The following is a 56,179-nucleotide window of genomic DNA, read 5'->3' as shown; positions in this document are numbered from 1 at the left end:
TTTCCGCGCATGCCGCGACCGCATTGCGGCTCATCTCGGCAGCAAAGGGATGCGTCGCGTCGATCACATGCGTGATGTGCTCGCTGCGGATGTAATCGACAAGACCGCTCACGCCGCCAAAACCGCCAATACGCGTCGGCAACGGCTGAGCGGCGGGTGCGCGGGTGCGGCCGCCATAGGAATACACGGCAGCGATGCCGGCGCGCGCGATCTCCGCCGCGAGCAGGCTCGCGTCGGCCGTTCCGCCCAAAATGAGGGCGCGTGTCATGGCTGATCCCTGGCTGACCATCATCGGCATCGGCGAAGATGGCCTTGCCGGGCTGTCCGAAGCAAGCCGAAAGGCGCTCGATGATGCTGAAACTGTCTTTGGCGGTGAACGGCATCTTGCACTGGCCGGTGTAACCGGGTGCGGCCGTCCATGGCCGGTGCCATTCGATGCAGATGTCGTGCTGAGCTGCCGCGGCCGTCCGACTGCGGTGCTCGCCTCCGGCGATCCGTTCTGGTTTGGCGCCGGCGCGAGCCTTGCCGAGAAGCTCCATGGCGACGAATGGATCGCGCATCCGGCTCCCTCGACATTCTCGCTCGCCGCCGCGCGACTAGGCTGGCGCCTTGAAGCGATTGCCTGTCTTGGTCTCCATGCCGCGCCATTCGAGCGCCTCGTGCCACATCTGGCGCACGGTGCACGCATCATTTGCCTCGTGCGCGACGCGAAGGCGGCCGGCGATCTCGCGAAATGGCTGACGGCGCGCGGATGGGGTGCCTCGGCATTCTGGACGCTCACCGCGCTTGGCGGGCCGCGCGAAAGTATCGACGCGCATCGCGCCGATAGCTTCGCAGACCGTCTTGCCGGAACTCTGGTCGCGGTGGCCGTGGAGGCGAGAGGAGCGCAGGGCCTTCCCCGCAGCTCGGGACTATCGGACGAACTCTTCGTCCATGACGGCCAGATCACTAAGCGTCCGGTCCGTGCGCTTGCGCTCTCGGCGCTGGCGCCGCGTCCCGGTGAACGGCTGTGGGACATTGGTGCTGGCTCCGGCTCGATCTCGGTCGAGTGGGCGCTGAGCGGCGGGACGGCGATCGCCGTCGAGGCGCGCGAGGATCGCGCCGCGAACATTCGCAACAACGCAGCGGCGTTCGGGTTGGCGCATCGGATCACAGTCATCGCGGGAAAGGCGCCTGAAGCCCTTGCTGCGCTGGACGGGCCTGACGCCGTGTTTATCGGCGGCGGGCTCGACATCGCGATGTTCGACGCCGTCTGGTCGCGGCTCGCATCCGGAACGCGATTGGTTGCCCATGCAGTGACGCTGGAGACGGAAGCGCTGCTGGGTGAGCTGCACCAGCGCCACGGCGGCGACTTGATCCGGGTCGAGCTTGCGCATGCCACTCCGCTCGGCCGCTACCGGTCCTGGGAGGCGGTGCGGCCCGTGGTGCAATGGAGTGCGGTCCGATGAAGGTCGCCGGGCTCGGATTCAAAAAGGATGTCACGCTGGCCTCGCTGCATGAGGCGCTTCTGGCGGCCGGCGGTCCCGAAGGCCTCGCAGCATTGGCAACGGTCAGCGACAGGGCCGACGCGGAGGTGTTGAAGCAGCTCGCGCGCGAATGCGGCGTGCCGATCAAGGCGGTCGCCGCCGAAATGCTGGCCGGCATCGACACGCCGACCCAATCAAAACTCGTTGCCGAAAAATTCGGGACGGGATCGGTCGCCGAAGCGGCGGCTCTCGCGGTGGCTGGACCTCGCGCGCGATTGATTGCGACGCGGGTGGTCTCGCAGGATCGCACCGCGACCGCGGCGATCGCGGAGGGAGACGGCGCATGACGGTGCATTTCATCGGGGCAGGGCCGGGCGCCCCTGACTTGCTGACATTGCGCGGCCGCGACCTGATCGCCGTCTGTCCGGTTTGCCTCTATGCCGGCTCGCTGGTGCCCGAAGGCGTGCTGGCGCATTGCCCGCCCGGTGCGCGGATCGTCAACACCGCGCCGCTGTCGCTCGAGGAGATCGTCGCGGAGATCGCCGCCGCACATGCTGATGGCAAGGACGTTGCGCGGCTGCATTCCGGTGATCTCTCGATCTGGTCGGCGATGGGTGAGCAGCTTCGCCGCCTGCGCACGCTCGACATTCCCTACACGGTGACGCCTGGTGTTCCCTCCTTCTCGGCCGCCGCGGCTGCGCTGGAGGCCGAGCTGACGCTGCCCGGCCTTGCCCAGACGGTGATTTTGACGCGCACGCCGGGCCGCGCCAGCGCGATGCCGGAAGGCGAGAACCTCGCCGCCTTCGCCGCCACCGGCGCGGTGCTCGCCATCCATCTGTCGATCCATCTGCTCGACAAGGTCGTCGCCGAGCTGACGCCGCATTACGGCGCGGATTGCCCGGTCGCGATTGTCTGGCGTGCGAGCTGGCCCGACCAGCGCATCGTCCGCGCCACGCTCGCAACACTCGACGCTGCTGTCGGCAGCGAGATGGAGCGCACCGCATTGATCCTGGTGGGCAAGACGCTGGGCTCGGCGGATTTCTCCGAGAGCCGTCTCTATGCCGCCGATTACGACCGCCGCTACCGGCCGGTCGGCGCCGAGCCGCGCTTTCCGGAGGTGTCGTGATGGCAGCAGGGCTCGTCATCTCCGCCCCGGCCTCCGGCGTCGGCAAGACGACGCTGACGCTGGCGCTCGCCCGCGCCTGGCGCAACAGCGGATTGCGGGTGCAGTGCTTCAAGAGCGGCCCCGATTACATCGATCCCGCGTTTCATGCAGCCGCTACGGGACGCGCCTCGGTCAACGTCGACAGCTGGGCGATGGATCGCGGGACAATCTCGCATCTCGTCAGCCGCGGCATTGACGCCGATGTCGTGCTGGCCGAAGGCTCGATGGGTCTGTTCGACGGCGTCGCCGCGCGCGGCGTCTGCGGCACCGGAGCGACCGCCGACATTGCAGAGATGCTGGACTGGCCGGTGCTGCTGGTGATCGATCCCTCGGGACAGGCACAGACGGCGGCGGCGATCGCCGCAGGCCTTCGCGATTACCGCGCGGGTGTTCGCCTCGCAGGCGTCGTGCTCAATCGCGTTGCGAGTCCACGCCACGAAGCCCTCGTGCGCCGTGCGCTGCTGGATGTCGGCATCGCCGTGTTCGGTGCGCTGCCGCGACACGCCGAGATCAGCCTGCCGAAGCGACATCTCGGGCTGGTGCAGGCCGAGGAGCAGGCGGAAATCGGCAAGCTGATCGACGAGGCTGCGCGCTTTGTCGCCGAGCATGTCGATCTCGACGCAGTGCTGCGTTCGGCCGCCACCTGGTCCCCGCAACCTGCCGCGAGCGGCGTCAACGTGACGCCGCCCGGTCAGCGCATTGCGTTGGCCCGTGACGCCGCGTTCTCCTTCGTCTATCCGCATATGCTGGAAGCGTGGCGCGCGGCGGGTGCGGAGATATCGACATTCTCGCCGCTGGCTGATGAGGACCCTGATCCGGGCGCCGATGTGTGCTGGCTGCCGGGCGGCTATCCCGAGCTGCACGCCGGCAAGATCGCGGCCAATGCGCGCTTCCGCAGCGGATTGCGCGCATTCGCCGAAACGCGCCCGGTGCACGGGGAGTGCGGAGGCTATATGGTGCTGGGCACCGCTTTGACCGACGCCGACGGCATCAGCCACGAGATGACGGGCCTGCTCGGCCTGGAAACAAGCTTTGCCAAGCGCCGCATGCATCTGGGCTATCGCCTCGCCGAGCTCACAGCGCCGATGCCGGGGCATCGGGCGGGTGCACGCCTGCGTGGCCATGAATTCCACTATTCGACGATCCTCGCGCAGCCCGACACGCCGCTGGCGGTCGTGCACGACGCGACAGGCGCCGTCATCGCCGAGACCGGCTCGCGCCGGGGACAAGCCACCGGCGCGTTCTTCCATCTGATCGCGGAGGACCGGTGAGCGGTTTTGTCTCCTTCGTCTCCGCCGGCCCCGGCGATCCCGAGCTCCTCACGCTCAAGGGAGCCGCGCGCCTGCGCGAGGCCGACGTCGTGCTCTATGACGATCTTGCTTCGGGCGCGATCCTCGATCTGGCCCGGCCCGGCGCCAATCTCGTCGCGGTGGGGAAGCGGGCGGGACGGCCCTCGACCAAGCAGCACCATGTCAACCGCTTGCTGGTCGACTATGCCGTAACGGGCGCGCGCGTGGTGCGGTTGAAGTCGGGCGATGCTGGCATCTTTGGCCGGCTCGAGGAGGAGCTCGAGACGCTGCGCGAAGCGGGCATCGGCTTCGAGATCATTCCCGGCGTCACCTCGGCCTGTGTCGCCGCCGCGCAAGCCGGCATTCCGCTGACCCGGCGTCACACCTCCCGCCGCGTGCAGTTCGTGACCGGGGCGGACGTCACCGGCGAGCTGCCGCCAGATCTCAATTGGGTGGCGCTGGCCGATCCGGAGGCGACGACCGTGGTCTATATGGGCCGGCGGACGTTCCCGGCGCTTGTCGTCAAATTGATCGAGCACGGCCTCTCCCCAACCACTCCGGCGGTGTTTGCCGAATCGCTCGGCCGTCCCGATGAGCGGTTGGTCCGCACCACCATTTCGGAACTTGCCGAGCAACTTGCGCGGGGCGGGGCGGCCTCGACGGCGGCCGTGATCCTGTTCGGCGCGCTGGCGGGGGATTATCCGTCATGACCGCCTCGTCCGCCCTTCGCCCCTTGACGCCCGGCCGGCGAAAGGGGCACACAGGAGAGGCATGGTGCTCGACGCGGCGCAAAGCGCCGGAGCATAATCGGGAATGGGGATGGGCGGACCCAGTTGCGGCGCTCAAAACCCCAGCCGCCCCCGCGACTGTAAGCGGTGAGGGACTTCGATCAGCCACTGGGCCGCAAGGCCCGGGAAGGCCGGAGACTCCCAGTGAACCGCGAGCCAGGAGACCGGCCGTGCACGTTTTGAGGCCAAGGCCGTCGGGTGTGACGGCAAGAAGGATCTGAGCCATGCATATCGAACCCGGACTAGTCTCGGACGCCAAGCTCGTGCTGAGTTACGCAACCGGCATCGCCGTCGGCGGTGTTGCCTTGAAGCTCGCGGTCGAGACCGTGCGCGAGCAGGGCATCACGTCGTTCGCGGCGCGGACGCTCGCCACCACGGGACTCGTGTTTATCTTCTTCGAGATCCTGCCGCACTTCCCCGTCGGCGTCTCCGAGGTGCACTTCATCCTCGGCTCGACCTTGTTCCTGCTGTTTGGCGCTGCGCCTGCGGCCTTCGGCCTCGCGTTCGGCCTGCTGTTCCAGGGCATCTTCTTCGAGCCGCCCGACCTGCCGCAATATGGCATGAACGTCACCACGCTGCTGGTGCCGCTGTTCGGGATCCAGGCGATCGCCACGCGGATCATTGCGCGCAACACGGCCTATGTCGATCTGAAGTATCGCCAGGCGCTGGCGCTTTCGACGACCTATCAGGCGGGCGTCATCGCCTGGGTGGCGTTCTGGGCGGTCTATGGCGCCGGTTTTGGCGCGACCAACCTCGTCAACATCGCGACCTTCGCGGCGTCCTATGCGCTGGTCATCGTGATCGAGCCGCTCGCCGATCTCGGCGTGCTGGCGCTGGCGAAGTCGTTGCGCGGCGTCACCGCGCCCGGCCTCGTCACCCCGCGTTTGCACAACGCGGCTTAAGTGACAAGCGAACGGGCGGCCGTCATGGCCGCCCTTCGCAGGCACGATGCTCACGCTCTCCCTGATAGGCATCGGTTGCGGCGATCCCGAGCAGCTCACGCGCGCCGCGATTACTGCCATCAACGCGGCTGATCTCGTCCTGATCCCGCGCAAGGGGACGGCCAAGTCCGATCTCGCCGATCTCAGGCGGACGATCTGCGCCGATGTGCTCGCCAGCGACACGACGCGCATTGCCGAGTTCGATCTGCCCGTCCGCGACGCCGCTGAAGCGGACTATCGCAAGGGCGTGGACGATTGGCACGATGCCGTGGCCGCTGCCTGGTCGCAGACGATCGCAGATCATCTCGAAGGCGAGGGCAATGTCGCAATATTGATCTGGGGCGATCCCTCGCTTTATGATTCCTCGCTGCGCATCGCGCGGCGGCTCGATCCCTTGCCTGACATCAGGGTCGTTCCCGGCATCACCTCGATCCAGGCGCTGTGCGCGGCGCATGCGCTGCCGCTCAACGATATCGGCGAGCCATTTCTGGTCACGACCGGCCGTCGCTTGCGCGATGGCGGCTGGCCGCAAGGTGTCGATACAGTGGTGGTGATGCTCGACGGCGGCACGGCGTTCCAGTCGCTTGATCCGGAAGGCCTGCACATCTGGTGGGGCGCCTATCTCGGCATGGCCGATCAGATCGTCATGTCCGGCGCGCTGGCCGAGATCGGCCCGCGTATCGTCGCGGTGCGGCAAGAGGCGCGCGAACGGCACGGCTGGATCATGGACAGTTACATCCTCAAGCGCAGGCCGTGAGGCAAGCGAGGCAGCATGCTCCCCGAATGGATCACCCAACAATGCCCTGATATTTCGGCAGTCCATCGCGACGCGGCGGTGGCGCGACAGGCGCAACTGACGAAACCGACCGGCGCGCTCGGCCGGCTCGAGCAGCTCGCGATTGAGCTTGCGGGCCTGCAAGCAACCGAGCAACCGCGCGCGGCCCGGGTTCCGATCATCATCTTCGCCGGCGATCACGGCATCGTCGCGCAGGGCGTCTCGGCCTATCCGCAAGAAGTGACCATCGCGATGCTGGCGAATTTCGCCTCCGGCGGTGCCGCGATCTCGGTGCTGGCGCGTGAGCTGGGCTCCAGCCTGGAGGTCGTCGACGCCGGCACGCTGGCGCAGGAGGAGATGGCTGGAATCGTGACCGACAAGCCGCGCAGCGGCACGCGCGATTTCAGCGTCGAAGCTGCGCTCACCTCCACAGAGCTGGCATTCGCCTTCGAATCCGGCCGACGTGCGGTGACGCGCGCGCAGGCCGGGCAGCCCGATCTTCTGATCTTCGGCGAGATGGGCATCGGCAACACCACGACATCGGCGGCGATCGCGGCCGCCTTGCTCGGCGTGAGCGCGGAAGAGATCGCGGGCAGCGGCACCGGCATCGACGCGGCCGGCCGTGTGCACAAGGCGCGGGTGATCGACGCCGCGATCGCACGTCATGGCATTACGGGCGCGTCGCCCGAAAAGATCCTGTGCGCCGTCGGCGGCCTCGAGATTGCGGCCATCTGCGGTGCCATTATCGCGGCTGCACAGGGCCGCATCCCCGTGTTGATCGACGGCTTCATCGTATCGGTCGCGGCACTTGCTGCGGCGCGGTTGAATCCCTCGTGCCAGCCGTTCCTGCTGGCATCGCATCAGTCCGCCGAGCAGGGGCATCGGCTGGTGCTTCGCGCGCTGAATGTGCAGCCGCTGATCAGCCTCGATCTCAGGCTCGGCGAAGGATCGGGGGCGGCCATCGCGCTGCCGCTGGTGCGGTCGGCCTGTGCGCTCCACAACGGGATGGCGACCTTTGCGCAGGCCAATGTGCCTGATCGTCCGGCCTGATCAAATCGTCCGCTGATTGACCGAGACGATGCGCCAGCCGGTCGAGAGCCGGTCGATCCGAGTCAGCGACAGCGGATCGATCACAAAGCGCAGGGCCGCTTTTGGCGTCAGATCCAGCGCGATGCACAGCGCCGCACGGATCGTGCCGGAATGCACGACGAGCGTTGCGGCCCCGCTGCTGATCTTCGACAAACCCAGCCGCACCCGCGCGACCTGATCCTCAAAGCTTTCGCCGCCCGGCGGCCGTGCGCGCGCCGGATCGCTCCAGAACCGTGCATAGGCCTCGCCACCAGTCGCGGCGAGCTCGTCATGCCGACGACCGGTCCAGTCGCCAAAATTCTGCTCGCTGAATTCGTCCAGCTGCAGCGGCTCGAGCCCCAGCGCGTGGGCCGTTTCGACCGTGCGACGCGACGGGCTCGCATAGCTCGCGGCGTCCTGCGCCAGACGCTGCCGCAGCGCCCCCAGCTGCGCGCGATCGCCGAGATCGGCCGGTGCGTCGGCCGCATGGATCGTCCCCGTGACGCCATCGACGGGCGCGTGCCGTATCAGCCAGAGGAAGGTCTCGCCTTCCATGCTTATCTCCGAGGAAGTTGGTCGTTGTGGCAATAACGCCGCAACTGGCACATTGACTCTGTCTTGATCGTAATCCTAGATGCTCGCGACGGTTTCCCCGAGAGGGGATGAAAAGGGAATGCGGTGCGGGGACATTGTCCCCAATGCCGTGGCTGCCCCCGCAACTGTAAGCGGCGAATCTTGCGTCACGAGCCACTGGGTATCTCGGTCCCGGGAAGGCGACGCAAGGTAGTGACCCGCGAGCCAGGAGACCTGCCGTCAGCCGTGGTCACACGCGAAGATGTCGGTCGGGGAGTACAGACATTCGGCTTCATCGGAAGGCTTATAAGCCGGAAGATGGGACCTTGGTTCGCTGTGACGTGCCACTGACGTCATACCGAGGTCCAAGACCGTGTCTCCTGTTCGCATTGTACGACCGCGTGCGTTCCTGCTCGCATCCGCCGCGCTCACATCCCTTGCCGCGCTTGATCCTCCCGGCGCACTGGCGCAGCAGGCCCGCGAACCTCTGCCGCCGGTCGAGGTGACGCCGGCCCAATCCCGCAAGCAGGCCAGGCCGGCCGGCCGAGAAGCGCAGGGCCCACGCCGCGCAGCTGCGCGCCGGCCGGCGGCTGCATCTGTAGCGCCCAAGCCCGTCGTGCCGACCGCGGCAGCACAGACGCCGCTCAACACCAATGCAGTCGCCGAAAGCGCCTCTCGCCTCGGCCTGACCGTGCGCGAAACGCCCGCGACCGTGGAGGTGATCTCGGCCGCAACCATGCGCGAGCAGGGCTACCGCACCGTGTCCGACGTCGCGCAGGGAGCGGTTGGCGTCACAGCCGGCGACAATCCGGCCGAGCCTTCGGCTTTCTCGATGCGCGGTTTCACCAACAGCCAAATCAACACGCTCTACAACGGCATCAAGATCGGTCCGCAGAACATGACCTCGCGGATCACCGACACGGCCAATCTGGAAGCTGTCGAATTCCTGAAGGGTCCGGCGTCACTGATGTCGGGCGAGGGCGCCGCCGGCGGCGCGATCAACTTCGTCACCAAGCAGCCGCACACCGGTCCGATCCGGAACGAGGCGGATTTCTCCTGGGATTCGCTGAACTCGTTCCGCGCGCATTACGGCTCGGGCGGCAGCACCAATGTGCAGGGGCTGGACTACCGTTTCGACGTCAGCCGTTCCTCGCTCAACGGCTTTGCCGACGACACCAACACGAAGACGCTCGATGTGTCGGGCCAGCTCAACTATCGCATCTCCGATAGCCTCAAGGTCTGGGGCGCGATCGAGTACCGCGAGGATCGCTCGAAAGCCTATTGGGGCGCGCCGCTGGTGCCGATTGCCTTCAGCGGCTCGCATGCGACGACGGGGATCGTGTCCGGCAATTACATCTCGAACTACAACAAAACCAATCTCGGTGCGGTCACGATCGATGACCGCACCTTCAACACCAACTACAACGTCCTCGACAACAGGAACGTCGCGCAGGAGGTCTGGTTGCGCGGCGGTTTCGAGCTGAAGCTCGCGCCAGACCTGACGCTGAAGAGTCAGGCCTATGGCTACGGCGCGGAGCGCACGTGGTTCAACAATGAGGTCGAGGCGTTCAATTCCGGTACCAACATGGTGGATCGTGAGCGTTTCTACGTCGCGCACAGCCAACGCTTGGTCGGCAACGTCACCGACTTGATCTGGGATGCGAATATCGCCGGCCTTGACAACCGTTTGGTCACGACGTTGTCCTCAAGCTACCTTGATTTCGTGAGGCCGGGCGCCGCAAATTTCCCCGGCGATTCCGTTCCGCTGGTCGATCCGCCTCGCGGGTACTACGGCCTGCTCACCATTCAGCAGCAGACTGCGCGCATCGATAATGAGGCGCTGTCATTCGAGGACCGGCTGAAGCTCACGCGCAGCTTCGCGCTGGTTGGCGGCCTGCGCGTCGAGCATATCGGGCTCGACCGTAATTCGACCGACAAGTTCGGTCTGGAGAAGGCGAACTTCCCGTTCTCGCAATCCTGGGCGCCGACCACGGGCCGTATCGGCTACACGTGGGAAGCGGTTCCGGGCCTGACCTTCTTCAGCCAATATGCGACCGGCGCCGACATCGCGGCCAACAACATCTTCCTGCTCAATCCGACCGATCCGCTCAACCTGACCACCGCGCGCACCTACGAGACTGGTGTCAAGCACCTGTTCTGGGACAACCGGGCGGAGTGGTCGTTCTCGGCCTACGACATCCTGCGCAAGAACGTCTATGCCGCGGCAGGCGGCATGCAGCTCAAGCTGGCCGGACGGCAGGAGTCGAAGGGCGTCGAGCTGGCCGCCTCGGTGCGTCCGATCGAGCCTCTGCGTCTCTGGGGCAACATCGCCTATGTCGATGCGCGCTACGCCGACTACAATTTTGTCGGCGGCTCGTTCTCCGGCAACACGCCGCCGAACGTGCCACGCGTCGTCGCCAATGCCGGCGCGTCATACCGGTTCTTCACGCCCTGGGCGGTCGAGTTCGGTATCACCGGCCGCCATGTCGGCGACCGCTACAACACCGATGCCAACACCGTGACGCTGAAAGCCTACACTGTTGCGGACGTCTACGCCTTCGTCGACATCCCCAAGACCGTGTTCAACGCGGTCGACCAGGCCCGCCTGACCTTCCGGGTGCGCAACATCGCCGACAAGCATTACGCGATCTGGGGCGATCCGTTCTATCCCGACCAGATCCTGCTGGGCGCGCCGCGCACCTATGAACTCTCGGCCGCGTTCAAATGGTAGGACGCTGATCGATGATGCGCGCGATCGTCCTGCTGCATCGATGGCTCGGGATCGCGTTCTGCCTGCTGTTCGCGATGTGGTTCGCGACGGGAATCGTGATGCACTTCGTTCCGTTTCCGTCCCTGACGGAAGCGGAACGCTTTGCCGGGCTCGTGCCGCTGGATCGCGCTGAGACGAGGCTTGCGGTCGCCGACGTGGTTGCCGCGAGCGGCATTGCGGATGCGACCCGCGTTCGCCTGATCCAGCGCAGTGACGGACCGGTCTATGTCGTCGCGGGGCCGTCGCGCGCGGACGCAGTGCGTGCCTCCGACGGGGGCGGCGCCTCGGTCGCGTCTTCCGAGGTCGCGCTGGCCATCGCGCGAGATCACGCTCGCAGCCGGGGGCTGGATGCCGCGCGGCCCGCGATCGTTGCGCGCGCGGACTACGATCAATGGAGCGTGCCGAACGGCTTTGACCGCCATCGGCCCCTGTTTCGGGTTGCCCTGGGCGACGCCGCCGGAACGGAGCTCTATGTCTCCTCGCTCACCGGCGAAATCGTTCTGGATACGACGCGCAGCGAGCGCGGATGGAATCTCGCCGGAAGTGTGCTGCACTGGATCTATCCGACAGTTCTGCGAAGCAACTGGTCGCTGTGGGATCGCGTGGTCTGGACCTTGTCGCTGCTGGCCCTGATCGCAGCTTTGCTTGGCGCTGTGCTCGGGCTTGCGCGGATCAAACCTCAAAGCGGTCTGATCGGGTCGCCCTATCGTGGCTGGCATGCGCTGCATCATCTCATCGGCCTCGCGGCGATGGTCTTCGTGCTGAGCTGGATTTTCAGTGGCTGGCTCTCCATGGATCACGGACGGCTGTTCTCGCGTGGGCAATTGACCTCGGCTGAATCCAGCGTGATGAACGCCCCACCGAACTGGACGGCGGCCCGATCGCTCGATCGCCAGCCCGTATCGCCGTCGGTCCGCGAGATCGAATGGTTTGCCTTCAACGGCACTCTCTATCGGCGGGATCGCACGGGCGTTGCCGCTCAGACCTTGATCAAGGCAGGGGATGCGCCGCGCGACGGACCAACGGGATCTCTGGATGTCCACGAGGTCCAGGGGCTGACCGCGCGCCTCGCAGCCGGCTGCGGCGCACCGTCGATACTTGCCGACAACGACAACTATCCCGCGCAGTCCACCGTCCCTGGTGCCCCGGTCTACCGCTCCTCCTGCGGCGACCTCTGGTTCGACATCGACGGCGCGGACGGCAATTTGCTGCAAAGGCTGGATTCGTCGCGGCGGGCTTATCGCTGGTTCTACGGCGCGCTGCACACGTTGGACTTTCCGGTCCTGGTCGCGCATCCGTTGCTGCGCGACGGCTTGGTCGTCGGGCTCTGCGCCCTCGGCTTTCTGTTCTCCATCACGGGCATCGTCATCGGCTCGCGTCGCCTGGTCGCGAGGCGTTGAGTGGGCAAAACGACCGCTTACTGATCGTACAATAAAGAGAGGCTGAGCCGACTGCCATGCATAGCTCATAAGCAATCGTATGGTCCGTAGCGCCGATCGATCGCCTGCAAATTAGACAGTGCGTCCGCGGCGCGTGGATTGCAGTGCAGCGGATGTGCCGTTTCGTCCGGGAAAACTCGTGGTGCGCTGCACTTAGCGCGCGTGGAACGATCCACACCGATGTGCACTCCCTGCGGGCAGCGCTGCACTAAAATGTGCCTCGGCGGGCAGCGCCGGTTGCGTGCTGGTCCTGTGCGTTGCGACAACGCTGGCCCTATCCGAAGCCCATCGCTCTGTCGCACGCTCGCAAGCAGTGGCATGACAGGGGATGACGATGAGCGCTCTCGGTTTGCGATTGAACCTCGCGAAGGACGGGAAGCACCCGGCGTCCGGTTCGAACGTCGTCCGCAACTGACCCACGCATGAACACTGACGAAAATCACTGGGAGGTCGGCACCGATATCGGTGGCACCTTCACCGACATCATCGCGATCCGGCACTCCCCCGCGGAGGCGCGGATCGCGAAAGTGCCGTCGCGACCTCAAGCTCCGGTTCAGGCGATGCTGGAGGCAATCGAGGCGGTGGGCCTGCGCAAGAGCGAGGTCAAGCGCTTCGTCCACGGCACCACGCGCGTCACCAACGCCATCGTCGAAGGACGGCTGCCGAAAGTGGCGCTGGTGGCGACCGAGGGCTTTTCCGACGTGCTGGAGATCGCGCGCTACCGCCGCCGCGATCTCTACCGTCTCGACATTCCGCCAAAATCGTCGCCGCTCGTGCCGCCGGAACGATGTTTTGGCCTTGCCGAGCGCCTCGATCACGAGGGAAAGGTGCTGAAGGCGTTGGATGAAGCGGAGATCGAGCGCCTGGTGGCCTGGCTGAAGGGGACCGGCGTGCAGAGCGTCGCGGTCGCACTGCTTCACGCCTATGCCAATCCCGTCCACGAGAAAATGCTCGGCGAGCGGCTCAAGGGCGTCGTTGCCCACGTCTCGCTGTCGCACGAGGTCAATCCCGAGGCGCGCGAATACGAGCGGACCTCGGCGACCGTGTTCAACGCGGCCGCCATGCCGATCGCGGTGGAGTATCTCAGCGAACTGGAACTGCGACTGCCGATCGGTCCCGGCCTGCAGGTGTTTCATTCGGCCGGCGCCATGATCCCGATCTCCGCCGTGAAGCGGCGGCCGCTGGTGATGGCGATGTCGGGCCCGGCGGCCGGCGTCTCCGCATCCGTCAGCATCGCGCGCCAGCTCGGCACATCGCGGATGCTGACGTTCGACATGGGCGGCACCACGACCGACGTGTGCCTGATCGTCGACGGCCAGGCCGAGATGACAGACGGCCGCATGCTCGGCGACAAGCCGCTGCGCCAGCCGATGCTTGCGGTTCACTCGATCGGCGCGGGCGGCGGCTCGATCGTGCGCAATGGTCCCGGCGGCCTGACCGTCGGACCGGAAAGCGCCGGCTCAGAGCCTGGACCGGCTTGCTACGGCCGCGGCGGTACCGAGCCGACCATCACCGACGCCAACGCCGTGCTCGGCTATCTCAATCCCGAAACCAAACTCGGCGACCGGATCGGAATCGACATCCAGGCAGCCAATGGTGTCATCGCGCCGATCGCGCGCACTCTGGGGCTGAGCCTGACCGAAACCGCGCTCGGCATCATCAAGGTCGCGAACGCGACAATGGCGCGCGCGCTCCGCCGCGTCACCGTGGAGCGCGGCATCGACGGGCGCGACTGCACGCTGCTCGCCTTTGGCGGTGGTGGCCCGATGCATGCCGCGGGCTTGGCCGATCTCTACGGGATTGCCGAGGTCGTCGTTCCCAGCGCATCAAGTGCGTTTTCGGCGCTGGGCTGTCTCACCGCCGATTTCAGCTTCCTCCAGCAGCAAACCCTGCGGGCTGCGCTCGACGGCATCGACCTCGCCCGTGTGTCGGAGCGGATCGGGGTGCTGATTGACGATGCTTCGGCGCCGCTCATCGCCAACGGCGTTGCCGCGACTGAGATCCAGGTCGAGCTGGTGGCCTTGATGCGCTACGCCGCGCAGAACGACGCCATTCCGGTGCCGTTCGCGCGACCGCTCGACGTCATCACGCTGAAGAAGGATTTTCTGGCCCGGCACCACGAGCTGTTCGGCTATGCGACCGGCGAGAGCTGCGTCATCGAATCCGTGCGGGTGCAGGCGCGCCGTCCGTCGCGCACCGTCGTGAGCCGGCCGTCCGTCGCGGTGAGGGCGGTCTCCACCGGCGAGCGCATCTGCTCGTTCGACGGCTTTCACGACATCGCAACAAGCATCATCGACCGCGCCTCGTTGACCGAGATTGTCAGCGGTCCGGCCATCATTGAAGACGCATGGTCGACCGTGGTGGTCCCGCCCGGCTGGCAGGCGCGGCCCGACGTTTCAGGCAATCTGTTCCTGACGCGGGTGGCCCCATGAAGATCGATCCGTTCGTCGTCGAGGTCATCAGGCACGGGCTCTCGGCCGCGGCCGAGGAGATGAGCCTGGTGATGACGCGCTCGGCGCGCTCGCCGCTGCTGCGCGAGGCCGGCGACCTGTCGTCGGCGATCACGGACGGCCGGGGCGACCTGGTCGGGCAGGGCCGCGACATCCCGATCCATCTCGGCGCGATGGCCTATACGGTTCTCGAATTGTTGAAGGTGGTGCCGCGGGACAGCCTGAACGAAGGCGATGCACTGATCTACAATGTCGGCCCGCTCGGCGGCAATCATCTCAACGACGTCAAGGTCGTGCGCCCCGTCTTCGTCGACGGCGAGATCGTGGCGTTCGCGGTCAGCCTCGCGCATTGGCCCGATATCGGCGGCACCTGGCCCGGCAGCTATTTTGCGAAAGCGATCGACACCTTCCAGGAGGCGATGCGCATTCCGCCGGTTCTGATCGCCACGGCAGCGGGCGTCAATACGCCGATCGTGCAGCTGCTCAAGGCCAATGTTCGCGATCCCGAATCCTGCGAGGGCGATCTTCTCGCCCAGATCGCCGCAACGAAAGCCGGCGAGAAGCGCATCTTCGAGCTTTGCCGCGAGCACGGCAAGGCAGTCTTCACGGCGGCGCAGGCGCGCCTGCACGATCTCTCCGAAATCGAGATGCGCGAGGCGTTGCGCGATCTGCCGGATGGCGTCTACGAGGGCGAGGATTATCTGGACGACGGCGGCGTCAACGCCGCGCCAGCGCGCATTCATGTCAAGATCACCATTGCAGGTGACGAAGCGAGCTTCGATCTCTCGGGAAGCTGCGACCGCGTCTCGAATTTCTGCAACACCACGCCGTTCATGGCGCGCTCGGCGGTAGCCTATGCCGCGCGCATCATGAGCGGGCGCGACATGAACCAGAACGCGGGCGCGTTGCGGCCGCTGACCATCATCACGCGCCCGGGCTCGATCCTGGAGCCGGGGTGGAATGCCTCGGTTGCGGCCGGCAACCACGAGACCTCGATGCGCATCGTCGATGCGATCTTCCGCGCGATGCAGGATACCATTCCCGAGCGTCTGTCGGCCGGCGGGGCGACCACGGCGGGCGTCCTGTTTTTTGCCGAACCGCGGCAAAACGGTTCATGGAAGATGCTTTACGAGGTCCACGGCGGTGGCGAGGGCGCGCGGCATGATCGGGACGGCATCTCAGCGACGCGGGTGCATCTGTCCAACACCTCGAATACGCCGGTCGAGGTGATCGAGGCGAATTACGCGATCCAAGTCGAGCAGCAGGCCATTCGCAGGCATTCCGGCGGCGCGGGCGCCCATCGCGGCGGAGACGGAGTCGTGCGCACCTATCGTATCCTGGCGCCGTCGATGCATCTGACCACCTGCATCGAGCGCATGGTGATCGCGCCGTTCGGCATGCAGGGCGGCGAACCCGGCAAGCCCTGCCGCATCTCGCTGATCCGGCAGGGCGCGAACGTCGCGATCGACGGCAAGTCGAACCTGGTGCTGCAGCAAGGCGATCTCGTCAACATCGAGACCTGCGGCGGCGGTGGCTACGGCGCCGAGGCTGCGGAATGAAGGGATTGCAATGAGCAGATTGTTGCGAACCGGGCTGAATGCCGGCGACAGCGCGCCCATGGCCGTGGTCGGCGGCGAGGGCGTCTATTTTCATCTGTCGGATGGTCGCAAGCTCATCGACGGCAGCAACACCGGCGGCGGTCTCGGACATCGTCATCCCGCGATGGTGGAGGCGATCCGCCGCGCCGCGGATACGCCCGTCGTGAACGAGGGGTGGACCTGGGTCGGCCGCGAGCAGGCCGCTGACGATTTGATGACCGCCGCCTTCAGCGGCGAAGAGGATTGGGTCGGCGCGGTGCGCTTCTGCATCAGCGGCAGCGAGGCCAACGACATGGCGCTGTCGCTGTGTCAGGCGCTGACGCAGCGGTCCGCGCTGGCAACGCGCGAACGCGCCTATCACGGCATTACAGGCCTGTCGCGCAGTATGACGGTGCAGCCGCAATGGCATGGCGGCCTCGCGGTGCACTCAGGCGGCTCGAAGCTGCCGGCGCCGATGGCGCCGGTGCGGATATTGCCGGCGCCGGATGGCGCGATCTATGGTGCGCCCGCCAACAATGTTCCCCCACGCGAATATCTGGCCGATGCCACGCGCCTGCTTTCGGACACGGCGGCGACGATCATCGACTACACGCAGGGCGGCATCTATTACGACGGCGCCTATCAGGACGAGGTGGCGCGGTGCGCGCGGCAGGCTGGCTCCTACTGGATCGCAGACGAAGTGGTGACCGGCGCAGGCCGCGCCGGGCGCTGGTTCGCGTTCCAGGGCGCCGAGAGCCGTCCTGATATCGTGACGCTCGGAAAATCGCTCGGTGGCGGTGCGGCGGCGGTTGCCGCGGTCGTAGTGTCGAAAGATATCGTCGAAAGGCTCAAGGGCACGAGCTGGCAGAACTACGGCACGTTGCGTGGGCATCCCATCAGCATGGCCGCCGTCAGCGCCTATCTGAAGGTCGTCAGTGAAGAGAAGATTCTGGAGCACGTGAAGGGCGTCGAAAAGCTGTTCGCCCGCCGCCTGCTCGCCATCGCGCAGAAACATCCGAGCGTACAGCGCGTGGCCGGGCAGGGGCTGCACTGGACCGTGGAGTTGCACGGCCCGGACTGGCGCTCCTGGCACGCCGACACCACCGAGGTGCCGATCGCCTCGCGCGTCGCGGAGCGGGCCCTGGAGGCAGGCGCCGTGATCGGCACCAGCGGCGAGCAAACCTCGCTGTTCCTCGCGCCGCCACTCGTGATCTCCGAGCATGAGGCCGAGCAGCTTCTGGATGCACTGGACCACGGTCTCGATGTTGCGGATGAGGAGCAGACATGAGGGTGCATCGTGCAACGTACACCATGCCGATCGGCAGGCACCGGGTGGCAAGTCCGGGCGAAGCTGCGTTAAGCTGCCGCGCGCCGGCACGTGCTTGAAACTGTAGCTTAGCTTAAGACATCACCAGGAAATCGCTGATGCGTATTGTCAATGTTGCCGCTGCCCAGATGGGCCCGATCCAGAAAGCCGACAGCCGCGAGGCCGTGGTCAAGCGCATGATTGCGCTGATGGACGAAGCCAAAGCAAAAGGCGCCGACCTGATCGTCTATCCGGAACTGGCGCTCACGACCTTCTTCCCGCGCTGGTATGTGGAGGATCGGGCCGAGTTCGATAATTGGTTCGAGCGCGAGATGCCGAACGCTGCGACGAGGCCGTTGTTCGAGCGCGCGGCGCAGCACCAGATGGCGATGAATTTCGGCTATGCGGAGCTGACGCCTGATGGACATCACTTCAACACCGCTGTTCTCACCGACAAGTCGGGCAAGATCGTCGGCAAATATCGCAAGATCCATTTGCCCGGCCATGTGGAATACGACACCAAACGCTCGCACCAGCATCTGGAAAAGCGCTATTTCGAGCCGGGCGATCTCGGCTTCAACGTCTGGCGCGAGCTCGGCGGCATCATCGGCATGGCCATCTGCAACGACCGCCGCTGGCCCGAGACCTATCGCGTGATGGGCTTGCAGGGCGTCGAGATGGTGCTGATCGGCTACAACACGCCGTCCGTGAATGCGGAGAGGAGCGATGAGGGCGTCGAGAAACGCCTGTTCCACAATCGCCTCTCGGCGCAGGCCGGCGCCTATCAGAACGCGACCTGGGTCGTCGCGGTGGCCAAAGCCGGTAACGAGGACGGACACCCGCTGTTCGGCGGCAGTCTGATCGTCGATCCCAATGGCGAAATCGTCGCCGAAGCGAAGACGGAGGAGGACGAGCTGCTGGTCCACGCCTGCGACCTCGATGCCACCACCTTCGGCAAGACCACGATCTTCAATTTCGCACAGCACCGCCGCATCGAGCACTACGGCCTGATCACCAGCCGAACCGGCGCAGTGCCGCCGCCGGAGAAGTGACGTCGATGACTGGCCAGAGCACTTCGGGCATATCCTTGCGCGAGCTCGACCCGCGCGATCGCTACAAGCTGCTCTGCGGCGTGGTGGTGCCGCGGCCAATTGCGCTGGTGACGACGCTCGATGCGAACGGGGCGGTCAACGCTGCGCCGTTCAGCTTCTTCAACGTGTTCTCGGAGAGCCCGGCGCTGATCGTGCTCGGCCTCCAGCACAAGCCGGATCACAGCCCGAAGGACACCACCCGCAACATCCATCGCGACGGCGAATTCGTCGTTCACATGGTTGATGAGGCGCTCTCCGCAGCGATGAATGACTGCGCGGTCGATTTTCCGTCCGGCGACAGCGAGGTCGCTGCGGCAGGACTCGCGACCCTTCCCTCAATCGACGTGAAGGTGCCGCGCCTCGCCGCAGCACCCTTTGCGCTCGAATGCCGGCGCCATGTCGCGTTAAATTTTTCGCCCGATCGCGAACTGCTGGTCGGCGAGGTGCTCCGGATTCACGCCCGCGAGGGCCTCGTCAACGAGGCCAACATGTATGTCGACCTCGACGCCTACCGCCCGATCGGCCGCATGTTCGGCAATCTCTATACGACGCAGCGGGACACGTTCACGCTTGTCCGCGAGAGCCACGCGCAATGGATCGCGCGGCAGGACGCCAAAGAGCTGAAGGACGCCTAGTGATTCGAGAATTGCACCGTACCCAGCGCCATCGTGACGGCCGCCTGCGTCGGGTCGATTACGGCAATGCCGAGCGCGTCTTCGAGGGGACGGCGATGGCGCGCCATGCCGGCGCAGCCCATCACGATGGCGCGGGCGCCGTCCTCGTCGCGCAGCGCGCGGCCGATTTCGATCATCCTGGCCAGCGTGCCTTCGCCCGAGGCGGTTTCGGCGACGCTCATGTTGAGCGGCCGCTCGCCGGCGAGGCGTTCGGTCAGTCCCATCTGCCTGAGATAGCGCATGTGACGCGGGATCGAGCGCTGGGCGATCGCGATGACGCCAAAGGTCTCGGCGCGGGCCAGCGCCGTCAGCACGCCGCACTCGGCGATGCCGAACACGGGCCGGTCGGTGCCTTCACGGCAGACCTGAAGCCCGGGATCGCTGTAACAGGCGATGACAAAGGCGGCCGAGCTGTTGTCGCCCTCGACCAGCCGGCGCAGCGGCATCGCGACGCCATCGACATCGGCCTGGCTTTCAATGCCGAACGGTCCCTCGGCCAGCGTCTGGCAGACCAGTTCGGGGCCGCCCTCGAAACCGAGCGGCTTCAGCGCGTCCTCCAGCCCCTGCGTGACCGCGGGGTTGGAATTCGGATTGATGACGAGAATGCGCGGCCGGGCCATGATGGTTTTCCTGCGGAATGGCGATCACTTGGCTTTAGGCTATCACGGAGTGCCTCATGACTGAACCAGTTTACGACCTGATCATCCGCGGCGGCCGCGTCGCCACCACGACCGACGTGTTCGAGGCCGACGTCGCGATCTCCGGCGAGACCATCGCCGCTATCGGCCGCGGGCTTCCGGCGGCGAAGCGCGAGATCGACGCGCGCGGAAAGCTGGTTCTGCCCGGCGGCGTCGACAGCCACGCCCATATCGAGCAATTGTCCGCGGCCGGCATCATGAATGCCGACACCTTTGAGAGCGCGACCGTCTCGGCTGCCTTTGGCGGCACGACCACGGTGATTCCTTTCGCCGCCCAGCACGTCGGCATGAAGCTGCCGCAGGTGGTCGAGGATTATCACGCGCTGGCGAAGAAGGGCGCCGTGATCGACTACGCCTTTCACATGATCATCGCCGATGCGACCAAAGAAACGGTCGAGGAGCATATCCCCGCGTTGGTGAAGCAGGGGCATGCGTCGATCAAGATCTTCATGACCTATGACCGGCTCAAGGTCGACGACGAGCCGCTGCTGGATATCCTTCTGGCCGCGCGCCAGTCCGGCGCGATGTTGTGCGCCCATGCCGAAAACCACGGCATCATCGCCTGGATGGTGAAGCGCCTGCTCGCGCGCGGCTACACGATGCCGAAATATCACGCCGTCAGCCACGCCCGCGTGTCCGAGGCGGAGGCCTTCACCCGGCTGATCGGCATGGCCGCGCTGATCGACCAGCCCATCATGATCTTCCATGTCTCGACTGCCGAAGGCGCCAAGGTGATCCGCGACTCCCGCGGGCAGGGGCTGAAGGTGTTTGCCGAGACCTGTCCGCAATATCTGTTCCTGACCGCCGCCGATCTCGACAAGCCCGGGGCGGAAGGCGCCAAGTGGATGTGCAGCCCGCCGCCGCGGACGCATTCGGACCAGGAGGCGCTGTGGCAGGCGCTATCGCTGGGCGATCTCCAGACCATCTCGTCGGATCACGCGCCGTATCGCTACGACGAGACCGGCAAGCTGCGTGCCGGTCCCAATCCCAACTTCAAGCAGGTCGCCAATGGCCTCCCGGGATTGGAGTTGCGGCTGCCGCTACTGTTCGACGCAATGGTGTCGAAGGGGCGGTTGGGCCTGGAAAAGTTCGTCGAGCTGACTTCGACGGCGCCGGCCAAGATCTACAATCTGCATCCGCGCAAGGGCTCGATCGCGGTCGGCGCTGATGCCGATATCGCGATCTGGGATCCCGATCGTGAGACCGTGATCGCCGACGAGATGATGCACGATCTCGCCGGCTACACACCGTTTGCGGGACGGAAGCTGAAGGGTTGGCCGATGTCGGTGCTGTCGCGCGGTCGGGTGATCATCGACGGCAACAAGTGCCTCGCGAGCGCCGGCAGCGGCCAGTTCCTGGCACGCAGCGGCGGCGAGGCGGCCAAGCCCACCGGCCGGCTCGTGGCCGACATGGATCCCGAGCGCAATTTCGGAGCAAACCTGCTGTGACGGCGGATCGCGCGCGATGAAGATCGTCATCTTCGGCGGCACCGGCTTTGTCGGCCTCAACGTTGCGGAGGCGCTGCTCGCGCGCGGCCACGACGTCACGCTTTATGACCGCGCAGAGTTGCCACCACCCGCGCGGCGATCTCTTGCCGACTACGGCGCCCGGCTCAAAGCCGTGCAGGGCGATATCACCGACGCAGATGCCATCGATGCCCTGATCGCCGAAGGCGTTGATGCGATCGTGCTCGGGGCGGCCATCACCGCCGGTGATGAACTGGAGAGGGCATCGACCGCGCGCGTTCTCGAGATCAATGTGATGGCGCAGATCCCGATCCTGCTCTCTGCTATCCGGCATGGCGTTCGTCGCGTCGTCAATCTCTCCTCGGCATCGGCCTACGGTGCTGCGGGTGCGCGGGTCGCGATTCTGGACGAGGACACGCCTTGCGATCCGGTCTCGTTCTACGCCATCAGCAAGTTCACATCGGAGCGATCGGTTGCGCGTCACGCCGAGCTCTTCGGCGGCGATTTCCTGAGTGTACGGCTGAGCGCCCTGTTCGGGCCGTGGGAGCGACCGAGCTCCGTGCGCGACACGCCAAGCCTCCAGTTCCAGATTCTGGCGGCATTCGCGCGCGGCGAGCCGGCGATCATGCCTGAAGCGGGCATGAGGGACTGGATCTACGCGCCGGATGCGGCCGAGGCCGTCGCACTGCTGATCGAAGCCGAGCGGCCGCGCCATCGGCTCTACAACATCTCCAGTGGCGCGCTATGGCCGGCGCTGCAATGGGGCGAGGCCTTTGCGGCGTTGCATCCCGGCCTGGAGTGCCGGCTCGCGGCGCCCGGCGAGAAAACCATCATCAAGCTGCATGGGCCCTATCGTGCGCCGCTGTCGGTGAACCGGATGGCGGATGAATTCGGCTGGCAGGCGAGGTTCGGCTGCGCCGACTCCGCCGCAGCCATGAGCGCCTGGTGGACGCAGCACAAGGAGAGTCTCTGATGCGGCTGCAGGGGCGCACGGCCATCATTACGGGCGCAGGCTCCGGCATCGGCCGCGCCAGCGCGAAGCTGTTTGCCGACGAAGGCGCGCATCTCGCTCTGGTCGATCGCGATGCCGCGGGGCTTGAGGAGACGCTGATCCTGGTGGGCGAGGCAACGACCTATGTCGGTGACGCCGGCGATGCCAGTTTTGCCGAGACCGTAGTCGGCGATGTCGTGGCCCGGCACGGCCGGCTCGATATCCTGATGACCGCCGCGGGCTTTTCCTGCGGCGGCACGGTGCTGACCACCAGTCCCGAAGATTGGGATGCGGTGTTCCGCACCAATGTCGGTGGCACCTGGCTGTGGGCGCGGGCGGCCGTGCCGCAGATGCAGCGGCAGAAGGGCGGCTCGATCATCACGCTGGCATCGCAGCTTGCGATCGCCGGCGGCAAGGGCAACAGCGCCTATATCGCCGCCAAGGGCGCGATTATCGGCCTGACGCGGACGATGGCGGTGGACTTTGCGACCGACGGCATTCGCGTCAACGCCATTGCACCCGGTGCGATCGACACGCCGATGCTTCGCCGCAGCTTTGCCCGTCACGCCAATGCGGACGAGGTGCGCGAAACCTCCCGCAATCGACATGCCATGAAGCGGTTCGGTCAGGCCGAGGAGATCGCGCAAGCGGCGCTGCATCTCGCAAGCGATGCGTCCTCATTTACCACCGGCACCGTGATGGTGGTCGACGGAGGCTGGCTCGCGGCATGAGCGATACACTGACAGAGCTCGAAGCTGACGTTCGCGCCGATCTCGCGCGGATCGCGCATCCCGGTGCCGCCTGGCTCGAACCGAAGACGGGACCGGACGGCAAGCCGGCGCTGGATGTGCTCGTGATCGGCGCCGGCCAATCCGGCATCGCCATCGGCTTCGGCCTGATGCGCTCCCGTGTCAGCAACATTCTGCTGCTGGACAAGGCCGAGGAGGGGATAGAAGGCCCGTGGCTCACCTATGCCCGCATGCCGACGCTGCGCAGCCCAAAGGATTATACCGGTCCTGACCTCGATATCCCCAGCCTGACCTATCAGTCCTGGCATGAGGCCCGCTTCGGCAAGGAGAGCTGGCAGACACTCGACCTGATCCCGCGCGGGCACTGGGCTGAGTATCTGCTCTGGCTACGGCGCACGATCGGCCTGCCCGTGCGCAACGGCTGCGAGCTCCTGGAAATCCGGCCGGCCGCAGACGGGTTGCTGGCCGCACGCGTGAAGCGTGGCGATGGCGTCGAGACGCTCCATGCGCGCAAGATCGTGCTGGCGACGGGGCAGGAGGGAACGGGGAACTGGATGATCCCCGAGCCGCTGAGCCATCTGCCGATGAGCTCGGTCGCAACAGTCGCCGACGACATCGATTTCAAAAACCTGCGCGGCAAGCGCGTTGCTGTAATCGGCGCCGGAGCATCGGCCTTCGACAACGCGGCAACCGCGTTGGAAGCGGGCGCGACCGAGGTGCACCTGCTGTGCCGTCGTGCGCAGATCCAGGTAATCCAGCCCTATCGCTGGCTGACCTTCCGCGGCTTCCTGCGTCATCTCAGCGATCTCGACGATGCCTGGCGCTGGCGCTTCATGCGCACCATCCTCGACATGCGCGAAGGATTTCCGCAGCCGACCTATGATCGCTGCGCGCGCCACGCCAATTTCACATTGCACGAGGGCGCGCCGATCGAGGCGGCCCGCGAGACCGGCAAGGGCATCGAATTGCAGACGCCGCGCGCCGCCATCGCGGCGGATTTCGTCATCTGCGGCACCGGCATCGACATGAACTTTGCCGGGCGCGGCGAACTCGCCACATTCGCCGGCAATATCGCAACCTGGGCGGACCGCTACCAGCCCCCGGAGACCGAGCGCAACGCGCGGCTCGGCCGCTTTCCCTATCTCGCCGACGATTACGCCTTCACCGAGCGCGTCGCGGGCGAGACGCCGTGGATCTCGAACATCCATCTCTTCGCCATCGCCTCCACCATGAGTTTTGGCCCGTCGGGATCGTCGATCAACGCGATGACGACCGCGGTGCCGAAGCTGGTGAATGGCCTGACGCGCGGCCTGTTCCGCGCCGATGTCGAACGGCACTGGGCCTCGCTTCGCGCCTATGACGTGCCGCAGGCCGTGGTCACGCGGCCAGCGCGAAAAATGGAAGAATCGCGATGATCGTCCATGCGCCGCCGCGACAAAGCGTCCACAACAGCGCATCATGAGACTGGCGCGCAACTTGCTTCTTTCTTAACCTGTCCTGTCGGCGTTCTTGTCGAGATCTTTGGGGAAAACCAATGCGTATTGTGTCTTTCAGGTCGGCATCCTCCGTGCTCGCCACCACCGCGTTGTTGCTCATCGCCACTGCGCCTTCGCAAGCGCAGACCAGGGCCGAGACGTTGCGCTATGTCACCGGCGCATCCGTCAACACGCTCGATCCCAACATCCCGGGCTCGACGCGCGAATCCTTCGCGCTGAGCATGAGCACCTACGACCGCCTGGTGGCGTTCGGCCGCAAGCAGCTCAACGGCAAATGGGTGTTCGATCTCGACAAGATCACCGGCGAACTCGCCGAATCCTACGACGTCAGCCCGGACGGACTGAAGCTGACGTTCCGTCTGCGCAAGGATGCCAAGTTCCAGGACGGCTCGCCCGTGACCGCCGAGGACGTGAAATGGTCGCTCGACCGCTGCGTCACCGCGCCGATCCTTGGCAAGGCACAGTTGCTGACGGGATCGCTGACGTCGGCCGACCAGTTCAAGGTGATCGATCCCCTCACGATCGAAGTGACGCTGCCGAAGCCCGACAAGCTCGCGCTGCCGAATCTCGCGACGGTCTACCCGCTGATCATCAACTCGAAGGTCGCCAAGGAGCACGCGACCCCAGAAGATCCCTGGGCCACCGCTTGGCTGAAGGAGCACACTGCCGGCAGCGGTGCCTATGTGATCGAGAGCTTCAAGCCCGGCGAGCAGGTGATCATCAAGCGCAACGAGGACTGGAACCGCGGCTCGCCCAACAAGCCGGCCTTCTTCAAGCGCGTGATCGTGCAGTCCGTGCCGGAGCCCGCGACCCGCGCCAATCTTGTCGAGCGCGGCGACGCCGACCTCGTCGTCGATCTCCAGGCCAGCGACGTGCAATCGCTCGAGGCCAAGGGCAAGCTCAAGGTGATCTCGACGCCGCAATACAATTCGATCACCTTCGTCTCGATGAACAACCAGATCCCGCCTTTCGACAACGTCAACGTCCGCCGCGCCATCGCTTTCGCGCTGCCTTATGAGGATATGTTCAAGGCTGCCCTGTTCGGTCGCGGCGCGCCGCTGTTCGGTGCGACATGGCCGGATGGCAAGCCCCTGAACGGGATCTATCCGTTCCAGGCGCCGGTGAAGACCGATCTCGACAAGGCGAGGGAATATCTGAAGGCCGCGGGACTCCCGGAGGGTTTTTCAACCACCTTCAGCTTCAACGTCGGCCAGGCCTCGACCGCGGAGCCGATGGCGGCCCTCGTGAAGGAATCGCTTGCCAAGATCGGGATCAAGGTCGACATCCAGAAGCTGCCGGATGCGCAGATGTCGACGCAGATCAACGAGAAGAAGCTGCCCCTGTTCACGGAAGGCATCGTCGCCTGGCTGCCCTCGACCGATTACTTCTACCGCAACTTCTACACCGGCAATCAGCGCTGGAACTACAGCTCGATCAACAATCCGGAACTGGCGACGATCGCGCAGGAAGCGCGCTTCGAGCCCGACAAGGCCAAGTACGAGGAGGATGGCCGCAAGCTCAACGCGATCCATTTCAGCGAGATGCCGCAGATCCCGCTGTGGCAGCCCAATCAGGACGCCGTAATGGCGGCCTCGATCGAGGGCTATACCTACGAGTTCCATCGTCAGGTCGACTATCGCGACGTCAGCCGCAAGTGACATCCGAAAAATTGGAGGAGCTCTGAAAGGTGATGACCGGTCTTGGTGCGACGGTGGCGCGGGCGGGGAGGCGGCTTTTGTCGTCGCTGCCGGCGTTGTTCGGCGTGCTGGTCTTCACCTTTCTCCTGATGCGGGTCCTCCCCGGAGATCCCGCGGTGTTCTTCGCCTCTGGGCCCAATGCCGGCAAGGAGGAGATCGAGCAGATCCGCAAGCAGATGGGGCTCGACAAGTCGGTGCCGGAGCAGCTGGTGTTCTATCTGTCCGATATCGGCCGCGGCAATCTAGGCCGCTCCATGATGACCGGTCAGCCCGTGCTCAAGGATTTGCGCGAACGATTGCCGGCGTCCCTGGAGTTGACCTTCACGGCGCTCCTGATCGCGCTGATCGCGGCGGTGCCGCTCGGCGTGGTCGCAGCCTTGAAGCCGGGATCGCTGGTCGATCACGGCGTGCGGCTGTTCTGCGCGCTCGGTGTCTGCGTGCCGACCTTCGTCTCGGGCCTGCTGCTGATCTATGTGTTCTACTATCTGCTCGGTCTTGCGCCTGATCCGACCGGGCGGATCGACGTCTTCACCTCGCTGCCGCCGCAGCGCACCGGATTCCTGTCGATCGATTTCCTGCTCGCGGGAGACATCGAGGGCTGGTGGGCGGCCTGCAAGCAGCTGATCCTGCCTGCGCTGAGCATGGCCCTGTTCGTGATCGCGCCGCTGGCGCGGATCACGCGTGCCTCGATGCTGGTCTCGCTCGGCAGCGATTTCGTGCGCACGGCGCGCTCGGTCGGATTGTCCTGGCAGAAGGTCGTCGTCACCTATGCGCTGCGTAATGCGATCCTGCCCGTCATCACCATTGCCGGCATCGTGTTCTCGACCATGCTTGGCGCCAATGTCCTGGTGGAGAAGGTGTTCTCCTGGCCGGGCGTTGCCTCCTACGCGCTCGACGCGCTGCTATCGTCCGACTATGCGCCGGTGCAGGGTTTCGTCCTGCTGATGGCTGGCATCTTCGTGCTGGTCAATCTCGTCGTCGACATCTGCTACGGTATCGCCGATCCTAGGGTGTCGATCGGATGACCAGCGCAACCCTCCGCCATTCGGTCTGGATTTTGCGCGGCAACCCGCTGACCGGTGTCGCCGCGGCGGGTGTCCTGCTGTTTGTCCTGGTCGCGATCTTCGGACCGTGGCTGGTGCCCTATGATCCCGTCGTCTCCAATGTCTCGGAGGCCCTGCAACCGCCGAGCGCGGCGCATCTTGCCGGCACCGACCAGCTCGGGCGCGACGTGTTCAGCCGCCTCGTCGTTGCGGCACGCCTCGACCTTGCCATCGCGGTCTCGGCGGTCGGCATCTCCTTCGTGATCGGCGCCGTCGTCGGCTGTTTCTGCGGCTATGCCGGCGGCAGGCTCGACCGTTCGGTCGGCCGCTTCGTCGACGTCATGATGGCCTTTCCGCTGTTCGTTCTGGCCATGGCGATGGTTGCGGCGCTCGGCAACCGGATCGAGAACATTGTGATTGCGACCGCGATCATCAATCTGCCGTTCTACATCCGCTTCGCGCGCGCCGAGGTCAACGTCCGGCGCAATGTCGGCTGGGTGGAGGCGGCGCGTTCCTGTGGCGAGAGCCATTTCTCGGTGGTGCTGCGCTTCCTGCTGCCGAACATCCTGCCGGCGATGGCGGTGCAGATCTCGCTCAACCTCGGCTGGGCGATCCTGAACGCCGCCGGCTTGTCCTTCATTGGCCTTGGCGTCAAGCCGCCGACACCGGAATGGGGCATCATGGTCGCGGAGGGCGCCCGCTTCATCTCGACGGGGCGGTGGTGGCTGGTGGCCTTTCCGGGCCTCGCGTTGATGATGGCCGTGCTGTGCTTCAACCTCCTCGGTGACGGGATGCGGGACATTCTCGATCCGCGCATGCGCACATGAGCGAGGACTTGCTCAGGATCGACGATCTCCACGTTTCGTTCTCGACGCGGCGCGGAATGGTCGAGGCCGTGCGCGGCGTGACGCTCAAGGTCGAGGCCGGCGAGATGCTTGGCCTCGTCGGCGAAAGCGGATCGGGCAAGTCGGTCACCGGTTTTGCCACGACGCGGCTCCTGGATCCGGCCGGGCGCGTCACCGGCGGAAAAATCCTGTTTCGCGGCCAGGACGTGACAAAACTCAGGGGCGACGATCTCCGGCAGCTCCAGGGCGCCGCGATGTCGATGATCTTCCAGAACCCGCGGGCGGCGCTCAACCCGATCCGCGCGATCGGCCTGCAGATCGCGGACGCGATCCTCACGCACAAGCGGATATCGAAGGACGCTGCGCGTGCCGAAGCGCTGGAGCTGTTGCGCGCCGTCCAGATCCGCGACCCCGAGACGCGGATGAACGCCTATCCGCACGAGCTCTCCGGCGGCATGTGCCAGCGCGTGATGATCGCGATCGCGATCTCCTGCAATCCCGCGCTCTTGATCGCCGATGAGCCGACGACCGGGCTCGACGTCACCACGCAGAAGGTGGTGATGGACCTTTTGGCGGAGATTGCCGCCGCGCGCGGCATGGCGACGGTCCTGATCACGCACGATCTCGGGTTAGCGGCGCGATATTGTCGCCGTATCGCGGTGATGGAGCGCGGCCGTATCGTCGAAGAGGCTAGCCCCAGGACGCTGTTCGGCGCACCGCAGCACGCCTATACCCGGCGTCTGGTGGCGGCGTCGCCGACCGCGACCTCCGGGATCGCGGACCTCGTAACGGAAGAGGAGCGGGAAGGCTACGCGGCTGTCGTCAGCAGGCCCAGGCAGGAGCCCGTTCACGGGACTCCGCCGCTGCTGGAGGTGCGCAAGCTCGCAAAACGCTTCGACGAGGGCGCTGCGGCGGTGGCGGACTTCTCCATGACGATGGCCGGCGGCGAGAGCGTCGGCCTCGTCGGCGAATCCGGCTCCGGCAAGAGCACGACGTCGCGCATGATCTGCCGCCTGATCGATCCGAGCGAGGGCGAGATCGTGTTCGACGGGCAGTCGATCGGCCATGTGGCATCGCGCGACTTTCATCGCTCGCGCTTCCGCAAAGACATCCAGATGGTGTTCCAGGACCCGAACGAGAGCCTCAATCCGCGCTTCACCGCCTTCGATTGCATCGCCCATCCGCTGATGCGGCTCGATCGTATGCGTGGGGGCGATGCGCTGCGCAAGCGGGTGGAGGATTGCGCCGAGCGTGTGGGGCTGCAGCTGGATCTGTTGCCGCGCTTTCCGCATCAGCTCTCCGGCGGCCAGAAGGCGCGCGTCGGCATCGCGCGCGCCATCGCCTGCCGGCCGCGGCTCCTGGTGCTGGACGAGCCGACCGCCGCGCTCGACGTATCCGTTCAGGCGGTGGTACTGCAACTGCTCGATCGTCTCAGGCGCGAGAACGACATCGCGCTGCTGTTCGTCAGCCACGATCTCAACGTGGTGCGCATGCTTTGCGATCGCACTATCGTGCTGCGCAATGGCGGCATCGTGGAGCAGGGCGAGAGCCGGGCGCTGTTCGACAATCCCAAGACCGACTACACGCGCAAGCTCGTCGAGGCGATTCCGCATATCGAGACCGGGCCAGTGCTGGCGGCTGCGCTTTGAGGTCTCGCCCGGCCCAAATGGTGCGGATATCCCGCTGGCGAAGGTCCGGTTAGTGGCATACCATTTGCACGCCAATGAGCTCTGGTTTCACCTGTTCTTGGCCAACGATGGCCGGCATCACGGCACTATTGGGAGGATTTCATGGATCGCAGGACCGTATTGAAGGGACTGGCCGGCGCGGGCGGTCTGGCATTGAGCGGCTTCTCGGCCCCGGCGATCGCACAAGGCGCCTCCGCGCGCACCCTGCGCTTCGTGCCGCAAGCAAACCTCGCCAATTTCGACCCGATCTGGGGCACGCAATATGTCGTGCGCAATGCCGCCGCGCTGGTCTGGGATACGCTCTACGGCGTCGATTCCGCGCTCCAGCCGCAGCGGCAGATGGTCGAGTCCGAGGAAGTGACCGACGACGGCACCACCTGGACGTTCAAATTGCGGCCGGGCCTCAAATTCCACGACGGCGAGCCGGTGCGGAGCAAGGACGTCGTTGCGAGTCTCACCCGCTGGGCGGCGCGCGATCCGATGGGGCTGATGCTCAAGGCACTGCAGCAGGAACTCACTGCTGTCGACGATCGCACTTTCAAATGGGTGCTGAAGCAGCCGTTCCCGAAGATGCTCTATGCGCTTGGCAAGAACAACTCGCCCTGCGCCTTCATCATGCCGGAGCGCATCGCGCAGACCGACCCGTTCAAGCAGATCGGCGATTATGTCGGCTCGGGGCCGATGAAGTTTGCCAAGGGCGAGTGGGTCCCCGGCGCGAAAGCCGTGTTCGAGAAGTTTGCCGACTATGTACCGCGGCAGGAGAAGGCGTCGTGGCTCGCCGGCGGCAAGCAGATGCTGCTCGACCGCGTCGAATGGATCGTGATGCCGGATCCGGCGACCGCCGCGGCCGCGTTGCAAAACGGCGAGATCGACTGGTGGGAGAACCCCATCGCCGATCTCGTCCCGGTCCTCAAGAACAACAAGAACATCAGCGTCGACATCGGCGATCCGCTCGGCAATGTCGGCTCGTTCCGCATGAACTTCCTGTATCCGCCCTTCAACGACGTGCGGGCGCGGCGCGCAGTGCTGATGGCGATGAGCCAGGAAGACTATATGCGCGCGCTCGTCGGTGACGACAATTCGCTGTGGAAGTCGCTGCCCGGCTTCTTCACACCGGATACGCCGCTCTACACCGAGGCGGGCGGCGAGGTCCTCAAGGGCAAGCGCGATCTTGACGCTGCCAAGAAGCTGCTCGCCGAGAGCGGTTATTCCGGCCAGCCGGTGACCTGCCTGGTGGCGCAGGACCAGCCGATCACCAAGGCGTTCGGCGATGTGACCGCCGATCTCTTGAAGAAGCTCGGCATGAATGTCGACTTCGTCGCGACCGATTGGGGCACGGTCGGCTCGCGTCGCGCGCAAAAGACGCCGCCCGGACAGGGCGGCTGGAACATGTTCCACACCTGGCATGCGGGTTCGGACTGCATCAATCCGGCGCCCTATACCGCCATTCGCGCCAACGGCGACAAGGCCTGGTTCGGCTGGCCGAACAGCCCCGGCACGGAAAAGGAGGTCACGTCCTGGTTCGAGGCCAAGGGCCTCGACGAGGAGAAGGCCGCGGTCGCTCGTCTCAACAAGGTCGCGCTCGAGGACGTCGTCTACGCGCCGACCGGCTTCTTCCTCAGCTACACGGCCTGGCGCAAGAACGTCTCCGGCATCACAAAGGGGCCGCTGCCGTTCTTCTGGGGCGTGTCGAAATCCGCATGACCTTGCGCTGAAGCCAGATGCTATCCTACATCCTCCGGCGTATCGCCTCGACCTTGCCAGTGATGGCCATCGTCGCGCTGTTCGTGTTCAGCCTGCTCTACATCGCGCCGGGAGATCCCGCCGTGGTGATCGCAGGCGATCAGGCAAGTCCGGAGGATGTGGAGCGTATCCGTCAGAGCCTCGGCCTCGATCGACCCTTCCTGATCCAGTTCGGCAGTTGGGTCTGGCGCATTCTGCATGGCGATCTCGGCACCTCGATCTTCACCAATTTGCCGGTCTCGACCATGATCGGGCAGCGTCTCGGGCCGACGCTGTCGCTGATGATGGTCACGCTCCTGCTCACGATCGTGGTCGCGGTGCCGCTCGGCGTGCTGGCGGCCTGGAAGGCGGGAAGCCTGATCGACCGGGCCATCATGGCCTTTGCCGTGTTCGGCTTCTCCCTGCCGGTCTTCGTCGTCGGCTATGTCCTCGCCTACGTCTTCGCGCTGGAGCTCGAATGGCTTCCGGTGCAAGGCTATACGCCGCTCGCCCAGGGCGTCTGGCCCTGGCTGCAAAACCTGATCCTGCCGGCGATCGCGCTCGGCTGTGTCTACATCGCGCTGATCGCCCGTATCACGCGCGCCACCATGCTCGAAGTATTGCAGCAGGATTATATCCGCACCGCGCGCGCCAAGGGCCTCGGACAGGGCGGCATCCTGTTCGTCCACGCGCTGAAGAACGCGGCGGTGCCGATCGTCACGGTGATCGGCATCGGCATCGCGCTGCTGATCGGCGGCGCGGTCGTCACGGAAAGCGTTTTCGCGATTCCCGGCCTCGGCCGGCTCACGATCGACGCGATCCTGCGCCGCGATTATCCCGTAATCCAGGGCATCGTGCTGCTGTTCAGCTTCGTCTACGTCCTCGTCAATCTGATGATCGACGTCATTTATACGCTCGTTGACCCGAGGATCCGCTATTGACCGATACGACCGTCAATCCGCAAGCGCTGCCGGCGGGCTTCGTCCTCGCGCCGCAACTGCCTGAGATCCTCCGGCCGGTTACGATCCGGCGCGGCTTCGTCGGGCTGCTGCGCGGCCATCCCACCGTTGCCATTGGCGGCACGTTGCTGCTGTTGCTCGTCCTGATCGCGATCTTTGCGCCTTATCTTGGAACGGTGGATCCGACCGCACTTGCGCCGGCCAAGCGGACCCGCGCACCGTCGGCGCTTTACTGGTTTGGCACCGACGTTCTCGGCCGTGACATCTATTCACGCGTGCTGTTCGGCGCGCGCGTCTCGCTCACGGTCGGCTTGTCCGTTGCGATCTTCGCCTCCGCGGCCGGTCTCGCCATCGGCATCGTCTCCGGCTTCATCCGCTGGGCCGACGGCATCTTGATGCGCTTCATGGACGGCCTGATGTCGATCCCGCCGATCCTGCTGGCGATCGCGCTGATGGCGCTGACACGCGGCAGCGTCGGCAACGTCATTCTCGCGATCACCGTCGCCGAAATCCCGCGCGTCTCCCGCCTCGTGCGCAGCGTCGTGCTCTCGCTGCGCGAGCAGCCCTACGTGGATGCGGCAGTGGCCTGCGGCACGCGCACACCGATGATCATCCTGCGCCATATCCTGCCCAACACGCTGGCGCCGATGCTGATCCAGGCGACTTACATTTGTGCCAGCGCGATGATCACCGAGGCGATCCTGTCCTTCATCGGCGCTGGTACGCCGCCGACCATTCCGTCCTGGGGCAACATCATGGCCGAGGGGCGGGCGCTGTGGCAGGTCAAACCCTACATCGTGTTCTTTCCGGCGGCCTTCCTGTCCGTCACCGTGCTTGCCGTGAACCTGCTCGGCGACGGCCTTCGCGATGCGCTCGATCCGCGCATGGCCAAGAGCCTCTGATGTCAAGGGGCTGATCACGATGGCGCTGCTCGAAGTTGAGAACCTCCAGACCCACTTCCGGACGCCCAGCGGCATCAACCGCGCGGTTGAAGGCGTGTCGTTCCATGTCAACGAGGGCGAGACGCTCGCGATCGTCGGTGAGTCCGGCTGCGGCAAGTCGGTGACCTCGATGTCGCTGATGCGGCTGATCCCGGAACCGCCGGGAAGGATCGCCGGCAGCATCCGCTTCGCGGGCAAGGACCTGCTGCAAATGTCCGACCGCGAGATGCGCGCGATCCGCGGCAACGACATCTCGATGATTTTTCAGGAGCCGATGACCAGCCTCAACCCGGTCCTGACCGTCGGGCGTCAAATCCGCGAGACGCTGATGATCCACCAGGGCCTGGACAAGCAGGCCGCAGAGGCGCACGCCATCGAGATGTTGATTCTGGTCGGCATTCCCGAGCCGAAGCGTCGCGTGCGCGAATATCCGCATCAGCTCTCCGGCGGCATGCGCCAGCGTGTCATGATCGCCATTGCACTCGCCTGCAATCCAAAGCTTCTCATTGCCGACGAGCCGACCACCGCGCTCGACGTGACGATCCAGGCGCAGATCCTGAAATTGATGCTGGACCTCAAGCACCGGGTTGGCGCAGCGATCATCCTGATCACCCACGATCTCGGCGTCGTCGCCGAGATCGCCGAGCGCGTCATGGTCATGTATGCCGGCCGCAAGGTCGAGGAGGCGCCGGTGGCGGAACTGTTCCGATCGCCGCGTCATCCCTATACGCAGGGCCTGCTCGGCGCAGTGCCGCGGCTCGGCTCGTCGCTGACCGGCACCGCGAGACGGCTGGCTGAAATTCCGGGGCAGGTGCCTGATCTGCGCAAGCCCATCGTCGGCTGCGTCTTCGCCGGACGTTGCGCGCTCGCGACCGATCTCTGCCGGCAGTACGCGCCAGGGCTCGAAGAGAAGGGGCCACGTCACGTCGCGGCCTGCCACTATGCGGCCAAGGGAGCGGTCGCGGCATGAGTCCCCCGCTGCTCCAGGTCAACGACCTCAAGAAGCACTTCCCGGTCAAAAAGGGCCTGTTCAGCCGCAAGTCCGAATGGGTCTATGCGGTGGACGGCGTGTCGTTCGAGATCGCGCGCGGCGAGACGCTCTCTCTGGTCGGCGAGTCCGGTTGCGGCAAATCGACGGTCGGCCGTGCGATCCTGCGACTGTTCGACATCACGTCGGGGCAGGTCATCCTCGACGGCCAGCGCATCGACGACGCCCATCCGAGCACGATGCGCCAGATGCGCCGCCGTGTGCAGGTGGTGTTCCAGGACCCGTTCTCGAGCCTCAATCCGCGCATGCGCGTGCGCGACATCCTGGCCGAGCCGATCCGCAATTTCGGGCTCGCCAAATCCGCAATCGACCTCGAGACCCGCGTGACCGCGCTGATGGACACCGTGCGCCTGCCGCGCGAGGCGTTGAACCGCAGGCCGCATGAATTTTCCGGCGGCCAGCGCCAACGCATCGGCATCGCGCGGGCGCTCGCCGCCGAGCCCGAGCTGATCGTCTGCGACGAGGCGGTCTCGGCGCTCGACGTCTCGGTCAAGGCCCAGATCGTCAATCTGCTGCAGGATCTCCAGCGCGAGTTCGGCCTGGCGCTGCTGTTCATCAGCCACGACCTCGCGATCGTCGAGCACATGACCCATCGCGTCGCGGTGATGTATCTCGGCAAGATCGTCGAGGTGGCGCCGCGCTACGAGATCTTCGCCGCGCCAAAGCATCCTTACACCAAGGCGCTGCTCTCGGCGGTCCCGCTGCCGGAGCCGGGGGCCCAGCGCAATCCGATCATCCTCAAGGGCGACGTGCCGAGTCCGATCAACCCGCCGAGCGGGTGCCGCTTCCACACCCGTTGCCCGCTCGTGTTCGATCGCTGCCGGACCGAGGAGCCGACATTGCGCGCGGCCGGCCCCGAGCAGTGGGTGGCCTGTCATCTCGAAGAAGGTGCCGCGGTGGCGAGCGGCTAGCCGTTGGGGCCGCGGCGAAGCTCTGGATCGAGGCGTAGGGGCGACAATCGGGCAAGGATGGCACTCCGCTCCTGTTCTGCCCGACGAGTCAAAGACGTTTGCGACGAAAATTCATGTGTAAAAACAACCCCGTTCTTACTGTGCATGGGGTTGTTTTCGCGTTTTTGTTGAGCCGCCTTTCAGCCTTGGCGGCGCAGGAAGCCCGTGATCGTGACCTTGTCCCAGATGTCGGCCGCCGCAAACGGATCGGCTCGGTTGAAAGCCTCGACCTCGCTGCGGCCAGGCGCCTCGATCAGGAACAGGCTGCCGATCATGGTCGCGCCGTCGTCGGAGACCAGCGGTCCCGACATCACGATCTCGACGCTGAAGCGCGAGGTGTCGCTCAGGAAAGCCTTGTGGGCGTCGTAATTGGCGAGCCGGGTCGGCAACGCCCCGGCGCGGTCGACGGCGTGAATGGCGAACAGCATGATGGTCTCCGTTTATGTCTCGTTTTCTTGGGACGGCCGCGGCTGCGGCCGTCCGGGCTTGTCGCGATGGGTGCGCCTGGTTACTTGCCGCCGAGCTTGCTGGCTTCCTCGAAAGTCGGGCAGCTCCGTTGCTCCAGCGGCACGTCGAACGGCTGGTAATTGTCCTTGGTGATCACGGTCGGCTTCAGCACGATCTCGGCAATGACGGGCTGGTTGCGCAGGGAGCGGATCGCCATCATGGTGCCAAGGCATCCCTGAAAAAATCCGTTGTAGTCGCCGCTCGCGAGCAGCTTGCCGGACTTGATCGCGTCGATCGCTTCCTTGGTGCCGTTGATGCCGATCACCTGCGCCTTGCGGTTGGCGCCGTCGAGCGCCTCGATCGCACCGACGGCCATGGCGTCGTTGGCGGCGAGCACGCCGTCGATCTGCGCGTTCGACTGCATCAGATTCTCCATCACCTGGAGCGCCTGGAGCCGCTGGTAGTTGCCGGGCTGCGAGGCCAGCAGTTTGGCACCGGCGTTTTCCTTCAGTGCGTCGTTGAAGCCGCGGACGCGGTCGACATTGGTCAGCGAGCCCTTGACGCCCTCGATGATGACGATGTTGCCCTTGGCGCCCAGCGTCTTGAGCAGGAAGCGCGCGGTCTCGAGCCCGAGGCTGTAATCGTCGGCGCCGACGAAGGACAGGAACTTGCCGCCGGCGGAGCGGTCGGTGATGTTGACGACGGGGATCTTGGCATCGTTGATCTTCTCGACACCCGGCACCATCGCCTTGTAGTCGACCGGCGTGAAGACGATGGCGCTCGGCTTCTTCACCACGACGTCCTCGATCTGGCTGAGCTGCTCGGGAATGCTGTCGGGCTTGGTCGGGATGTACTGCAGCGTCTTCGCGTTCAGCGTCTTCGCCATGTTGTCGGCGCCGACCCGCACGGTCTGGAAGAACGGGTTGGTCTGGTTCTTGGTGAAGACGGCGATGGTCTCGCCGTCGGCTCGCGCTTGCGTGGTGAGCGCGGGCGCCATCAGCAGCGGCAGCGCCAAATAACCCAGTGTCTGTTTCATGTTGCCTCCATCCCTCATTTTGCTTGTTGGTCGTTCAAGAACTCATTGCGCGCGGCGGCGGGTCTTCATGTCGAGCCAGACCGCGAGAATGACGATGATGCCGGTGACCAGCGGCTGCCAGTTGGCGCTGACCGACAAGAGGTTCATGCCGTTCAGCACCAGCGTCAGGATCAGTGCGCCGATGAAGGTGCCGAACACGGTGCCGACGCCGCCGAACAGCGAGGTGCCGCCGATCAGCACGGCGGCGATCGCGGGCAGCGTCAGGCTTTCGCCGATATCGGCCTCGGCCGAATTGAGCCGCGACAGGAAGATGATCGAGGCGAGCCCCGCCATGGTGCCGGAGACGGCGTAGACCAGCAGCAGGCGGCGCGCGACCGGAATGCCGGAGAGCCGCGCCGCAACCGGATTGGCGCCGATCGCATAGATCTCCTGGCCCCAGATCGTTCGCTGCGCAAACAGTGTTCCGATCCCGAGGAACACCAGCAGCAGGTAGACCGGGATCGGCAGGCCGAACAGATAGCCGCTGCCGATCTGGCGGAAGCCTGCCGGAAAGCCGTGAAGGGTTTCGCCCGCCATGTACCAGTAGGTGAGGCCGTTCAGCACCCAGAGCATGCCGTAGGTGGCGATGAAGGAGGGGATACGAAGCGCGGTGACCATGACCCCGTTGAGCAGGCCGACGATGCCGCCGCAGGCAAGCCCGGTGAGAATGCCAAGCGCCGGCGAGCCGGTCTTGTGGATCACGGTCCCGGCGATGCAGGCGGACAGCGCGACATTGGCGCCGACGGAGAGATCGAGGCCCGCGGTCAGCACCACCAGGGTCAGGCCGGAGGCGATGAAGAAGGTCAGGCTCGCCTGCCTGAGCACATTGAGGATGTTGCCGAGGCTCAGGAAGGAATCGCTGAGCACGGCAAGCACCGCACAGATCAGCAGCGCCGCAAGCAGGCGATAGAACAATTGGATCGCATCCTGCGACAGGAACGAGCGCGGCGGCGCGATGGCCTCTTTGCTGATGTCGGTCATGCGCGGCTCCTGAGCCCGTCGAGGAACAGCGCGACGATGACGAGCACGCCGACGCTTGCGACCTGCACCGAGGACGGCAGCGAGATCAGGTTCAGCCCGTTGCGCAGCACGCCCACCGAGAGCACGCCGAGCACGGTGCCGAGCAGCCAGCCATTGCCGCGCTCGAACGACGTGCCGCCGACGGCGACGGCCGCGATCGCATCGAATTCGAGACCGAGGCCGGCCGTCGGGTGACCGGAATTCATCCGCGCCGTCATCAGCAGGCCGGCAATGCCGGCCATCGCGCCACCGATCGCATAGACCATGATCAGCAGACGGTTGGGTGACAGGCCGGCATAGCGCAGCGCCTCCCGGTTGCCGCCGAGCGCGAAGATGTAGGTGCCGAAACGGGTGTGATAGAGCAGGCCGTGAAACGTTGCATAGGTCACCAGCGCCATCACGATCGGCACGGGAACGCCCAGCAGCGTCGCCGAATAGATGTCGCGTACGCTGTGGGGGATGCCGACCACGCTCTGGCCGTCGCTGACGATCAGTGACAGGCCTTGCGCCATGCCAAGCGTGCCCAAGGTCGCGACGAAAGGTGGGATGCCCACGATGGCGACCAGCCAGCCGTTGGCGAAGCCGAAGGCTGTGCCGACGAGAAGCCCGGCACCGAGGCCGAGCGACATCGAGTGGGTGGCGAGCGAGACGATGGCGACGCAGAGCGAGGTCAGGGTCAGCACCGCGCCCATCGACAGGTCCAGCCCCTCGGTCATGATGATCAAGGTCATCGGCAGCGCGAGCATGGTCAGGATCGTCGACTGCACCAGCACGTTGGAGAGGTTGGCGACCGACAGAAAACCGGGCGCGATCGTGCTGAACAGCGCGATCAGCAGCACCAGCACGATGGCAACGCCGGGAATGCGTTGCAATGGATTGGGTTGAGAGACGACTGCGGCCTCACGCATGATGCATCCCCAGTCGCACGATGTTCTCCTCCGTCAGCTCGTTGCGCGCGAGGTGCCCGGCGACACGCCCCTCGCGCATCACATAGGCGCGGTCGCAGACATGGCAGATCTCGACCTGTTCGGACGAGATCATCAGCGCGGCCGCGCCTTCAGCGACAAGTCGGTCGATCAGGGCGAAGATTTCGGCCTTGGCGCCGATGTCGATGCCCCGGGTCGGCTCGTCGAAGATGAAGAGCTTCGAGCCGGCAGCGAGCCACTTCCCGATCACGACCTTCTGCTGATTGCCGCCGGAGAGCAGACCGACGGTCTGGCGCGCGCTGGGCGTCGCAATGCGCAACTGCCGGATCAGGCCGTCGGCAGTGCGCTGCGCGCTGCGTTGATCGAACAGACCGCTCGGAAACAGCTTTCGCAGCGCCGACACCACCAGATTGTCCCCCACCGACCGCAACAGTGCGAGGCCCTCGCTCTTGCGGCTCTCCGGGATCAGCGCAATGCCGCAGCGGGCGGCAAGATCAGGCTCGCCGGAGATAGTCTTGCCGTCGAAGACGATCTCGCCTGATGTCACGGGATCGGCCCCGAAGATCGCGCGCGCGACCTCGCTACGACCGGAGCCGACCAGGCCACACAGGCCGACGATCTCGCCCCGCCGCACCTCGATGTTGATGTCCGAGATTCCGGTGGAGGCGCTCAGGCCCTTGACCTCGAGCAGCACTTCGCCGGGTTCGTCGGCAAAATTGCGCGGGTAGGTCATGTCGACATTGCGGCCGACCATCATGCGGACGAGCTGGTCCGGCGTGACGTCGGCCGGGCGAACGCCGTCGATGCGACGACCGTCGCGCAGCACGGTGATGCGGTCTCCGAGCGCGAACACCTCCGCCATGCGGTGCGAGATGTAGACGATGGAGACGCCGTCGGCCTTCAGCCGCGCGATTAGCGCGAACAGCAGCTCGGTCTCGCGATCGGACAGTGCTGCGGTCGGTTCGTCCATCACGAGGATGCGGGCGTTCTGGCTGATCGCTTTGGCGATCTCGACCATCTGCTGCTGCGCCACCCCTAACTTGTCGACGATGGTTGACGGGTCGATGTCAAAGCCGATCGTGCCAAGCACGCGCGCGGCGTCGGCCAAAATCTTGCGGCGGTCGATGGTGCCGGGGATGCGGCCCTTCGGCTCGCGGCCGAGAAAAATGTTCTGGGCGATATCGAGATGGGGGACCAGCGAGAATTCCTGGAAGATCACGGCGATGCCGAGCTTCTGCGCGTCTGCGGCCGAGTTGATCGCGACCGGCTCGCCCTTGAAGTAGAACTCGCCGGCATCGGCGCGATAGGCCCCGCACAGCACCTTCATCAGGCTCGACTTGCCGGCGCCGTTCTCGCCCAGCAGCATATGGACTTCGCCGGGGAAGACGGCAAAGGACACGTCATCCAGCGCCTTGACGCCAGGAAACTCCTTGCTGATGCCGCGCAGCTCGAGGAGCGGGACAGGCGAGGAGGGCTCGACGGCCAATGCGGCGGTGCTCATGCCTGCGCTCCGCTTGCAAAGATCTTTCCGGGATTCATCAGGCCCTTGGGGTCGAGCGCGGTCTTGATCGATCGCATCACATCGACGGCCTCGCCGAGTTCATCAGCGAGATAATCGATCTTGCCGAGCCCGATGCCGTGCTCGCCGGTGCAGGTGCCGTCCATGGCAATCGCGCGGGCGACCATGCGAGCCTGGAGCGCCTTGGCGCCTTCGACTTCCTCCGGCCTTGCCGGGTCAATCAGGATCAGCATGTGGAAATTGCCGTCGCCGACGTGGCCGACGATCGGCGCGATGAACCCGCGCCCGTCCGCGTCGCGCCGGGTCTCCGTGAGGCATTCCGCCAGTCGCGAGATCGGCACGCAGACATCGGTGATCACGGCACGCGCGCCGGGGCGGAGGCCCAGGCCGGCATAGAGCGTGTTGTCGCGGGCGTGCCAGAGACGGCTGCGATCCTCCGGTGCCTTCGCCCAGGCAAAGCCATGGCCGCCATGGTCGGCGGCAATGGCCTGTGCGGCCTCGGCCTGCTCGGCGACGGAAGTCTCAGAACCATGGAATTCGAAGAACAGGGTCGGGGCTTCGCGATAGCCGAGCTTCGCATAGGCGTTGATGCCGCGCATCATGACGTCGTCGAGCAGCTCGATGCGCGCCACGGGGATCGCGGACTGGATCACGGAGATCGCGGTGTCCACGGCGTCCTGCAGGGTGTCGAAGCTGCAGACCGCGGCCGAGATCGCCTGCGGCACGGGATGCACCTTGAGCGTGATCTCGGTGATGACACCGAGCGTGCCCTCGGCGCCGACGAACATGCGGGTCAGGTCGTAACCGGCGGCCGACTTGCGCGCACGCCGGGCGGTTCGGATCACGCGGCCGTCGGCCAGCACCACCTCCAGCGCCATGACGTTGTCCTTCATGGTGCCGTAGCGCACCGCCATGGTGCCGGAGGCCCGCGTGGACGTCATGCCGCCGATCGAGGCGTCGGCGCCGGGGTCGATCGGAAAGAAAAGCCCGGTGCCGCGCAGCGCCGCATTGAGCTGCTTTCGTGTGATGCCGGGCTGGACCACGACGTCCATGTCGCTCTCGTGCACCGTCAGCACCTTGTTCATGCGTGCGAAGTCGAAGCAGACTCCCCCCGCGACCGCGGCCGCATTGCCTTCGAGCGAGGTCCCGGCGCCGAACGGAACGATGGGCATGTTCGCGCCCGCGCATAGCTTGACGATCTCCGCGACCTCCTGCGTGGTTTCAGGGAATACGACGATGTCTGGCGGCAGGCTGCGATAATGTGACTCGCTCTGCCCATGCTGATCGAGCACGCCACGCGCGACGCTCGCGCGCGGGCCGATCAAGCCTGTGAGGCGATCGGCCAATATGCCCGTGCTGACCCGTGGTCCCATCCTTGCTCCCTGTCTTGCCCTGCCGGACTCTTGTTGGTCCGCCGTCGTTCAGCTTAGGCGGCTCTTGCGCTGCTTGCGACCTGCTTCAGGCCGAAATCATAGTTGAGATGAAAATACTCGCTGTCCACCATGCGACCATCGGGCGCACGACCTGGCGGGCACCGCACAAATTCGCGGATCAGGCTGTCCTTGACGCCGAACACCACGTCGCTGTCGAGATACTGGTCGCCGGCCACGAACACATGGGTCACGAGTTGCTCGAAGCCGGGCGCCGAGATCATGAAATGCACATGCGCCGGGCGCCAGGGATGGCGGCTCTGGACCGCCAGCATGTCGCCGACCGTGCCGTCATGCGGGATCGGATAGGCGGCCGGCTTGATCGACCAGAAATTGAATCGGCCATTCTGGTCGGTGTGGAAGCGCGCCCGCATCGCAAGATCGCCGATCTTGTCGAGCTGCTGCACGTCGTAATAGCCGTCGTCGTCGGAATGCCAGACGTCGACGACCGCGTCCGCGAGCGGCCGTCCGTCGACAGTCGACACCGAGCCGGTGACGAGCATCGGATCGCCCTCCATCGGGCCGGAGATGTCAGCGCCGTTGTCTTTCTCGGGCGAGGCCTGCACGAAGAACGGACCGAGCACCGTGGTTTCGGTCGCGCCTTCCGGCACCGGATGGTTGATGGCGTCGACCAGCATGGAGACGCCGAGCGCGTCCGACAGCAGGATGAACTCCTGGCGCTTGTCGTCGCACATCTGGCCGGTGCGGGTCAGGAAGTCGATGCCGTATTCCCATTCCTTCTGGGTCGGCCGCACCTCGCGGACAAAGGCATGAAGGTGGCGCACCAGCGCTTCGCTGACCTGCTTGATGCGCGGATCGGTTGCGCCCGCGATCCGCTCCAGCACGGCGTCGGTGATGGTGTTCTCGTTGAAATTGCGCATAGATGCCTCCGTAACTCAGAGTTTGGGCTCGCCGAGGCCGGACAGCCGCTCGATGTGTTTGACAGTCGCGATGAAGTCAGCGTCGCCGTCGCCTTGCGCGACCAGCGAGCCATAGGTCTCCCGCACTTGGGCGGCGAGCTGAAGCGGCACGCCGACCGCGTGGCCGGCGCCGAGGATCAGATCGAGATCCTTGGCCATCTGCCTGCAGGAAAAGGTCGAGTCGAAATCGCGGTTACGCAGCGGCGCGGTCTTGTACTTCACCATCGGTGAGGCCACCGCGCTGTCGTCGAGAACTTTCAGAATGTCCTGCCAGCCGATGCCGCCCTTGCGCGCCAGCGCCAGGCTTTCCGCCATCATGGCGGCCGAGACAGCGATCATCAAATTGACCGCAAGCTTCGCATATCGCGCTTCCTCGCCGGGCCCGAGATAGGTCTGGGCGCGGGTGAAGGCGGCGAGCAGCGGCTTTGCGTTTTCGTAGGCGTCCTTCGGGCCCGAGACGAAGCAGCTCAGCGCGCCAGTGTGGACGATGCTGGCATTGCCCGAGACCGGCGCACGCAGGTAGAGGACACCGCGCGCCTGTGCGGCGGCGTCGACCTCTGCGGACGCCTCGACGCTCACAGTGCTGGTCTCGACCAGGACAGATCCAGCCGCCATCGCGGCGATGAGGCCTGTTGGGCCGAGCAGTGCGCCGCGCAAGGCAGCGTCATCGGGTAAGGACGTGATGATCGCGACCTTGCCGCCCACGGCCTCCGCCGGCGAAGCGGCAATCGAAATGCCTTGCGCGCGCGCCTCGTCGAGCCGTGTCGTGCTCCGGTCGAACGCGGTCACGGCATAACCGGCCTTGGCGACGAGCACCGACATCGGCAGGCCCATCTTGCCGATCCCGATGAAAGCGACGTTCTTTGGCGTGTCAGTCATTGTTGTTGTCCTTGACGCCCTCAGGCGGCGTGTCCCTGTCGTTCGATGTCGTGCACCAGCCGCCGGCCGGATTGCGCGAGCAATTGCTTTTTCGCCTCCAGACCGTCGGCCAGCAACCGTCCATTCCGCTTCTTCCACACGCCGCCGATCATCACGGCCTCGATATTGGCGAGGCTCGTTTGCATCACCACGGTGGCAACGGGATCGTGCACTGGGACGAGGTTGAGATCGGAGCAATCGATGATGACGAGGTCGGCGAGCTTGCCCGGCGTCAGTGAGCCGATCTGGTGCTCGCGACCGAGCATGCGGGCGCCTTCCGTCGTAATCCAGCGCAGCGCCTCGCGGACGGGGATCGTGGTCGTCGCTGGAATGGTGCTGGTGACCTTGCGCGACTCGGCGTTGTCGAGCGCCCGCTGCATCGAGAGCGCAACGCGCGCGGCGGAGAAGAGGTCGCCGGCCAGCACGGATTCCAGATCGATGCCGATGGTCGGCCGCACGCCGCGCTTGAGCAGCCGTCCGGTGATCGGGAAGCCGTGGCCCTGGACCATCTCGTTCTCCGGCGTCACCGAGAAGGAGACGCCGAGGTCGACCATCCGGTCCAGGAGATCGTCAGGCAGGTCGTTGCCATGGACGATGTTGATTCCGGCGCCGACGAGGCCGGCCCCGATCAGCTTCTCCCAGCCACCAGGCGTCTTGGCGGGACCACCGCCCTGATGCATGGATGCGATCAGCTTGAACTCGCGCGCCATGCGGAAATCGTGCATGGCGACGTCGAGCGTCGAATAATGCGGGCCGAGGATCGCGAGCCCAAGTGTGACGAGGCCGTCGCGGTCGGCGAGGGGCCCCGCCAGCAGTCGCTCGACCTCACGGCGTGGATGCGGGATTTCCGAGAAATGCGGCTCGCCCGGTTTCGGCTCGGGCTTGGGCGAGCCGTGGAAGAAGGCCGCCCGGATACCGCTTTCGATCAGGCCGCCCACGGCGGCGTTGGTATGATCGGGCGTCGGATTGTTGTGGCACCAGTCGACCAGCGTGGTGGTACCTTGGTTGATCTGGTTCAGCGCGCCCACCAAGGTCGCGATATGGATGTCCTCGGGCCCGAACACCGTTGCGAGCCCGGCATGCATGCGGCGGAAATATTCCAGCAGCGTCCAGTTGGCGGCATAGCCGCGTAGACCCGTCTGCCAGGTGTGCATATGCGCGTTGATGAGACCGGGGATGACGATGCGGCCTTTGCCGTCGATGATCTCGGCTTCAGTCGCGCCGCTGCCGAGATCAATCGATGGCCGCAAATCAACGATGCGGTTCCCCTCGATCAGCACATCGCCGCCAGGTAAATCGCCGATCGTGTCATCCATGCTGATGATGACCGCGGATTTGATCAGCGTGCGCTGCATCGAATCAAACTGCCGCTTTGATGGCGCCGGGCGGCTCGCCGGCCCAGGCGCGCGCGATCAGGTCGCGGATGGCGTTGCGTTCGAGCGGGCGCGGGTTCCAGTAGGCGTTGGTGACAGCGAGATCCGCGGCCTTGTCGATGCCGCTTTCGGGCATGCCGATGTCGCGCAATGCAACCTTCGCACCCAGCCGCTTCGCGAGCTCGAAGAGTCCTTGCGATGCATCGGGGACGCCGATTGCGCGTGAGATCCGCGCCATCGCATCGGGCACGGCCGGCGCGTTGTAGGCCAGCGCATGCGGCAGCACGATGGTGTGGGTCTCGGCATGCGGCAGGTCGAAGGTGCCGCCGAGCGTGTGGCAGAGCTTGTGGTGCAGCGCCATGCCGACGGTGCCGAGGCAGACGCCGCACAGCCAGGCGCCATAGAGCGCTTCCGTGCGGGCATCGCGATCGTCGCTTTTCGTGGCAATCGCGGGCAGGGCTCGGGCGAGCGCGCGGATGCCTTCCTCCGCCATCAGCGACGTCACCGGATTGGCATCGCGCGCATAGAGCGCCTCCACCGCATGCGCAATCGCGTTGATGCCTGATGTCGCGGCCAGGCTCGCCGGCAGAGTCAAAGTGAGATCGACATCGTAGATCACCGTCTCCGGCAGGATGGCGGCGTCGCGTACCGTGGTCTTCAGGCCGTTCTCGGTCTGGCCGACGATCGGCGTCATCTCCGAGCCGGCATAGGTGGTGGGAATGCAAAGCTGGTTGATTCCGGTGCGCAAGGCCAGCGCCTTGCCGAGCCCGGTCGTGGATCCGCCGCCGAGCGAGACGACGCAGTCGGCCTCGCACGCCTTCATCGCCGCGAGCGCCCGCTCCGTGACCTCGACCGGCGTGTGCATGGTCGCGCCCGGAAAAATGCCGGCGTAGAGCGGACCGAGCGCCGCGCCCAAGCTTTTGCCTTGCGCCTCCTGCTGCGGCGTCGTCAGTACCAGCGCGCGCTTGCCGCCGAGACGCTCGACCTCGGCCTTGGCGCTAGCCAACGTTCCGCTGCCGAACACGACGCGGCAGGGCAGGTTTTCAAAGGTGAACGAACCGATCATGTGCCGGTCTCTTTGATGGGATAATCGACCTGGAAGCGTCCGATCCGCAAGTCGCCCAAGGCCTCGCGCACGCGCAAATGTTCCGGGTGGGTGGCGTAGGCCGCGAGCGCAGCGTGGTCGGTGAATTCGGAGAACAGCACGACGTCGCAGGCGTAGTCGACATCGCTCACGTCGAGACCGACTTCGATATGGGTGAGGCCGTCGATCCGGCCGCGCAGCCCCTCGAACAGGGTCTTGACCTTGACCCGGGCGGCGGAACGCTCCGCTGGCGTCTCCCCGCGCAGCCGCCACATCACGATGTGCCTGATCGGGCCCGACATTTCCCTGTTTCCTCGCCTGCTATCTTGCTTGTGTTTGGGCCATTTTGCCTTGCGGGATACGGAAATAAAGGTCAATAATCGCAAGTCTCTTTTCCTGTTTGCGAAAAAATGGACCGCCTGCTCCAGTTGGAAGTGTTCGCCAAGACGGCCGAGCTCGGCAGCCTGTCCAAAGCTGCCGAAGCCCTGCGCATGTCGAATGCTGCCGCGAGCCGCCATCTCAGCGCGCTCGAGGAGCGCCTTGCGGTCCGGCTGATCGAGCGCAACACTCGTCGGCTGTGGTTGACGGAGGCGGGGCAGGAGTTGTTGGAGCGCTCGAGCCGGGTTTTGAGCGAACTGGCGGAGGCCGAGGACATCGTCAGCGATCGCGCGCTGTCGCCGCAGGGCACGCTGCGGGTCACGAGCTCGCTGTCCTTTGCGGTGATCTATCTGGCGCCGATGCTGCCGGCCTTCCGCGCGCGCTATCCGAAGCTCAACATGCAGATCACCACCGCCAATCGGTATTCCGATTTCATCGAGGCCGGCATCGACGTGGCGATCAGGACGCGCGAGCAGGAGCCGGATTCGAACATCATCGTCCGCCGCATCGGCCAGATGCGGCGTGTGCTCGCGGCTGCGCCCTCATATCTCGCAAGCTGCGGCGAGCCGGAACAGCCCGTCGATCTCGCGCGCCATAACATGCTGGTCTACAATCTCGCCAACGATCCTTATTCGCTGCGCCTGCGCAGAGGCAACGGCGCGCAGACTGTCCGCGTCACGCCGACGCTCGACAGCAATGACGGCCAGGTCATCCGCGGCGCCGCGCTGGCGGGGCTCGGCATCCTCATCCAGCCGCTCTATATCGTGCAAAGCGATATCGCGGCGGGCCGTCTCGTCCAGGTTCTGATGGACTGGGAGCTGCCGCTGCTGACGATGAACATCGCCTACCAGAACCGTGCCGGACTGCCCGCCAAGATCAGGGTCTTTTCCGACTTCCTGGTCAGCCACATCCGCGAGCATTCGCAGCCGGGGATCTGGATCGACGCGGCGAAGTGAGCGACATTTTCGAATTCAGGCGGCTTTGCAGAAGGCACATCCATTGAAAGCCAGGACATCCGGCACCGCATGGCGGCATGCCAACATCGGTCGGCTGCTCAACAACGCAGTGCGGCGCTTCGAAGGTCGTGTGCTCGAACTGATGAGCGAGAAGGGGCATGGCGAAACGCGGATCGCGCATGTCGGCCTCACACGCAATCTCGACGTGGAGGGGACCAGACTGACGGAGCTCGCCCGCCGCGCCTCCATGAGCAAGCAGGCGATGGGCGAGCTGGTCGATCAATGCGCCGATCTCGGCCTGGTCGATCGCATCGCCGATCCCACCGATCGGCGCGCGCGCATCGTCATGTTCACGCCGGCCGGGCGCAAATGGCTCGATGCGTTCCGCGACGCGGTCGACGTCGCCGAGCAGGAAATGCGCGCCGAGCTCGGCAAGGCCACGATGGATGCGATCGTGAAGGGGCTGGAGGTCTATGGCGCGCAATTCGACACGCTCCACGAACCCGAGTAGTCAGGCTACTTGACGATATCGTCAGGCGACCTTACCATGCAGAATAATGCTGGTAGGGAGAAGCGTCTTGGAAACATGTCTGAAGGCCTCGGTGCTCATCGTGGGCGGGGGGCCCTGCGGCCTGATGCTCGCCAACGAGCTCGGCCGCCGCGGCGTGTCCGCGATCCTGGTCGATGAAAAGCCGGGCACCGCCTTCAACCCGCAAGCCAATGCGACGCAGGCCCGCTCGATGGAGCACTATCGGCGGCTGGGTTTTGCCGACGAGATCCGACGCGAAGGACTGCCTGCGGATTATCCGACCGACGTTGCATATTTCACGCGCTACACCGGATACGAGCTGGCCCGATTTCAATTGCCGTCATCGTCACGCGCGGGCGAGCTCGTCAAGGGCATGTCGGGCTCCTGGAGCGCGGCCGAGCTGCCGCATCGGGTCTCGCAAAAATATGTCGAGGCGGTGCTGCGCCGCCATGCCGAACGGCTTCCCGGAATACGGCTCAGCTACGGTCATCGTCTGATCAGCTACGTCGAGAGCGATGACGGCGTCGTCGCCCAGATCGAACGTCTCGATGACAACAGCCGCTTTGAGGTCCGGGCCGACTTCCTGGTCGGGGCCGACGGGCCGCGCTCCATGGTCCGGCAGTCGCTCGGCATTGTCTACGGCGGCGAAACCGGAACGCAGCGCGATTTCATGGGCGGCCGCATGCTGGCGGTCTATCTCCGTTCGCCCGGCTTCTACGCGAGCATCCCGCACGCCAAGGCGTGGATGTACAATTGCTTCAACGGCGACCGCCGCGCCTTCATGGCATCGGTGAACGGTCGCGACGAATTCGCGTTTCACACGCAGCTTCGGCCCGATGAGAACGAAAATGCGATCACGATCGACGAAGCCAAAGCGGCGTTCCAGCGCGGCTGCGGCGCGCCGATTGACTGCGAAGTGTTGTCGTTCCTGACCTGGACCGCCGGCCACGCGCTGGTTGCGAATGCCATGCAGCGGGGCAGGGTGTTCCTGGGCGGCGACGCGGCGCATCTGTTCACGCCGACCGGAGGCCTCGGCTACAACACCGCGATCGAGGATGCGGTCAATCTCGGCTGGAAGCTCGCAAGCGTCGTCAGGGGTGTGAGCCCGGCGGGGCTGCTCGACAGCTATGAGGTCGAGCGGCGTCCGGTGGCGCTGCGCAACACCGATTATGCGCGTCGCTTTGCCGACTCGCTCGGTCTGTTCGCTCCCGCGCCTGAGATCGAGGACCCCACCGAGGCCGGCGACGAGGCGCGGCGGATCGCTGGCGTCTATCTCGAACAGCACGCCCGCGCCGAATTCAACATCCCCGGCATAACCTTCGGCGGGCGTTACGACGGCTCGCCGATCATCGTCTCCGATGGTAGCCAGCCGCCGCCGGACGCCGCGAACGTCTACGTTCCGAGCGCCTGTCCCGGCGGGCGCGCCCCGCATGCGTGGTTGGACGACGGCGTCTCCTTGTACGATCTGTTCGGGTTCGAGTGGACGCTGCTCCAGTTCGGCGAGGTCGTGTCCGCGCATGCGTCATTCGCCGAGACCATCCGCGCGATCGGGGTTGATGTGAAACTCGTCACGCTGCCGAAATCGCTGCGCGATCTCTACGCCGCCGATCTCGCCTTGATACGCCCCGACCAGATCGTGGCCTGGCGCGGCAGCGCGTCACAGGCTGGCACGATGGGGCGCGTCCTTGCCCGCGCACTCGGACACAATGCGAGCGACAGCGCACGGCTGGCAAGCTGATCGACTCTCGCCGTCGCATCCGATCAGCGGCGGCGCGGCCAATAACAACAAGACAACAAAACGACAAATGACATCGGAGGAGGAAGCCGTGACGATAAGAGCATTGGAGGACTACGACGTTGCGACCGTCGCCACTGCCGAGCAGACGGCGAGCAGCCGCCGGCGTATCCTGATCGCCGGCACCATCGGCACCGCGATCGAATGGTACGACTTCTTCATCTACGGCCTGATCGCGCCGCTGGTATTCGATCAGCTGTTCTTTCCGAAGTTCGATCAGCTCACGGCGACCATTGCGGTGTTCGCGACGTTTGCTGTCGGATTTTTGGCGCGTCCGCTCGGCGGACTGGTGTTCGGTCATTTCGGCGACCGCCTCGGCCGAAAGTCCGTCTTGCTGTGTACGCTGCTCATGATGGGACTTGCGACCATGTCGATCGGATTGTTGCCGACCTACGCCAGTGCAGGCGTGGCCGCGACCGTCGCGCTTGTGGCGTTGCGCTTCGTCCAGGGGTTTGCACTCGGCGGCGAGTCGACCGCGGCGATCCTTATGGCGATCGAGACGGCGCCCGGGCACCGGCGCGGCTTCTCGGCTGCGGTGATCCAGGCCGCAGGACCCGTCGGCGTCGTGCTCGCCTCGTTCGCGGCGCTCACGATCTCGCGGCTGCCGGAAGCGGATCTGCTGTCGTGGGGCTGGCGCGTCCCGTTCCTGATCAGCGCGGTGCTGGTCGCGCTCGGCGTCTACATGCGCCTGCGCATCGAGGAGAGCGCGACGTTCCGAAAGGCGAAGGTGACCGAAGCGGCGCCTGTGGTCGAGGCACTGCGGGAGCATTGGCGGCCGATCCTTATCGTGTTCTTCGCCGAAATGGCGCAGACATCCTATTTCTATTTGACGGCCATCTTCACCATCTCCTTCGCGACCCGTCAGCTCGGCGTCCAGAAGGACGTCATCACGCAGGCCGTGCTGTTCGCCAATCTCGTCGGGCTTGTTGCGATGCCGCTCATTGGCGCATGGTCCGACCGTATCGGACGGAAGCGTCTGTTCCTGACCGGAATCGTGCTCGCAGCCATCTCGATGTTTGCATTCTACGGTGTAGTCGCGAGCCGTGACACGATGTTGGGGACGGGCGCGGTGATCCTCGCCGCGGGGGTGATCCATCCGCTGATGTTCGGCAGCGAAGGGAGCTATTTCCCGGAACTGTTTCCGACCCGCATTCGCTTCACGGGCGTGTCGATCGGAAAGCAGCTCGGGACGGTGCTGGGCGGCGGCATCGCGCCGCTGGTCGCCACCAGCCTGTTTGCGCAGACGGGCTCCACCTACGCGATCACGGGATACTACGTCGCGCTCGCGCTCGCAGCGATGATCGCGCTCGGCTTCGCGCATGAAACCGGCAAGTCGCGGCTGCTCGGCTGAGCAGGCGCCATCACCAACATCAGGGAGGTTTTCATGGACGTCAGTCTTCTCATCAACGGGCAGGACCAGGCCGCTTCCGGCGGCAAGGTGTTCGAGCGCCGCAATCCGCTGTCGCAGGAGGTGGCAAGCCGCGCGGCCGCCGCGACGGCGTTCGATGCCGACGCCGCGGTGGCGGCAGCTTCCGCCGCATTGCCAGGATGGTCGGCACTTGGCCCGAATGCGAGGCGCGCTCTGTTGCTGAAGGCCGCAGATGCGCTTGAGGCGAAGCGCGATGCCTTCATCCGGATCATGATGGCCGAGATCGGCACGACGGAGATCTGGTCCGCCTTCAACGTGAAGCTCGCGACCGGCATGCTGCGCGAAGCGGCGTCGCTCACCACGCAGATCGCCGGCGAGGTGATCCCGTCGGACAAGCCGGGATGTCTCGCGATGTCCGTTCGCCAGCCGGCCGGCGTGTGCCTCGGTATCGCGCCGTGGAATGCGCCGATCATTCTCGGCGTTCGCGCCGTGGCGACGGCGCTTGCCTGCGGCAATACGGTCGTGCTCAAGGCGTCCGAGATTTGCCCGGGAACGCACCGGCTGATCGGCGAGGTCTTCAAGGATGCAGGCTTTCCGCCCGGTGTCGTAAATGTTCTGACCAACGCACCGGCCGATGCGCCTGCTCTGGTCGAGCGCCTGATCGCCAATCCGGCCGTGCGGCGGATCAACTTCACCGGCTCAACCCGGGTCGGCCGCGTCATCGCCGAACTCGCCGGGCGGCACCTCAAGCCGGTGCTGCTCGAGCTTGGCGGCAAGGCGCCTCTGGTCGTGCTCGACGATGCCGACCTCGATGCCGCCGTCGCCGCCGTGGCCTTCGGCGCCTTCATCAACCAGGGCCAGGTCTGCATGTCTACTGAGCGCGTAATCGTGGACGAGGCCGTCGCCGATCAGTTCGTCGCGAAGCTTGCCAAGAAGACAGGCGCGCTTCCGGCCGGCGACCCGCGCCGCGGTCCGGTGGTGGTCGGCTCGATGATCGACGAGGCGCCGGCCAAGCATGTCGTTGCCCTGATCGACGACGCGATCGCGAAAGGCGCCGTCAAGCTCGCGGGGGGCGACCGGGTTGGCACGGTCGTCCCAGCCACCGTGCTCGACCGCGTGGTGCCGGGCATGCGCATCTACACCGAGGAGAGCTTTGGTCCCGTCGTCTCGGTGGTCCGCGCGCGTGGCGTGGACGATGCCGTTCGGCTCGCCAACGATACCGAGTACGGCCTCTCGGCCGCCGTGTTCGGCCGCGACGTCGCGCGTGCCCTGACGGTGGCGCAGCGGATCGAAAGCGGTATCTGCCACGTCAACGGCCCGACCGTGCATGACGAGGCGCAGATGCCGTTCGGCGGCGTCAAGGGATCGGGCTACGGCCGCTTCGGCGGCCAGGCCGGGATCGCCGAGTTCACCGATCTGCGCTGGATCACCATCGAGACCCAGCCGCAGCACTATCCTTTCTGATCGCGCAGCAAGCGAAGCCACCAGGACGTCCATTCATGAATTCGAAAATTCTCACGGTTCGGGAAGCGACCCTCGGTGTGCTTCGCTCCTTTGGCGTCGATCGCGTTTTCGGCAATCCCGGCTCGACCGAGCTTGCCTTCCTCGGCGACTGGCCCGATGACATCGACTACGTGCTCGGTTTGCAGGAAGCCTGCGTCGTCGGCATGGCGGACGGCTACGCGCAGGCGACGGGGCGTCCGGCTTTCGTCAATTTGCACTCGGCGGCCGGGCTCGGTCATGCGCTCGGCAATCTCTTCACCGCGTTCCGCAACAAGACGCCGATGGTCGTGACAGCCGGGCAGCAGGCGCGCAGCCTGTTGCGGATGCGACCCTATCTCTTCGCCGAGGACGCCGCACAGTTTCCAAAGCCCTATGTGAAATGGAGCGCCGAACCGGCGCGGGCCGAAGATGTTCCAGCGGCGATCGCGCAGGCCTTCCTCACCGCCATGCAGCATCCGCGCGGTCCGACATTCGTGTCGGTCCCGTCGGATGATTGGGCGCGGCCCGCAATCGCACCGCCGGTCCGCCACATCGCGACGGAGTTTGCGCCCGATCCGGCGGCGATCGTTCGGCTCGGCGCGGCGATCCGGGCCGCCAAAAAACCTATCTTCGTTGTCGGACCCGAGATCGATCGCAGCGGCTGCGTCGACGCGATGGTCGCTGTGGCCGAGCAGGCGAGCGCGGCCGTTTGGGCAAGCCCGATGTCGAGCCGTTCGAGCTTTCCGGAATTGCATCGGCTGTTTGCCGGCTTCCTTCCGGCAGCACCAGGAGGGCTCGCCCGCGCCCTGCGCGGCGCCGATCTGATCGTCGTGGTCGGCGCGCCGGTGTTTACTTTCCATGTCGAAGGACAATGCGAATTGCTCGACGACGGAACGCTGGTCTGGCAGATCACGGATGATCCGACGGAAGCCGCAGCCGCTTCTGTCGGCGACACCATCATCAGCACGCTCCCGAAGGCGCTGGCTGGACTGCTGTCGGCGATGCCTGACATCGCGGAGCGCGAAGTGCCGGCCGCGCGGATGCGGCCTGCCGCTCCTGCCGCGCAACATCCGATTCCGCCGGGCTATGCGCTCGCCCGGCTCTCGGCGTTGATGCCGGGCGATGCGATCGTGGTCGAGGAAGCGCCGTCGCATCGTCCCGCCATTCAACAATTCCTGCCGCGGCCGGGTGCGGACAGCTTCTATACGATGGCGAGCGGCGGACTTGGTTACAGCCTGCCGGCCTCCGTCGGCGTGGCGCTGGCGCGGCCCGGCCGCCGCATCGTCGCCCTGATCGGTGACGGATCGGCGATGTATTGCATCCAGGCGATCTGGACCGCGGTGCAACGCCGCTTGCCGATCACCTTCGTGATCATGAACAATTCAGGCTATGGCGCGATGCGCGCCTTCAGCCAGCTGATGCAGGCGCATCGCCCGCCCGGGATCGACCTGCCCGGGCTCGACTTCGTGGCGCTCGCAAGGGGAATGGGTTGTCCGGGGCGGCGCGTGACCGATGCCAGTGACGTCGATCCTATCTTGACCGAAGCGTTGGCATCGAGCGGTCCCGCGCTGGTCGATATCGCCGTCGACGACGCCACGACGGACTTGTTCAGCCATCCGCGCTAGCTGGCGGTAGAGGGACTGGTTCGCGGCGACAAAACGGCCGATGGAAATTTGCCTCCGAAGGCGCGGGTCTTGGGTTGGACACGCGATCCGTCGATCACCTCGAGCCGGCCGTAGCGGTTCAAGGTGTGCAACTTCCTGCCGGGCCATGCCGATCCGGGCCGCAGAGAGTGGCGGACAATCTGCTTGAACGTCGTCGGCGACAGTTCGACGATTTCCGCCAGGGCGAGCGCTGCGCCGTATCCGCCGGCACAATCCTGGACCGGCCGCCACAATTTGCCATTGATGGTGACGAAATTCCCCGCAGGCCGCGTGCTCGCGCGGTCGATGAGGACGGGGTTGCTGGCATGCGGCAACCACGGGCCCATGAGGTGCTCGGCGTAATAGATCGCCAGCGAATCCGAATATCCGCCGGTGCCGTCGCGCCAAGCTCCGAACAGATAGTTCAGGCCGTTGTGCCGCGTGATCGTCACATCGGCGAGTTCAAGTCCCGAAAGCAGCGTCTCGTGCCGCTCCCATTTGTCTGGAAACCGAACGCATTTGTAAATGGCGACGTCCCCATTGGTCGAGCTCTCCGGGATCATCCACAACGCGCCATCGTCCTCGATCAGGAAGGGATAGGAGAGGTGCCAGGGCTCGTCCAGTACGGGCACGACCGCTCGGACCGGGCCCGTATCGTCGAACTCGATCGCGGAAATGATTCCTTTCCCAACCCGGTGATCGAGATCTTCAAAGAAGACGAATGTTCTTCCCTGCCATGTGATGGGGAAAGGATCGGCGTAGAAGTGATTTCCGGGGTCGGAAAGGACATTCCAGCGGGGCCCTGACAGATCTCCGGTCTGCCAGACGCCGGCACCATCATTGAAGCGCCACCCGACATGCCAATGCGGGGCATAGCAGCAGAGGCGATAGATCTCCTTGGCGATCGATGTCGCTAGGCCGCGCGCGACGTACGCCGCCGGCAGGCCGTTACCAATTCGGGCCGGTCGCGCCAGCTGCGGCAGGATGCGCGGCCGTCCCGACAGGATGGCCGCCACCATGGTCAGGGTTCGCGCCATGACCGTTTCTAGTCCGCCGCTCAGACCGGCCGCGATTTCGGCAGAGGGGTGGCCGCGATCGAGGACTGCACCGTCGACCTCGTCGACGATTTCGATCACCGGCAGATCGCCGGCGAGAATGGCGGCAAGGGCTGCGTTTTCGCCTGCGGCTCCATTGAACAGCGGACGGAGATACTGCCGGGCGGAGCAGTTCGGATCCCGCGCGGCACCGGTGAAATCGACAATGACGTCCGCTGTGCCGGTGCGAGCCTGCATCCGTTCGGGACTGATCTTCAGCCTGTCGGCGCCGCTGTGTTTGCCCTTGTGCAACACCAAACGTTCGAGCTCGAACAGCATGTCGAGACCCGTCGGCCGCGGCTCCGCCGTTGCCGTCCATGCAATCTGGACCGGTACATCCCGGTCATCGATCGGCAGCGTCTCGCGGCCCATCCATCGCCGCGCATGCTCAATTTCACAGCGAAACTCGATGATCATGTCGAGCCGATCCGTTTCCGAGTCGATCCGTTTAAATGCGCCCCGATCAAATGACCTGGCCGAGAATTCGAACGTATTCCTCCACCATGGCGTCCACTGAATAGCGCAGCTTCAGGCCTTTGGCGTTTTGTCGCAGTTC

General features: G+C 65.4%; 50 protein-coding genes and 2 riboswitches (2 of these 52 cut by a window edge). Of the genes, 34 read left to right on the top strand and 16 right to left on the bottom strand.

The window, feature by feature from the left end:
* Positions 1 to 268, bottom strand: partial view of a cobalt-precorrin-6A reductase gene (locus BRA1253DRAFT_RS08725; RefSeq protein ID WP_035995036.1) — the start only. 479 nt of this gene lie to the left of the window's left edge; the window shows 268 of its 747 coding nt (coding positions 1-268); it begins with the start codon at positions 266 to 268; its stop codon lies beyond the left edge, outside the window.
* Here BRA1253DRAFT_RS08725 and BRA1253DRAFT_RS08720 point away from each other — a divergent pair.
* The 8 genes from BRA1253DRAFT_RS08720 to cobT all read left to right on the top strand — a co-directional run bounded on the left by BRA1253DRAFT_RS08720 (position 267) and on the right by cobT (position 7,474).
* Entirely contained in the window at positions 267 to 1,448 is a 1,182-nt protein-coding gene (locus BRA1253DRAFT_RS08720; RefSeq protein WP_007593154.1) for a bifunctional cobalt-precorrin-7 (C(5))-methyltransferase/cobalt-precorrin-6B (C(15))-methyltransferase, read from the top strand. The genes BRA1253DRAFT_RS08725 and BRA1253DRAFT_RS08720 overlap by 2 nt on opposite strands.
* A complete protein-coding gene (locus BRA1253DRAFT_RS08715) occupies positions 1,445 to 1,813 on the top strand; it encodes a cobalamin biosynthesis protein (RefSeq protein ID WP_007593152.1) in 369 nt (122 codons plus the stop codon). Before BRA1253DRAFT_RS08720 ends, BRA1253DRAFT_RS08715 begins: the two co-directional genes overlap by 4 nt.
* The gene (gene cobM, locus BRA1253DRAFT_RS08710) at positions 1,810 to 2,592 is read left to right on the top strand and encodes a precorrin-4 C(11)-methyltransferase (RefSeq protein WP_007593150.1); all 783 of its coding nucleotides are present in this window, start codon (positions 1,810 to 1,812) and stop codon (positions 2,590 to 2,592) included. The genes BRA1253DRAFT_RS08715 and cobM overlap by 4 nt, the downstream gene beginning before the upstream one ends.
* Positions 2,592 to 3,902: a cobyrinate a,c-diamide synthase gene (locus BRA1253DRAFT_RS08705; protein ID WP_007593148.1), complete on the top strand. Its 1,311-nt coding sequence runs from the start codon at positions 2,592 to 2,594 to the stop codon at positions 3,900 to 3,902. The genes cobM and BRA1253DRAFT_RS08705 overlap by 1 nt, the downstream gene beginning before the upstream one ends.
* Positions 3,899 to 4,630 carry a uroporphyrinogen-III C-methyltransferase gene (cobA, locus tag BRA1253DRAFT_RS08700; RefSeq protein WP_007593145.1) on the top strand — a complete coding sequence of 244 codons (732 nt, stop codon included), beginning with the start codon at positions 3,899 to 3,901 and terminating at the stop codon, positions 4,628 to 4,630. Before BRA1253DRAFT_RS08705 ends, cobA begins: the two co-directional genes overlap by 4 nt.
* Before the next feature lie 45 nt (positions 4,631 to 4,675).
* Positions 4,676 to 4,896, top strand: a riboswitch (cobalamin riboswitch).
* 36 nt (positions 4,897 to 4,932) lie between these two features.
* Positions 4,933 to 5,610 carry an energy-coupling factor ABC transporter permease gene (locus tag BRA1253DRAFT_RS08695; protein WP_007593143.1) on the top strand — a complete coding sequence of 226 codons (678 nt, stop codon included), beginning with the start codon at positions 4,933 to 4,935 and terminating at the stop codon, positions 5,608 to 5,610.
* A 46-nt stretch (positions 5,611 to 5,656) separates the two neighbouring features.
* Positions 5,657 to 6,406 carry a precorrin-6A synthase (deacetylating) gene (gene cobF / locus BRA1253DRAFT_RS08690; protein WP_007593141.1) on the top strand — a complete coding sequence of 250 codons (750 nt, stop codon included), beginning with the start codon at positions 5,657 to 5,659 and terminating at the stop codon, positions 6,404 to 6,406.
* Positions 6,407 to 6,421: 15 nt separating this feature from the next.
* Positions 6,422 to 7,474, top strand: coding sequence for a nicotinate-nucleotide--dimethylbenzimidazole phosphoribosyltransferase (gene cobT, locus BRA1253DRAFT_RS08685; RefSeq protein ID WP_007593139.1), 1,053 nt, complete (start codon positions 6,422 to 6,424; stop codon positions 7,472 to 7,474).
* Here cobT and BRA1253DRAFT_RS08680 read toward each other — a convergent pair whose 3' ends face one another.
* The gene (locus tag BRA1253DRAFT_RS08680; protein WP_007593134.1) at positions 7,475 to 8,047 is read right to left on the bottom strand and encodes a histidine phosphatase family protein; all 573 of its coding nucleotides are present in this window, start codon (positions 8,045 to 8,047) and stop codon (positions 7,475 to 7,477) included. It abuts the gene before it with no gap.
* Positions 8,048 to 8,119: 72 nt separating this feature from the next.
* Positions 8,120 to 8,322: riboswitch (cobalamin riboswitch) on the top strand.
* 116 nt (positions 8,323 to 8,438) lie between these two features.
* Here BRA1253DRAFT_RS08680 and BRA1253DRAFT_RS44370 point away from each other — a divergent pair.
* The 7 genes from BRA1253DRAFT_RS44370 to BRA1253DRAFT_RS08645 all read left to right on the top strand — a co-directional run bounded on the left by BRA1253DRAFT_RS44370 (position 8,439) and on the right by BRA1253DRAFT_RS08645 (position 19,333).
* On the top strand, positions 8,439 to 10,796 hold the full coding sequence (locus BRA1253DRAFT_RS44370; RefSeq protein WP_007593132.1) for a TonB-dependent siderophore receptor: 2,358 nt from the start codon (positions 8,439 to 8,441) through the stop codon (positions 10,794 to 10,796).
* An 11-nt stretch (positions 10,797 to 10,807) separates the two neighbouring features.
* Positions 10,808 to 12,235, top strand: a complete 1,428-nt coding sequence (locus tag BRA1253DRAFT_RS08670) for a PepSY domain-containing protein (RefSeq protein WP_007593129.1) — start codon at positions 10,808 to 10,810, stop codon at positions 12,233 to 12,235.
* A gap of 461 nt (positions 12,236 to 12,696) precedes the next feature.
* Positions 12,697 to 14,706 carry a hydantoinase/oxoprolinase family protein gene (locus BRA1253DRAFT_RS08665; RefSeq protein ID WP_007593127.1) on the top strand — a complete coding sequence of 670 codons (2,010 nt, stop codon included), beginning with the start codon at positions 12,697 to 12,699 and terminating at the stop codon, positions 14,704 to 14,706.
* Complete coding sequence (locus BRA1253DRAFT_RS08660) at positions 14,703 to 16,283, top strand: hydantoinase B/oxoprolinase family protein (RefSeq protein ID WP_007593125.1); 1,581 nt, start codon at positions 14,703 to 14,705, stop codon at positions 16,281 to 16,283. The genes BRA1253DRAFT_RS08665 and BRA1253DRAFT_RS08660 overlap by 4 nt, the downstream gene beginning before the upstream one ends.
* A 10-nt stretch (positions 16,284 to 16,293) precedes the next feature.
* On the top strand, positions 16,294 to 17,589 hold the full coding sequence (locus tag BRA1253DRAFT_RS08655) for an aspartate aminotransferase family protein (RefSeq protein WP_007593124.1): 1,296 nt from the start codon (positions 16,294 to 16,296) through the stop codon (positions 17,587 to 17,589).
* A gap of 137 nt (positions 17,590 to 17,726) precedes the next feature.
* Entirely contained in the window at positions 17,727 to 18,659 is a 933-nt protein-coding gene (locus tag BRA1253DRAFT_RS08650) for an N-carbamoyl-D-amino-acid hydrolase (RefSeq protein ID WP_007593122.1), read from the top strand.
* Positions 18,660 to 18,664: 5 nt separating this feature from the next.
* Positions 18,665 to 19,333, top strand: coding sequence for a flavin reductase family protein (locus BRA1253DRAFT_RS08645; protein WP_007593121.1), 669 nt, complete (start codon positions 18,665 to 18,667; stop codon positions 19,331 to 19,333).
* On the opposite strand, the gene BRA1253DRAFT_RS08640 is transcribed toward BRA1253DRAFT_RS08645, so the two are convergent.
* On the bottom strand, positions 19,330 to 19,992 hold the full coding sequence (locus BRA1253DRAFT_RS08640) for an aspartate/glutamate racemase family protein (RefSeq protein ID WP_007593113.1): 663 nt from the start codon (positions 19,990 to 19,992) through the stop codon (positions 19,330 to 19,332). The genes BRA1253DRAFT_RS08645 and BRA1253DRAFT_RS08640 overlap by 4 nt on opposite strands.
* A gap of 56 nt (positions 19,993 to 20,048) precedes the next feature.
* Here BRA1253DRAFT_RS08640 and hydA point away from each other — a divergent pair, with 56 nt between their 5' ends.
* From hydA to BRA1253DRAFT_RS08575, 13 genes are all read left to right on the top strand, one after another.
* Positions 20,049 to 21,518, top strand: a complete 1,470-nt coding sequence (gene hydA / locus BRA1253DRAFT_RS08635; RefSeq protein ID WP_007593111.1) for a dihydropyrimidinase — start codon at positions 20,049 to 20,051, stop codon at positions 21,516 to 21,518.
* A gap of 16 nt (positions 21,519 to 21,534) precedes the next feature.
* Positions 21,535 to 22,509 (top strand): NAD(P)-dependent oxidoreductase, encoded by a 975-nt coding sequence (locus BRA1253DRAFT_RS08630; protein WP_007593109.1) that lies wholly within the window; start codon positions 21,535 to 21,537, stop codon positions 22,507 to 22,509.
* Positions 22,509 to 23,258, top strand: coding sequence for an SDR family oxidoreductase (locus BRA1253DRAFT_RS08625; RefSeq protein ID WP_007593107.1), 750 nt, complete (start codon positions 22,509 to 22,511; stop codon positions 23,256 to 23,258). Before BRA1253DRAFT_RS08630 ends, BRA1253DRAFT_RS08625 begins: the two co-directional genes overlap by 1 nt.
* On the top strand, positions 23,255 to 24,691 hold the full coding sequence (locus BRA1253DRAFT_RS08620; RefSeq protein ID WP_007593105.1) for an NAD(P)-binding domain-containing protein: 1,437 nt from the start codon (positions 23,255 to 23,257) through the stop codon (positions 24,689 to 24,691). Before BRA1253DRAFT_RS08625 ends, BRA1253DRAFT_RS08620 begins: the two co-directional genes overlap by 4 nt.
* A gap of 119 nt (positions 24,692 to 24,810) precedes the next feature.
* Positions 24,811 to 26,430, top strand: coding sequence for an ABC transporter substrate-binding protein (locus tag BRA1253DRAFT_RS08615; RefSeq protein ID WP_007593103.1), 1,620 nt, complete (start codon positions 24,811 to 24,813; stop codon positions 26,428 to 26,430).
* Between the two features lie 29 nt (positions 26,431 to 26,459).
* A complete protein-coding gene (locus BRA1253DRAFT_RS08610; RefSeq protein ID WP_007593101.1) occupies positions 26,460 to 27,494 on the top strand; it encodes an ABC transporter permease in 1,035 nt (344 codons plus the stop codon).
* Positions 27,491 to 28,339 (top strand): ABC transporter permease, encoded by an 849-nt coding sequence (locus BRA1253DRAFT_RS08605; RefSeq protein ID WP_007593099.1) that lies wholly within the window; start codon positions 27,491 to 27,493, stop codon positions 28,337 to 28,339. Before BRA1253DRAFT_RS08610 ends, BRA1253DRAFT_RS08605 begins: the two co-directional genes overlap by 4 nt.
* Positions 28,336 to 30,006, top strand: coding sequence for an ABC transporter ATP-binding protein (gene nikE / locus BRA1253DRAFT_RS08600; protein WP_007593097.1), 1,671 nt, complete (start codon positions 28,336 to 28,338; stop codon positions 30,004 to 30,006). The genes BRA1253DRAFT_RS08605 and nikE overlap by 4 nt, the downstream gene beginning before the upstream one ends.
* A 141-nt stretch (positions 30,007 to 30,147) precedes the next feature.
* Positions 30,148 to 31,749, top strand: a complete 1,602-nt coding sequence (locus BRA1253DRAFT_RS08595; protein WP_007593095.1) for an ABC transporter substrate-binding protein — start codon at positions 30,148 to 30,150, stop codon at positions 31,747 to 31,749.
* 17 nt (positions 31,750 to 31,766) lie between these two features.
* Complete coding sequence (locus tag BRA1253DRAFT_RS08590; RefSeq protein WP_007593093.1) at positions 31,767 to 32,708, top strand: ABC transporter permease; 942 nt, start codon at positions 31,767 to 31,769, stop codon at positions 32,706 to 32,708.
* Positions 32,705 to 33,628 (top strand): ABC transporter permease, encoded by a 924-nt coding sequence (locus BRA1253DRAFT_RS08585; RefSeq protein WP_007593091.1) that lies wholly within the window; start codon positions 32,705 to 32,707, stop codon positions 33,626 to 33,628. The genes BRA1253DRAFT_RS08590 and BRA1253DRAFT_RS08585 overlap by 4 nt, the downstream gene beginning before the upstream one ends.
* Before the next feature lie 19 nt (positions 33,629 to 33,647).
* The gene (locus BRA1253DRAFT_RS08580) at positions 33,648 to 34,637 is read left to right on the top strand and encodes an ABC transporter ATP-binding protein (protein WP_007593086.1); all 990 of its coding nucleotides are present in this window, start codon (positions 33,648 to 33,650) and stop codon (positions 34,635 to 34,637) included.
* Positions 34,634 to 35,626, top strand: coding sequence for an ABC transporter ATP-binding protein (locus BRA1253DRAFT_RS08575; RefSeq protein WP_007593084.1), 993 nt, complete (start codon positions 34,634 to 34,636; stop codon positions 35,624 to 35,626). The genes BRA1253DRAFT_RS08580 and BRA1253DRAFT_RS08575 overlap by 4 nt, the downstream gene beginning before the upstream one ends.
* A gap of 179 nt (positions 35,627 to 35,805) precedes the next feature.
* On the opposite strand, the gene BRA1253DRAFT_RS08570 is transcribed toward BRA1253DRAFT_RS08575, so the two are convergent.
* From BRA1253DRAFT_RS08570 to BRA1253DRAFT_RS08520, 11 genes are all read right to left on the bottom strand, one after another.
* Positions 35,806 to 36,093 (bottom strand): YciI family protein, encoded by a 288-nt coding sequence (locus BRA1253DRAFT_RS08570; RefSeq protein ID WP_007593082.1) that lies wholly within the window; start codon positions 36,091 to 36,093, stop codon positions 35,806 to 35,808.
* 80 nt (positions 36,094 to 36,173) lie between these two features.
* Positions 36,174 to 37,148, bottom strand: coding sequence for a sugar ABC transporter substrate-binding protein (locus BRA1253DRAFT_RS08565; protein ID WP_007593080.1), 975 nt, complete (start codon positions 37,146 to 37,148; stop codon positions 36,174 to 36,176).
* A gap of 42 nt (positions 37,149 to 37,190) precedes the next feature.
* The gene (locus BRA1253DRAFT_RS08560) at positions 37,191 to 38,168 is read right to left on the bottom strand and encodes an ABC transporter permease (protein ID WP_007593078.1); all 978 of its coding nucleotides are present in this window, start codon (positions 38,166 to 38,168) and stop codon (positions 37,191 to 37,193) included.
* Positions 38,165 to 39,115: an ABC transporter permease gene (locus BRA1253DRAFT_RS08555; RefSeq protein ID WP_007593077.1), complete on the bottom strand. Its 951-nt coding sequence runs from the start codon at positions 39,113 to 39,115 to the stop codon at positions 38,165 to 38,167. Before BRA1253DRAFT_RS08555 ends, BRA1253DRAFT_RS08560 begins: the two co-directional genes overlap by 4 nt.
* Positions 39,108 to 40,634 carry a sugar ABC transporter ATP-binding protein gene (locus BRA1253DRAFT_RS08550; RefSeq protein ID WP_007593075.1) on the bottom strand — a complete coding sequence of 509 codons (1,527 nt, stop codon included), beginning with the start codon at positions 40,632 to 40,634 and terminating at the stop codon, positions 39,108 to 39,110. Before BRA1253DRAFT_RS08550 ends, BRA1253DRAFT_RS08555 begins: the two co-directional genes overlap by 8 nt.
* The gene (locus tag BRA1253DRAFT_RS08545) at positions 40,631 to 42,025 is read right to left on the bottom strand and encodes an FAD-linked oxidase C-terminal domain-containing protein (RefSeq protein ID WP_007593073.1); all 1,395 of its coding nucleotides are present in this window, start codon (positions 42,023 to 42,025) and stop codon (positions 40,631 to 40,633) included. Before BRA1253DRAFT_RS08545 ends, BRA1253DRAFT_RS08550 begins: the two co-directional genes overlap by 4 nt.
* Before the next feature lie 53 nt (positions 42,026 to 42,078).
* Positions 42,079 to 42,963, bottom strand: coding sequence for an intradiol ring-cleavage dioxygenase (locus tag BRA1253DRAFT_RS08540; RefSeq protein ID WP_007593071.1), 885 nt, complete (start codon positions 42,961 to 42,963; stop codon positions 42,079 to 42,081).
* A gap of 15 nt (positions 42,964 to 42,978) precedes the next feature.
* A complete protein-coding gene (locus BRA1253DRAFT_RS08535) occupies positions 42,979 to 43,881 on the bottom strand; it encodes an NAD(P)-dependent oxidoreductase (protein WP_007593070.1) in 903 nt (300 codons plus the stop codon).
* 20 nt (positions 43,882 to 43,901) lie between these two features.
* A complete protein-coding gene (locus BRA1253DRAFT_RS08530; protein WP_007593069.1) occupies positions 43,902 to 45,275 on the bottom strand; it encodes an amidohydrolase family protein in 1,374 nt (457 codons plus the stop codon).
* 4 nt (positions 45,276 to 45,279) lie between these two features.
* Entirely contained in the window at positions 45,280 to 46,359 is a 1,080-nt protein-coding gene (locus BRA1253DRAFT_RS08525; RefSeq protein ID WP_007593068.1) for a maleylacetate reductase, read from the bottom strand.
* Entirely contained in the window at positions 46,356 to 46,679 is a 324-nt protein-coding gene (locus BRA1253DRAFT_RS08520; protein ID WP_007593067.1) for a Dabb family protein, read from the bottom strand. The genes BRA1253DRAFT_RS08525 and BRA1253DRAFT_RS08520 overlap by 4 nt, the downstream gene beginning before the upstream one ends.
* Before the next feature lie 108 nt (positions 46,680 to 46,787).
* Between BRA1253DRAFT_RS08520 and BRA1253DRAFT_RS08515 the strand changes: the two genes are divergently transcribed.
* From BRA1253DRAFT_RS08515 to mdlC, 6 genes are all read left to right on the top strand, one after another.
* Positions 46,788 to 47,711 carry a LysR family transcriptional regulator gene (locus BRA1253DRAFT_RS08515; protein WP_007593066.1) on the top strand — a complete coding sequence of 308 codons (924 nt, stop codon included), beginning with the start codon at positions 46,788 to 46,790 and terminating at the stop codon, positions 47,709 to 47,711.
* A gap of 43 nt (positions 47,712 to 47,754) precedes the next feature.
* The gene (locus tag BRA1253DRAFT_RS08510) at positions 47,755 to 48,222 is read left to right on the top strand and encodes a MarR family winged helix-turn-helix transcriptional regulator (protein ID WP_007593065.1); all 468 of its coding nucleotides are present in this window, start codon (positions 47,755 to 47,757) and stop codon (positions 48,220 to 48,222) included.
* A 46-nt stretch (positions 48,223 to 48,268) separates the two neighbouring features.
* On the top strand, positions 48,269 to 49,978 hold the full coding sequence (locus tag BRA1253DRAFT_RS08505) for an FAD-dependent oxidoreductase (protein WP_035993038.1): 1,710 nt from the start codon (positions 48,269 to 48,271) through the stop codon (positions 49,976 to 49,978).
* Positions 49,979 to 50,066: 88 nt separating this feature from the next.
* Complete coding sequence (locus tag BRA1253DRAFT_RS08500) at positions 50,067 to 51,386, top strand: MFS transporter (RefSeq protein ID WP_007593061.1); 1,320 nt, start codon at positions 50,067 to 50,069, stop codon at positions 51,384 to 51,386.
* Between the two features lie 33 nt (positions 51,387 to 51,419).
* Positions 51,420 to 52,868: an aldehyde dehydrogenase gene (locus tag BRA1253DRAFT_RS08495; RefSeq protein ID WP_007593060.1), complete on the top strand. Its 1,449-nt coding sequence runs from the start codon at positions 51,420 to 51,422 to the stop codon at positions 52,866 to 52,868.
* Between the two features lie 35 nt (positions 52,869 to 52,903).
* Positions 52,904 to 54,511 carry a benzoylformate decarboxylase gene (gene mdlC / locus BRA1253DRAFT_RS08490; RefSeq protein ID WP_007593059.1) on the top strand — a complete coding sequence of 536 codons (1,608 nt, stop codon included), beginning with the start codon at positions 52,904 to 52,906 and terminating at the stop codon, positions 54,509 to 54,511.
* On the opposite strand, the gene BRA1253DRAFT_RS08485 is transcribed toward mdlC, so the two are convergent.
* Positions 54,508 to 56,040 carry a hypothetical protein gene (locus tag BRA1253DRAFT_RS08485; RefSeq protein WP_007593058.1) on the bottom strand — a complete coding sequence of 511 codons (1,533 nt, stop codon included), beginning with the start codon at positions 56,038 to 56,040 and terminating at the stop codon, positions 54,508 to 54,510. The two genes, mdlC and BRA1253DRAFT_RS08485, sit on opposite strands and share 4 nt — an antisense overlap.
* 46 nt (positions 56,041 to 56,086) lie before the next feature.
* Positions 56,087 to 56,179, bottom strand: partial view of a glycosyltransferase family 4 protein gene (locus BRA1253DRAFT_RS08480; protein ID WP_007593057.1) — the 3' portion only. It continues 1,083 nt past the right edge of the window; only the last 93 of its 1,176 coding nucleotides appear in the window; its start codon lies off the right edge, out of view — the gene reads right to left on this strand; it ends in the stop codon at positions 56,087 to 56,089.

Origin of the sequence: Bradyrhizobium sp. WSM1253 (assembly GCF_000244935.1) — a bacterium.
Lineage (GTDB): Bacteria > Pseudomonadota > Alphaproteobacteria > Rhizobiales > Xanthobacteraceae > Bradyrhizobium > Bradyrhizobium canariense.
This window is presented reverse-complemented; position numbering and strand designations above follow the sequence as displayed.

What these genes read in the sequence shown, in the direction of transcription:
- BRA1253DRAFT_RS08720 (WP_007593154.1), top strand. Translation starts at nt 267, where the DNA reads ATGGCTGATCCCTGGCTGACCATCATCGGCATCGGCGAAGATGGCCTT.
- BRA1253DRAFT_RS08715 (WP_007593152.1), top strand. Translation starts at nt 1,445, where the DNA reads ATGAAGGTCGCCGGGCTCGGATTCAAAAAGGATGTCACGCTGGCCTCG.
- cobM (WP_007593150.1), top strand. Translation starts at nt 1,810, where the DNA reads ATGACGGTGCATTTCATCGGGGCAGGGCCGGGCGCCCCTGACTTGCTG.
- BRA1253DRAFT_RS08705 (WP_007593148.1), top strand. Translation starts at nt 2,592, where the DNA reads ATGGCAGCAGGGCTCGTCATCTCCGCCCCGGCCTCCGGCGTCGGCAAG.
- BRA1253DRAFT_RS08695 (WP_007593143.1), top strand. Translation starts at nt 4,933, where the DNA reads ATGCATATCGAACCCGGACTAGTCTCGGACGCCAAGCTCGTGCTGAGT.
- cobF (WP_007593141.1), top strand. Translation starts at nt 5,657, where the DNA reads ATGCTCACGCTCTCCCTGATAGGCATCGGTTGCGGCGATCCCGAGCAG.
- cobT (WP_007593139.1), top strand. Translation starts at nt 6,422, where the DNA reads ATGCTCCCCGAATGGATCACCCAACAATGCCCTGATATTTCGGCAGTC.
- BRA1253DRAFT_RS08680 (WP_007593134.1), bottom strand. Translation starts at nt 8,047, where the DNA reads ATGGAAGGCGAGACCTTCCTCTGGCTGATACGGCACGCGCCCGTCGAT.
- BRA1253DRAFT_RS08670 (WP_007593129.1), top strand. Translation starts at nt 10,808, where the DNA reads ATGATGCGCGCGATCGTCCTGCTGCATCGATGGCTCGGGATCGCGTTC.
- BRA1253DRAFT_RS08665 (WP_007593127.1), top strand. Translation starts at nt 12,697, where the DNA reads ATGAACACTGACGAAAATCACTGGGAGGTCGGCACCGATATCGGTGGC.
- BRA1253DRAFT_RS08660 (WP_007593125.1), top strand. Translation starts at nt 14,703, where the DNA reads ATGAAGATCGATCCGTTCGTCGTCGAGGTCATCAGGCACGGGCTCTCG.
- BRA1253DRAFT_RS08655 (WP_007593124.1), top strand. Translation starts at nt 16,294, where the DNA reads ATGAGCAGATTGTTGCGAACCGGGCTGAATGCCGGCGACAGCGCGCCC.
- BRA1253DRAFT_RS08650 (WP_007593122.1), top strand. Translation starts at nt 17,727, where the DNA reads ATGCGTATTGTCAATGTTGCCGCTGCCCAGATGGGCCCGATCCAGAAA.
- BRA1253DRAFT_RS08645 (WP_007593121.1), top strand. Translation starts at nt 18,665, where the DNA reads ATGACTGGCCAGAGCACTTCGGGCATATCCTTGCGCGAGCTCGACCCG.
- BRA1253DRAFT_RS08640 (WP_007593113.1), bottom strand. Translation starts at nt 19,992, where the DNA reads ATGGCCCGGCCGCGCATTCTCGTCATCAATCCGAATTCCAACCCCGCG.
- hydA (WP_007593111.1), top strand. Translation starts at nt 20,049, where the DNA reads ATGACTGAACCAGTTTACGACCTGATCATCCGCGGCGGCCGCGTCGCC.
- BRA1253DRAFT_RS08630 (WP_007593109.1), top strand. Translation starts at nt 21,535, where the DNA reads ATGAAGATCGTCATCTTCGGCGGCACCGGCTTTGTCGGCCTCAACGTT.
- BRA1253DRAFT_RS08625 (WP_007593107.1), top strand. Translation starts at nt 22,509, where the DNA reads ATGCGGCTGCAGGGGCGCACGGCCATCATTACGGGCGCAGGCTCCGGC.
- BRA1253DRAFT_RS08620 (WP_007593105.1), top strand. Translation starts at nt 23,255, where the DNA reads ATGAGCGATACACTGACAGAGCTCGAAGCTGACGTTCGCGCCGATCTC.
- BRA1253DRAFT_RS08615 (WP_007593103.1), top strand. Translation starts at nt 24,811, where the DNA reads ATGCGTATTGTGTCTTTCAGGTCGGCATCCTCCGTGCTCGCCACCACC.
- BRA1253DRAFT_RS08605 (WP_007593099.1), top strand. Translation starts at nt 27,491, where the DNA reads ATGACCAGCGCAACCCTCCGCCATTCGGTCTGGATTTTGCGCGGCAAC.
- nikE (WP_007593097.1), top strand. Translation starts at nt 28,336, where the DNA reads ATGAGCGAGGACTTGCTCAGGATCGACGATCTCCACGTTTCGTTCTCG.
- BRA1253DRAFT_RS08595 (WP_007593095.1), top strand. Translation starts at nt 30,148, where the DNA reads ATGGATCGCAGGACCGTATTGAAGGGACTGGCCGGCGCGGGCGGTCTG.
- BRA1253DRAFT_RS08590 (WP_007593093.1), top strand. Translation starts at nt 31,767, where the DNA reads ATGCTATCCTACATCCTCCGGCGTATCGCCTCGACCTTGCCAGTGATG.
- BRA1253DRAFT_RS08580 (WP_007593086.1), top strand. Translation starts at nt 33,648, where the DNA reads ATGGCGCTGCTCGAAGTTGAGAACCTCCAGACCCACTTCCGGACGCCC.
- BRA1253DRAFT_RS08575 (WP_007593084.1), top strand. Translation starts at nt 34,634, where the DNA reads ATGAGTCCCCCGCTGCTCCAGGTCAACGACCTCAAGAAGCACTTCCCG.
- BRA1253DRAFT_RS08570 (WP_007593082.1), bottom strand. Translation starts at nt 36,093, where the DNA reads ATGCTGTTCGCCATTCACGCCGTCGACCGCGCCGGGGCGTTGCCGACC.
- BRA1253DRAFT_RS08565 (WP_007593080.1), bottom strand. Translation starts at nt 37,148, where the DNA reads ATGAAACAGACACTGGGTTATTTGGCGCTGCCGCTGCTGATGGCGCCC.
- BRA1253DRAFT_RS08560 (WP_007593078.1), bottom strand. Translation starts at nt 38,168, where the DNA reads ATGACCGACATCAGCAAAGAGGCCATCGCGCCGCCGCGCTCGTTCCTG.
- BRA1253DRAFT_RS08555 (WP_007593077.1), bottom strand. Translation starts at nt 39,115, where the DNA reads ATGCGTGAGGCCGCAGTCGTCTCTCAACCCAATCCATTGCAACGCATT.
- BRA1253DRAFT_RS08550 (WP_007593075.1), bottom strand. Translation starts at nt 40,634, where the DNA reads ATGAGCACCGCCGCATTGGCCGTCGAGCCCTCCTCGCCTGTCCCGCTC.
- BRA1253DRAFT_RS08545 (WP_007593073.1), bottom strand. Translation starts at nt 42,025, where the DNA reads ATGGGACCACGGGTCAGCACGGGCATATTGGCCGATCGCCTCACAGGC.
- BRA1253DRAFT_RS08540 (WP_007593071.1), bottom strand. Translation starts at nt 42,963, where the DNA reads ATGCGCAATTTCAACGAGAACACCATCACCGACGCCGTGCTGGAGCGG.
- BRA1253DRAFT_RS08535 (WP_007593070.1), bottom strand. Translation starts at nt 43,881, where the DNA reads ATGACTGACACGCCAAAGAACGTCGCTTTCATCGGGATCGGCAAGATG.
- BRA1253DRAFT_RS08530 (WP_007593069.1), bottom strand. Translation starts at nt 45,275, where the DNA reads ATGCAGCGCACGCTGATCAAATCCGCGGTCATCATCAGCATGGATGAC.
- BRA1253DRAFT_RS08525 (WP_007593068.1), bottom strand. Translation starts at nt 46,359, where the DNA reads ATGATCGGTTCGTTCACCTTTGAAAACCTGCCCTGCCGCGTCGTGTTC.
- BRA1253DRAFT_RS08520 (WP_007593067.1), bottom strand. Translation starts at nt 46,679, where the DNA reads ATGTCGGGCCCGATCAGGCACATCGTGATGTGGCGGCTGCGCGGGGAG.
- BRA1253DRAFT_RS08515 (WP_007593066.1), top strand. Translation starts at nt 46,788, where the DNA reads ATGGACCGCCTGCTCCAGTTGGAAGTGTTCGCCAAGACGGCCGAGCTC.
- BRA1253DRAFT_RS08505 (WP_035993038.1), top strand. Translation starts at nt 48,269, where the DNA reads ATGCTGGTAGGGAGAAGCGTCTTGGAAACATGTCTGAAGGCCTCGGTG.
- BRA1253DRAFT_RS08495 (WP_007593060.1), top strand. Translation starts at nt 51,420, where the DNA reads ATGGACGTCAGTCTTCTCATCAACGGGCAGGACCAGGCCGCTTCCGGC.
- mdlC (WP_007593059.1), top strand. Translation starts at nt 52,904, where the DNA reads ATGAATTCGAAAATTCTCACGGTTCGGGAAGCGACCCTCGGTGTGCTT.
- BRA1253DRAFT_RS08485 (WP_007593058.1), bottom strand. Translation starts at nt 56,040, where the DNA reads ATGATCATCGAGTTTCGCTGTGAAATTGAGCATGCGCGGCGATGGATG.